This window comes from Herbaspirillum sp. FG34, from assembly GCF_057809315.1.
The window spans coordinates 171,305-228,080 of sequence record NZ_JBMDJS010000007.1 but is presented as its reverse complement, the minus strand read 5'-3'; the positions used below and the strand labels follow the sequence as shown (position 1 = coordinate 228,080).

49 protein-coding genes (2 of these 49 cut by a window edge) are annotated in these 56,776 nt (G+C 63.0%); 33 read left to right on the top strand and 16 right to left on the bottom strand.

Annotation, left to right across the window (positions count from 1 at the left end; translation table 11 throughout):
• The 7 genes from ACODSZ_RS11600 to glpK form a co-directional block, all read left to right on the top strand.
• Positions 1 to 255, top strand: partial view of an ABC transporter ATP-binding protein gene (locus tag ACODSZ_RS11600; RefSeq protein WP_488927624.1) — the 3' end only. 846 nt of this gene lie to the left of the window's left edge; the window shows 255 of its 1,101 coding nt (coding positions 847-1,101); its start codon lies beyond the left edge, outside the window; the stop codon is at positions 253 to 255.
• Between the two features lies 1 nt (position 256).
• The gene (locus ACODSZ_RS11595) at positions 257 to 1,345 is read left to right on the top strand and encodes an ABC transporter ATP-binding protein (protein WP_175342724.1); all 1,089 of its coding nucleotides are present in this window, start codon (positions 257 to 259) and stop codon (positions 1,343 to 1,345) included.
• A 3-nt stretch (positions 1,346 to 1,348) separates the two neighbouring features.
• Positions 1,349 to 2,239 (top strand): carbohydrate ABC transporter permease, encoded by an 891-nt coding sequence (locus ACODSZ_RS11590; protein WP_008325921.1) that lies wholly within the window; start codon positions 1,349 to 1,351, stop codon positions 2,237 to 2,239.
• Entirely contained in the window at positions 2,232 to 3,050 is an 819-nt protein-coding gene (locus ACODSZ_RS11585) for a carbohydrate ABC transporter permease (protein ID WP_085943551.1), read from the top strand. The genes ACODSZ_RS11590 and ACODSZ_RS11585 overlap by 8 nt, the downstream gene beginning before the upstream one ends.
• 2 nt (positions 3,051 to 3,052) lie before the next feature.
• Entirely contained in the window at positions 3,053 to 3,337 is a 285-nt protein-coding gene (locus ACODSZ_RS11580) for a DUF2160 domain-containing protein (protein ID WP_008325923.1), read from the top strand.
• A 119-nt stretch (positions 3,338 to 3,456) separates the two neighbouring features.
• Positions 3,457 to 5,205, top strand: a complete 1,749-nt coding sequence (locus tag ACODSZ_RS11575; RefSeq protein ID WP_034349793.1) for an ABC transporter substrate-binding protein — start codon at positions 3,457 to 3,459, stop codon at positions 5,203 to 5,205.
• A 213-nt stretch (positions 5,206 to 5,418) separates the two neighbouring features.
• Positions 5,419 to 6,900 (top strand): glycerol kinase GlpK, encoded by a 1,482-nt coding sequence (glpK, locus tag ACODSZ_RS11570; protein WP_008325925.1) that lies wholly within the window; start codon positions 5,419 to 5,421, stop codon positions 6,898 to 6,900.
• A gap of 37 nt (positions 6,901 to 6,937) precedes the next feature.
• Here glpK and ACODSZ_RS11565 read toward each other — a convergent pair whose 3' ends face one another.
• Positions 6,938 to 8,164, bottom strand: a complete 1,227-nt coding sequence (locus tag ACODSZ_RS11565) for a cyclic di-GMP phosphodiesterase (protein WP_175342725.1) — start codon at positions 8,162 to 8,164, stop codon at positions 6,938 to 6,940.
• Positions 8,165 to 8,872: 708 nt separating this feature from the next.
• Between ACODSZ_RS11565 and ACODSZ_RS11560 the strand changes: the two genes are divergently transcribed.
• A complete protein-coding gene (locus ACODSZ_RS11560; RefSeq protein ID WP_175342726.1) occupies positions 8,873 to 10,693 on the top strand; it encodes a methyl-accepting chemotaxis protein in 1,821 nt (606 codons plus the stop codon).
• 124 nt (positions 10,694 to 10,817) lie between these two features.
• Entirely contained in the window at positions 10,818 to 11,477 is a 660-nt protein-coding gene (locus ACODSZ_RS11555; protein ID WP_488927623.1) for a PEP-CTERM sorting domain-containing protein, read from the top strand.
• A 104-nt stretch (positions 11,478 to 11,581) separates the two neighbouring features.
• Here the strand turns inward: ACODSZ_RS11555 and ACODSZ_RS11550 are convergent, their stop codons facing one another.
• Entirely contained in the window at positions 11,582 to 12,823 is a 1,242-nt protein-coding gene (locus tag ACODSZ_RS11550) for an MFS transporter (protein ID WP_175342728.1), read from the bottom strand.
• An 88-nt stretch (positions 12,824 to 12,911) separates the two neighbouring features.
• Here ACODSZ_RS11550 and ACODSZ_RS11545 point away from each other — a divergent pair, with 88 nt between their 5' ends.
• The gene (locus tag ACODSZ_RS11545) at positions 12,912 to 13,742 is read left to right on the top strand and encodes an AraC family transcriptional regulator (RefSeq protein ID WP_175342729.1); all 831 of its coding nucleotides are present in this window, start codon (positions 12,912 to 12,914) and stop codon (positions 13,740 to 13,742) included.
• On the opposite strand, the gene ACODSZ_RS11540 is transcribed toward ACODSZ_RS11545, so the two are convergent.
• Complete coding sequence (locus ACODSZ_RS11540) at positions 13,736 to 14,107, bottom strand: hypothetical protein (RefSeq protein WP_488927622.1); 372 nt, start codon at positions 14,105 to 14,107, stop codon at positions 13,736 to 13,738. The two genes, ACODSZ_RS11545 and ACODSZ_RS11540, sit on opposite strands and share 7 nt — an antisense overlap.
• 203 nt (positions 14,108 to 14,310) lie before the next feature.
• Here ACODSZ_RS11540 and ACODSZ_RS11535 point away from each other — a divergent pair, with 203 nt between their 5' ends.
• Entirely contained in the window at positions 14,311 to 16,155 is a 1,845-nt protein-coding gene (locus ACODSZ_RS11535; protein WP_175342731.1) for a hypothetical protein, read from the top strand.
• Positions 16,156 to 16,165: 10 nt separating this feature from the next.
• On the opposite strand, the gene ACODSZ_RS11530 is transcribed toward ACODSZ_RS11535, so the two are convergent.
• On the bottom strand, positions 16,166 to 17,818 hold the full coding sequence (locus tag ACODSZ_RS11530) for an isovaleryl-CoA dehydrogenase (RefSeq protein ID WP_488927621.1): 1,653 nt from the start codon (positions 17,816 to 17,818) through the stop codon (positions 16,166 to 16,168).
• A gap of 105 nt (positions 17,819 to 17,923) precedes the next feature.
• On the opposite strand from ACODSZ_RS11530, the gene ACODSZ_RS11525 reads away from it, so the two are divergent.
• Both ACODSZ_RS11525 and cysM read left to right on the top strand, forming a co-directional pair.
• On the top strand, positions 17,924 to 19,894 hold the full coding sequence (locus tag ACODSZ_RS11525) for an acyltransferase family protein (protein WP_488927620.1): 1,971 nt from the start codon (positions 17,924 to 17,926) through the stop codon (positions 19,892 to 19,894).
• A gap of 185 nt (positions 19,895 to 20,079) precedes the next feature.
• Positions 20,080 to 20,982 (top strand): cysteine synthase CysM, encoded by a 903-nt coding sequence (cysM, locus tag ACODSZ_RS11520; RefSeq protein ID WP_008325937.1) that lies wholly within the window; start codon positions 20,080 to 20,082, stop codon positions 20,980 to 20,982.
• 88 nt (positions 20,983 to 21,070) lie between these two features.
• On the opposite strand, the gene ACODSZ_RS11515 is transcribed toward cysM, so the two are convergent.
• Both ACODSZ_RS11515 and ACODSZ_RS11510 read right to left on the bottom strand, forming a co-directional pair.
• Positions 21,071 to 21,424, bottom strand: a complete 354-nt coding sequence (locus tag ACODSZ_RS11515) for a hypothetical protein (RefSeq protein WP_008325939.1) — start codon at positions 21,422 to 21,424, stop codon at positions 21,071 to 21,073.
• 335 nt (positions 21,425 to 21,759) lie between these two features.
• Positions 21,760 to 22,359 carry a DUF1415 domain-containing protein gene (locus ACODSZ_RS11510; RefSeq protein ID WP_488927619.1) on the bottom strand — a complete coding sequence of 200 codons (600 nt, stop codon included), beginning with the start codon at positions 22,357 to 22,359 and terminating at the stop codon, positions 21,760 to 21,762.
• A 132-nt stretch (positions 22,360 to 22,491) separates the two neighbouring features.
• Here ACODSZ_RS11510 and ACODSZ_RS11505 point away from each other — a divergent pair, with 132 nt between their 5' ends.
• A complete protein-coding gene (locus tag ACODSZ_RS11505) occupies positions 22,492 to 23,034 on the top strand; it encodes a YaeQ family protein (protein ID WP_008325943.1) in 543 nt (180 codons plus the stop codon).
• An 82-nt stretch (positions 23,035 to 23,116) separates the two neighbouring features.
• Here ACODSZ_RS11505 and ACODSZ_RS11500 read toward each other — a convergent pair whose 3' ends face one another.
• The 3 genes from ACODSZ_RS11500 to mltB form a co-directional block, all read right to left on the bottom strand.
• Positions 23,117 to 24,289, bottom strand: a complete 1,173-nt coding sequence (locus tag ACODSZ_RS11500; protein WP_488927618.1) for a phosphotransferase enzyme family protein — start codon at positions 24,287 to 24,289, stop codon at positions 23,117 to 23,119.
• 22 nt (positions 24,290 to 24,311) lie between these two features.
• The gene (locus tag ACODSZ_RS11495) at positions 24,312 to 26,483 is read right to left on the bottom strand and encodes a TonB-dependent siderophore receptor (protein WP_488927617.1); all 2,172 of its coding nucleotides are present in this window, start codon (positions 26,481 to 26,483) and stop codon (positions 24,312 to 24,314) included.
• Positions 26,484 to 26,585: 102 nt separating this feature from the next.
• The gene (mltB, locus tag ACODSZ_RS11490; protein WP_175342823.1) at positions 26,586 to 27,749 is read right to left on the bottom strand and encodes a lytic murein transglycosylase B; all 1,164 of its coding nucleotides are present in this window, start codon (positions 27,747 to 27,749) and stop codon (positions 26,586 to 26,588) included.
• A gap of 205 nt (positions 27,750 to 27,954) precedes the next feature.
• Between mltB and ACODSZ_RS11485 the strand changes: the two genes are divergently transcribed.
• On the top strand, positions 27,955 to 28,896 hold the full coding sequence (locus tag ACODSZ_RS11485) for a histone deacetylase family protein (RefSeq protein ID WP_488927616.1): 942 nt from the start codon (positions 27,955 to 27,957) through the stop codon (positions 28,894 to 28,896).
• Between the two features lie 100 nt (positions 28,897 to 28,996).
• On the opposite strand, the gene ACODSZ_RS11480 is transcribed toward ACODSZ_RS11485, so the two are convergent.
• Entirely contained in the window at positions 28,997 to 29,896 is a 900-nt protein-coding gene (locus tag ACODSZ_RS11480) for a LysR family transcriptional regulator (RefSeq protein WP_488927615.1), read from the bottom strand.
• A gap of 191 nt (positions 29,897 to 30,087) precedes the next feature.
• Here ACODSZ_RS11480 and ACODSZ_RS11475 point away from each other — a divergent pair, with 191 nt between their 5' ends.
• Both ACODSZ_RS11475 and ylqF read left to right on the top strand, forming a co-directional pair.
• On the top strand, positions 30,088 to 31,518 hold the full coding sequence (locus ACODSZ_RS11475; RefSeq protein WP_488927614.1) for an MFS transporter: 1,431 nt from the start codon (positions 30,088 to 30,090) through the stop codon (positions 31,516 to 31,518).
• Between the two features lie 139 nt (positions 31,519 to 31,657).
• Complete coding sequence (ylqF, locus tag ACODSZ_RS11470) at positions 31,658 to 32,614, top strand: ribosome biogenesis GTPase YlqF (protein ID WP_488927613.1); 957 nt, start codon at positions 31,658 to 31,660, stop codon at positions 32,612 to 32,614.
• A 152-nt stretch (positions 32,615 to 32,766) separates the two neighbouring features.
• Here ylqF and ACODSZ_RS11465 read toward each other — a convergent pair whose 3' ends face one another.
• The 3 genes from ACODSZ_RS11465 to ACODSZ_RS11455 all read right to left on the bottom strand — a co-directional run bounded on the left by ACODSZ_RS11465 (position 32,767) and on the right by ACODSZ_RS11455 (position 35,309).
• On the bottom strand, positions 32,767 to 33,564 hold the full coding sequence (locus ACODSZ_RS11465) for a MetQ/NlpA family ABC transporter substrate-binding protein (RefSeq protein WP_008325958.1): 798 nt from the start codon (positions 33,562 to 33,564) through the stop codon (positions 32,767 to 32,769).
• Positions 33,565 to 33,628: 64 nt separating this feature from the next.
• On the bottom strand, positions 33,629 to 34,282 hold the full coding sequence (locus tag ACODSZ_RS11460; protein ID WP_008325959.1) for a methionine ABC transporter permease: 654 nt from the start codon (positions 34,280 to 34,282) through the stop codon (positions 33,629 to 33,631).
• Positions 34,272 to 35,309, bottom strand: a complete 1,038-nt coding sequence (locus tag ACODSZ_RS11455; protein ID WP_175342737.1) for a methionine ABC transporter ATP-binding protein — start codon at positions 35,307 to 35,309, stop codon at positions 34,272 to 34,274. The genes ACODSZ_RS11460 and ACODSZ_RS11455 overlap by 11 nt, the downstream gene beginning before the upstream one ends.
• Positions 35,310 to 35,728: 419 nt before the next feature.
• Between ACODSZ_RS11455 and ACODSZ_RS11450 the strand changes: the two genes are divergently transcribed.
• From ACODSZ_RS11450 to ACODSZ_RS11440, 3 genes are all read left to right on the top strand, one after another.
• A complete protein-coding gene (locus ACODSZ_RS11450; protein ID WP_008325962.1) occupies positions 35,729 to 35,971 on the top strand; it encodes a hypothetical protein in 243 nt (80 codons plus the stop codon).
• Positions 35,968 to 36,225, top strand: coding sequence for a type II toxin-antitoxin system YoeB family toxin (locus ACODSZ_RS11445; protein WP_175342738.1), 258 nt, complete (start codon positions 35,968 to 35,970; stop codon positions 36,223 to 36,225). Before ACODSZ_RS11450 ends, ACODSZ_RS11445 begins: the two co-directional genes overlap by 4 nt.
• A 226-nt stretch (positions 36,226 to 36,451) precedes the next feature.
• Complete coding sequence (locus tag ACODSZ_RS11440; RefSeq protein WP_175342739.1) at positions 36,452 to 37,690, top strand: porin; 1,239 nt, start codon at positions 36,452 to 36,454, stop codon at positions 37,688 to 37,690.
• Between the two features lie 287 nt (positions 37,691 to 37,977).
• Here the strand turns inward: ACODSZ_RS11440 and groL are convergent, their stop codons facing one another.
• Complete coding sequence (groL, locus tag ACODSZ_RS11435; RefSeq protein WP_008325965.1) at positions 37,978 to 39,627, bottom strand: chaperonin GroEL; 1,650 nt, start codon at positions 39,625 to 39,627, stop codon at positions 37,978 to 37,980.
• A gap of 142 nt (positions 39,628 to 39,769) precedes the next feature.
• Positions 39,770 to 40,060, bottom strand: coding sequence for a co-chaperone GroES (gene groES, locus ACODSZ_RS11430; RefSeq protein ID WP_008325967.1), 291 nt, complete (start codon positions 40,058 to 40,060; stop codon positions 39,770 to 39,772).
• A gap of 405 nt (positions 40,061 to 40,465) precedes the next feature.
• Here groES and ACODSZ_RS11425 point away from each other — a divergent pair, with 405 nt between their 5' ends.
• From ACODSZ_RS11425 to ACODSZ_RS11405, 5 genes are all read left to right on the top strand, one after another.
• Positions 40,466 to 42,577 carry a TonB-dependent receptor family protein gene (locus tag ACODSZ_RS11425; RefSeq protein WP_488927612.1) on the top strand — a complete coding sequence of 704 codons (2,112 nt, stop codon included), beginning with the start codon at positions 40,466 to 40,468 and terminating at the stop codon, positions 42,575 to 42,577.
• Between the two features lie 646 nt (positions 42,578 to 43,223).
• Positions 43,224 to 44,369 carry a branched-chain amino acid ABC transporter substrate-binding protein gene (locus ACODSZ_RS11420; RefSeq protein WP_008325990.1) on the top strand — a complete coding sequence of 382 codons (1,146 nt, stop codon included), beginning with the start codon at positions 43,224 to 43,226 and terminating at the stop codon, positions 44,367 to 44,369.
• Positions 44,370 to 44,537: 168 nt separating this feature from the next.
• On the top strand, positions 44,538 to 45,050 hold the full coding sequence (locus tag ACODSZ_RS11415) for a sigma-70 family RNA polymerase sigma factor (RefSeq protein WP_488927611.1): 513 nt from the start codon (positions 44,538 to 44,540) through the stop codon (positions 45,048 to 45,050).
• Entirely contained in the window at positions 45,040 to 46,023 is a 984-nt protein-coding gene (locus ACODSZ_RS11410) for a FecR domain-containing protein (protein ID WP_488927610.1), read from the top strand. The genes ACODSZ_RS11415 and ACODSZ_RS11410 overlap by 11 nt, the downstream gene beginning before the upstream one ends.
• 105 nt (positions 46,024 to 46,128) lie before the next feature.
• Positions 46,129 to 48,513, top strand: coding sequence for a TonB-dependent receptor (locus ACODSZ_RS11405; RefSeq protein WP_175342758.1), 2,385 nt, complete (start codon positions 46,129 to 46,131; stop codon positions 48,511 to 48,513).
• Between the two features lie 148 nt (positions 48,514 to 48,661).
• On the opposite strand, the gene ACODSZ_RS11400 is transcribed toward ACODSZ_RS11405, so the two are convergent.
• Positions 48,662 to 49,582, bottom strand: a complete 921-nt coding sequence (locus tag ACODSZ_RS11400; RefSeq protein WP_488927609.1) for a LysR family transcriptional regulator — start codon at positions 49,580 to 49,582, stop codon at positions 48,662 to 48,664.
• Positions 49,583 to 49,950: 368 nt separating this feature from the next.
• Between ACODSZ_RS11400 and ACODSZ_RS11395 the strand changes: the two genes are divergently transcribed.
• From ACODSZ_RS11395 to ACODSZ_RS11360, 8 genes are all read left to right on the top strand, one after another.
• Positions 49,951 to 50,805 (top strand): SphA family protein, encoded by an 855-nt coding sequence (locus ACODSZ_RS11395; protein ID WP_050978060.1) that lies wholly within the window; start codon positions 49,951 to 49,953, stop codon positions 50,803 to 50,805.
• Positions 50,806 to 50,854: 49 nt separating this feature from the next.
• Positions 50,855 to 52,015: an alpha/beta hydrolase family protein gene (locus ACODSZ_RS11390; protein WP_008326001.1), complete on the top strand. Its 1,161-nt coding sequence runs from the start codon at positions 50,855 to 50,857 to the stop codon at positions 52,013 to 52,015.
• A 49-nt stretch (positions 52,016 to 52,064) separates the two neighbouring features.
• Complete coding sequence (locus ACODSZ_RS11385) at positions 52,065 to 52,988, top strand: VOC family protein (RefSeq protein WP_175342759.1); 924 nt, start codon at positions 52,065 to 52,067, stop codon at positions 52,986 to 52,988.
• A gap of 19 nt (positions 52,989 to 53,007) precedes the next feature.
• Complete coding sequence (locus tag ACODSZ_RS11380; protein ID WP_008326003.1) at positions 53,008 to 53,346, top strand: Rieske (2Fe-2S) protein; 339 nt, start codon at positions 53,008 to 53,010, stop codon at positions 53,344 to 53,346.
• Positions 53,347 to 53,376: 30 nt separating this feature from the next.
• Positions 53,377 to 54,507 (top strand): FAD-dependent oxidoreductase, encoded by a 1,131-nt coding sequence (locus ACODSZ_RS11375; protein ID WP_175342760.1) that lies wholly within the window; start codon positions 53,377 to 53,379, stop codon positions 54,505 to 54,507.
• Between the two features lie 71 nt (positions 54,508 to 54,578).
• Positions 54,579 to 55,733 carry an MFS transporter gene (locus ACODSZ_RS11370; protein ID WP_488927608.1) on the top strand — a complete coding sequence of 385 codons (1,155 nt, stop codon included), beginning with the start codon at positions 54,579 to 54,581 and terminating at the stop codon, positions 55,731 to 55,733.
• Positions 55,730 to 56,545 carry a cyclase family protein gene (locus ACODSZ_RS11365; RefSeq protein WP_175342762.1) on the top strand — a complete coding sequence of 272 codons (816 nt, stop codon included), beginning with the start codon at positions 55,730 to 55,732 and terminating at the stop codon, positions 56,543 to 56,545. The genes ACODSZ_RS11370 and ACODSZ_RS11365 overlap by 4 nt, the downstream gene beginning before the upstream one ends.
• A gap of 66 nt (positions 56,546 to 56,611) precedes the next feature.
• A protein-coding gene (locus tag ACODSZ_RS11360; RefSeq protein ID WP_488927646.1) for a cupin domain-containing protein crosses the window boundary here: on the top strand, positions 56,612 to 56,776 show its 5' portion. The gene runs 417 nt beyond the window's last position; the window shows 165 of its 582 coding nt (coding positions 1-165); its start codon is at positions 56,612 to 56,614; the stop codon falls past the right edge of the window.

Here is a 56,776-nt window from a genome sequence, read left to right as displayed (position 1 = left end):
CGTTGCAATGACGTGCGCCTGGAGGCGCTCAACGCACCGGGCGTGAGTCTGGGGTGCCGCGTCACCCTGGCCGAACTCTCCGGTTCCGAAACTTACCTGCACCTGCGCCATGGTGATGTCCCGCTGGTGGCGCAGCTGTCGGGCGTGCATGAAGTGGCCATCGGCAGCACGGTGCAAGTGAGCATCGCCGCGACCAAGGCCTTCCTGTTCGATACACAGGGTCGCCTGCTGAGCGCCCCGCTGGAGACTCGCTGATATGGCCCGCATCGAATTCAAGAACCTGGGTCACGCCTACAGTGGCAACCCGGCCAGCCTCAAGGACTACGCGCTGCAACCCATGAACATGGTGTGGGAGGACGGCGGCGCCTATGCACTGCTGGGCCCCTCGGGCTGCGGCAAGTCCACGCTGCTCAATATCATTTCCGGTCTGCTGCAACCGTCGGAAGGGCAGGTGCTCTTCGATGGTCGCGACATGACTCGCATGGCCACCCGTGATCGCAACATCGCGCAGGTGTTCCAGTTCCCGGTGCTCTACGACACCATGAGCGTGTTCGACAACCTGGCCTTCCCGCTGCGCAACCGCAAGGTCGCCGAGCGCGAGGTGCAGGCGCGCGTGCACGAGATCGCCGAGATGCTCGACCTCACCCGTGACCTCAAGCAGCGCGCTGCGGGCCTGTCGGCTGATGCCAAGCAAAAGATCTCGCTGGGCCGTGGCCTGGTGCGCAAGGATGTGGCGGCGATCCTGTTCGATGAACCCCTGACGGTGATCGATCCGCACATGAAGTGGGAGCTGCGCCAGAAGTTGAAGGAAATCCACCATCAGTTGAAGCTCACCCTGATCTACGTCACCCACGACCAGGTCGAGGCGCTGACCTTCGCCGATGAAGTGGTGGTGATGACCGAGGGCAAGGTGGTGCAGCAGGGCAAGCCAGAGGCACTGTTCCTGCGTCCCGATCACACCTTCGTCGGTTACTTCATCGGTAGCCCCGGCATGAACTTCTGCCCGGTGCACGTGCAAGGTGATGCGCTCCTGCTGGGCCAGCAGCGCGTGCAGGTCGAGGCCGCGCAATTGCAGGCGCTCAAGAACAGCAGCGGCGAGCTGAAGCTGGGCATCCGTCCGGAATTTGTCGAGCTGGCCGCACCTGGTACGGCCGGTGCAGTCAGTGCCGAGATCACCCAGGTGCAACACCTCGGCACCAGCCAGCTGGTGACGGCGCAGGTCGAGGGCATGAGCGTGAAGGCGCGCGTGGCGCCGGAGATGAAGATCGCCACCGGCGCGCATTGGCTGCGACTGGCCAAGCCCGAGACGATCTACTTCAGCAACGACGAGAGAATAGGACGCTAAGCCATGAACAAGCCCTACAACAACAAGGCCTGGTTCTTCATCCTTCCGGTCTTCCTGACGGTGGCCTTCTCGGCCATCATCCCGCTCATGACGGTGGTCAATTATTCGGTGCAGGACATCATCAGCCCCGAGCAGAAGGTCTTCGTGGGCCTGGACTGGTTCCGCGACGTCATGCGCGACAGCGAGCTGCACGCGGCGTTGCTGCGCCAGCTGATCTTTTCCTTCTGCGTGCTGCTGGTGCAGATTCCGCTGGGCATCGGCCTGGCGCTGGCCATGCCCCACAAAGGCTGGAAATCCTCGGCCACGCTGGTGATCCTGGCCATGCCGCTGCTGATTCCATGGAACGTGGTCGGTACCATCTGGCAGATCTTCGGCCGCGCCGACATCGGCCTGGGCGGCTACGTGCTCGATCTGCTGGGCTTCGACTACAACTACGCGTCCAATCCAAGCGATGCCTGGCTGACCGTGCTGGTGATGGACGTCTGGCACTGGACCCCGCTGGTGGCACTGCTGGCCTTCGCCGGCTTGCGTTCGATTCCCGATGCCTATTACCAGGCCGCACAGATCGATGGCGCCAGCCGTTGGGCAGTGTTCCGCTACATCCAGCTGCCCAAGATGCGCGGCGTGCTGGTCATCGCGGTGCTGCTGCGTTTCATGGACAGCTTCATGATCTATACCGAACCCTTCGTGCTCACCGGTGGCGGTCCCGGCAACTCGACCACCTTCCTGAGTCAGTACCTCACGCAGAAAGCCGTGGGCCAGTTCGATCTCGGTCCGGCCGCCGCCTTCTCGCTGATCTACTTCCTCATCATCCTGCTGTTGTCCTTCGTGCTCTACAACTGGATGCAGAGCGCCGGCAACAACGCCAATGCTTCGGGTGGCCAACATGACTAAGACTCAGGACAAGACCTTTACCCGCATGCTGGTGATGCTGCTCTACATCGCCTTCACCCTGGTGCCGCTGTACTGGCTGCTGAACACATCATTGAAAACCAATGAGGAAACCCTGTCGGTCTTCACGCTCTGGCCCAATGCGCCCACGCTGAACAACTACAAGACCATCTTCACCGATCCCTCGTGGTATTCGGGCTATATCAACTCCATCATCTACGTGGCCATGAATACGGTCATGTCGTTGCTGGTGGCCTTGCCGGCGGCGTATGGCTTCTCGCGCTATCGCTTCCTGGGCGACAAGCACATGTTCTTCTGGCTGCTGACCAATCGCATGACACCGCCGGCGGTGTTCCTGCTGCCGTTCTTCCAGCTCTATTCCACCATCGGCCTGTCGGACACGTACATCGCGGTGGCGCTGGCGCACATGCTCTTCAACGTGCCGCTGGCGGTATGGATTCTGGAAGGCTTCATGTCGGGCGTGCCGCGCGAGATCGATGAGACGGCCTATATCGACGGCTTCTCCTTCCCGCGTTTCTTCCTGCGCATCTTCCTGCCGCTGATCAAGTCGGGCGTGGGCGTGACGGCCTTCTTCTGCTTCATGTTCAGCTGGGTGGAACTGCTGCTGGCCCGCACCCTGACCTCGGTCAACGCCAAGCCCATCAGCGCCATCATGACCCGTACCGCGTCTGCGGCCGGGATGGACTGGGGCATCCTGGCGGCTGCCGGCGTGTTGACGATTGTTCCGGGAGCCCTGGTGATCTGGTTCGTGCGCAACCACATCGCCAAGGGCTTCGCAATGGGGAGAGTGTGATCATGGGAAATGCTTTTTCGTGGATGTCGTGGACGCTGCCGGTGGCGATCTTTTTCGTGTGCGTGGCATTGATGCTGGTGGGCATGACGGTGTGGGAGCTGCGCTCTCCGACCATCGAGCGCAAGGGCTTCCTGCCCATGCGTACCACGCGCGGTGACCGGCTGTTCATCGGATTGCTGACGGCGGCCTACATCAACCTGGCCTGGGTCGGACTGACCGACCTGGACCAGTGGTATGCGGTAGCGCTGGGGTTCGTGGCGCTGGCGCTGATCATGCGCAAGGGGTAGCGGCCTGTCCCGAGGTGATACGCAACATCTGACAGGCAACGGATCTGTACTAGAACGGACGTCCGGGGATTCTCCTTCCCTACCCGGCACGCCAATTCAGGGGAAGGTGACGAGGAGACATGATGCAGAACATGCGGAAAATCAAACTGACCGTGCTGGTCGCCGCCATGGCGATGGCCGGTATCGCGGGCAATGCCTGGGCCGACATCAAGGCCGCCGAGAAATGGGTGGACACCGAATTCCAGCCCAGCACCCTGTCGCGCAAGCAGCAGGTCAGCGAGATGCAATGGTTCATCGACGCGGCCGCCAAGCTCAAGGCCAAGGGTGTCAAGGAGATCCACGTGGTCTCCGAAACCCTGGATACCCACGCCTACGAATCCAAGACCCTGGCCAAGGCCTTCGAGGACATTACCGGGATCAAGGTCATTCACGACGTGATCCAGGAAGGCGACGTGGTCGAGAAGATGCAGACCTCGCTGCAATCGGGCAAGTCCATCTATGACGGCTGGGTCAACGACTCCGACCTGATCGGCACCCACTACCGCAACGGTCAGACCGTGGTGCTGAGCGACTACATGGCCGGCCCCGGCAAGGAATACACCAACCCCGGTCTGGACCTGAAGGACTTCATCGGCACCAGCTTCACCACCGCACCGGATGGCAAGCTCTACCAGCTGCCCGACCAGCAGTTCGCCAATCTCTACTGGTTCCGTGCCGACTGGTTCGCCCGCAAGGATCTGCAGGACAAGTTCAAGGCCAAGTACGGCTATGAACTGGGCGTGCCGCAGAACTGGTCAGCCTATGAAGATATCGCCGACTTCTTCACCAACGATGTCAAGGAACTCGATGGCAAGAAGGTCTTCGGTCACATGGACTACGGCAAGAAGGATCCCTCGCTGGGCTGGCGTTTCACCGATGCCTGGCTGTCCATGGCCGGTGCTGCCGACAAGGGCCTGCCCAACGGCTTGCCGGTCGATGAATGGGGTATCCGCGTGGCCGATGACAAGTGCACCCCGGTGGGCGCATCGGTCTCGCGCGGCGGTGCCACCAACTCGCCGGCGGCAGTCTACGCCCTGACCAAGTACCTGGACTGGATGAAGAAGTACGCACCGCCCGAAGCGCTGGGCATGACCTTCTCCGAAGCCGGCCCGGTGCCTGCCCAGGGACACATCGCGCAGCAGATCTTCTGGTACAGCGCCTTCACCGCCAGCATGACCAAGCAGGGCCTGCCGGTGGTCAACGCCGACGGTTCGCCCAAGTGGCGCATGGCGCCCGGCCCGCACGGTCCGTACTGGAAGGATGGCATGCAGAACGGCTATCAGGACGTCGGTTCCTGGACCTTCCTCAAGAGCACCCCGCCGGACCAGATGGCCGCCGCCTGGCTGTACGCGCAGTTCACGACCTCCAAGACCGTCTCGCTGAAGAAGTCCATCGTCGGCGTGACCTTCATCCGTGACTCCGACATCCGTTCCGACTACTTCACCAAGAACGCCGCCAAGTACGGTGGCCTCATCGAGTTCTACCGCAGCCCGGCACGGGTGGCGTGGACCCCGACCGGGACCAACGTGCCTGACTATCCGAAGATGGCGCAGCTGTGGTGGAAGAACATCTCCTCGGCCATCTCCGGCGAGAAGACACCGCAAGGGGCGATGGACAACCTGGCCGATGAAATGGACGGTATCATGGCCCGCCTGCAGCGCGCCGGCATGAAGCATTGCGCGCCCAAGCTCAATCCGAAGAAGGATCCGGCCACCTGGCTGTCCGACAAGGGCGCACCGTGGGCCAAGCTGGCCAACGAAAAGCCGAAGGGTGAGACCATCCCTTACGACAAGCTGCTGCAAGCCTGGAAGGATGGCCGCGTACGCTGATGCAGCCTGATCGCCATCACGCGTGAGATGACGCCATCCCGGCCGATGTCGGGATGGCGTCTTCGCGTTTGCGCAGGACCGGTTTGCTTAGTTCTATTTTGATACTTTATTGGTATCTTCCTGACGCCGCACAGCTATTGATTGCTGGCGCAATGCGCAGGGTGTTTTTCCATTTTTGAACCCAAGAGGTTCAGTCGTCTGCAAGGAATCATCATGGCCTATCTGCTCGCCCTCGACCAGGGTACCTCCAGCTCGCGCAGCATCATCTTTGACCAGAGTGGCGCCATCGTCGCCACGGCCCAGCAGGAATTCCCGCAGATCTTCCCGCAGCCGGGCTGGGTCGAGCACGACCCCATGGACCTGTGGCAGAGCCAGTTGCAGACGGCGCAGAAGGTGCTGGCGCAAAGCGGCATCAAGGCCGAAGAACTGACGGCCCTGGGCATCACCAACCAGCGCGAGACCACCGTGGTGTGGGAGCGCGCTACCGGCAAGCCGGTCTACAACGCCGTGGTCTGGCAGGACCGTCGCGCCGAAGTGGTGTGCGCGGCGCTGCGCGAACGAGGACTCGGCGAGGCCATCCAGAAGAAGACCGGGCTGGTGCTCGATCCTTATTTTTCCGGGACCAAGCTGCGCTGGATCCTCGACAACGTCGACGGCCTGCGTGCGCGCGCCGAACGGGGCGAACTGCTGTTTGGCACCGTCGATTCCTGGCTGGTCTGGAACCTCACCGGTGGCCGCCTGCACGTGAGCGATGTCTCCAATGCCTCGCGCACCATGCTGTGGAATATCCACACCGGTGCCTGGGATGAGGAATTGCTGCAATGGCTGGACATCCCTGCGGCCATGCTGCCGCAGGTGCATGCCTCGGCGCACATCTATGGCGAAGTCGATGCCCGGCACCTGGGCGCGGCGGTCAGAATCGGCGGCATCGCCGGCGACCAGCAGTCGGCCCTGTTCGGCCAGGCTTGCGTGCGTCCCGGCATGGCCAAGAATACCTACGGTACCGGCTGCTTCATGCTGCTGCATACGGGTGACCAGTGCGCCACCTCCCACAACGGTCTCATCAGTACCGCTGCCTGCCAGGTCGATGAACGCAAACAATATGCGCTCGAAGGCAGTGTCTTCATCGGCGGCGCCGTGGTGCAGTGGCTGCGCGATGGCTTGAAGGCCATCAAGACTTCCACCGACGTCGAGGCACTGGCCTGCACGGTGGAAGATTCGGGTGGGGTGGTGTTCGTGCCGTCCTTCACGGGGCTGGGTGCGCCATACTGGAATCCCGGTGCCAAGGGCGCCATCGTCGGTTTGAGCCGGGGCAGCACGGTGGCCCACATCGCCCGCGCGGCGCTGGAATCGATTGCCTTCCAGAGCACGGCCTTGCTCAATGCGATGGTCAAGGATGCGGTCTCGCCGATTACCGAATTGCGGGTCGATGGCGGTGCGGCCGCCAACAACCTGCTGCTGCAATTCCAGGCCGACCTGCTGGGCATCCCGGTGATCCGTCCGCAGGTGACCGAGACCACCGCGCTGGGTGCGGCCTATCTGGCCGGCGTGGCTACCGGTGTCTATCGTGATCTGTCCGAGTTGTCTGCGCAGTGGCGCATGGAGCGTACGTTCGAACCGCGTTTCACGCGCGAACAGGCACAGGAGCGCATCCACGCCTGGGAAGCGGCAATCCGCCAGGTCAGCGCAGCTTGAGAGCGGCACGGCCGGGGCGACCCGGCGTCATGGCGCCTCAGTCCGGTGTGCCGGTACTGAGCAGCTGCATGGTGTCCAGGTGGCTCAGGCGCGCCCACTCTTCGCCGCCACGGGCGACGATGGTGTCGGCGTCGGGCGTGGCCATCAGGTCGAGGATCTCGGTGTCGCTCATTTCCATGTCGTCGTTGTAGCGGAACACCTTCAACACCGGTCGCGTGAGGTCCTGGGCGTTCTGCCGGATCACGAACCCGGAACGGCCCGATTCCAGCTTGACGATGGAGCCGACCGGATAGATGCCCAGCGTCTTGACGAAGGCCAGGAACATGGCGCGGTCGAAGTGACCGGTCCAGGAAGCCATGCTCGAAATGGCTTCGGCCGGGTCCCAGGCGCGTTTGTAGGGGCGGTCCGAGGTGAGCGCATCGTAGACGTCGCAGATGGCGGCCATGCGCGCATACAGGCTGATCTGACCACTGCGCAGTGACTCCGGATAGCCTTGACCATCCATCTTTTCGTGATGGTGCAGGCAGACATCGCGCGCATAGTCGGGCACGTTGGGGTCCTGGCTCAGGTATTTGTAGCCCAGTTCGGGATGCTTCTTGATCTGGGTGAATTCTTCCTCGGTCAGCCTGCCGGGCTTGTTGAGCAGTTCATGCGGCAGGAAGGCCTTGCCCACGTCGTGCAGGAAGCCGCCCAGGCCGGCTTCGCGGCAGGCCTTCTCGTCCAGGCCCAGGGTGCGCCCCAGGGCCACCATCAGGGCGCATACCGCTACCGAGTGCAGGTAGGTATATTCATCGGCCAGTTTCAGGCGCAGCACGCTGAGCGTACCGTTGGGGCTTTGCAGGACGGCGCCGGTAATTTCTTCCACCACCGAGACGCAGCGCTCCATGTCCAGCGCCTTGCCCAGCCGTGCTTCGCTGAACATGGCCTTGGTCGCCTTCTTGGCGTTCTCGCGCAGGGCCATGGCGTCCAGCAGGGTGGTGTCGATGTCGGGACCCGGGGGCAGTTCCGCCAGGGGCTCGACCTGCTCCGGGGCTTGCCCTGCATCATCGGTCTGGTCCGCCTGGGCGGCCGGCTCGGTGACATCCAGGCCGCGCTCGGGATCGATCCAGCAATGGGCGATGCCGCTGGCATGGGCCTGCTTGAGGTCGGCCTCATTCTTGAGCAGGAATTTGTTCTTCCAGAACGGATGATCCAGCCAGGCTGCTTCAAAGCCGCAGAAATACATTCCGAGGACCAGATCCTCCGTTTTAATTTTTTTCAACATTTCTCGTACATCTTTCCGGCTGACCGGGGAACGGGTTGGCTTGGCATCCCTGACCACGGGCGGTGGAGCGCCGAGGGCGTCGCGGACAGGATTGCCGGTAGTTAATCATCTCATATGCCTGAGCATATGTGAAAGATTCTGCTCGTTGCCATGCCATTGACGGGCCCGGTCTCCTGGCCGCCGGTGCCGGCCCGGACGAAAAAAAGCCCGTCCGGGGAAGGACGGGCTGAAAGATCCGCTGGATGTCGTCGCAGCGGACAAGGGGAAAGAGGAGGTCTCGATGTGGCTACTCTAGGCCCCGAAAATTAAGCCAGACTTAAAACCGGAGAAAACTTTGCAGCGGCCCTGAAGTGGTCTGCTGACGAGGCTTCCCGGCGGGCAACGTGGCATGCGCGCATCACTTCATATGGCTTTGCCAAGAACTGCATGAATTTGTGAAATTCCCGGTGCGCCCGCTGTTACGCTTGCAAGCAATCGGATCGCAGGACTACAACGGGGGAACGATCCGGACATGGCGTCCAGTCGCATCAGAATGGGGCGAGTCACGGCAGGGGCCGGGCTCGTGAGGTGGACGGGGCCATTCCCTGCACTCCGGTCAGACCGGGGTCATAACGACATTCCATCCTGCCTTCAGGTCCGGCTGCCGCTTTGCCGCAGCCGGCGCGGGCGTTTGCACGATCATCCACAGTTTTTCCAGATCCTCACATCATGACTTCTTCCTCGCTGCGTACCCGACTCATCGCCCTTTGTGCTGGCATTGTCGTGCTGGCCATGCTGGCCATCGTCCTGACCAACTTCCTCACGGCACGCTCGCGCACCATGGTCGCGCTGGACGGCCAGATGTCCCAGCTGGCGCAGAGCCAGGCATCGGCCATCGCCGAGTGGGCCGATGCCAGGAAGCTGGTGGTGTCCTCCATCAAGCAATCCGCCGACGCCGCCGAGCCGCTGCCCTTCGTGAAGGCGGCCGAGACCGCCGGCGGCTTCGATCTGGCCTATCTGGGCTATGCCGACAAGCGCACGGTGTTCTCGCAGCAGCGCAGCCGCGCGCCGGACTACGATCCGACCAAGCGGCCCTGGTACCAGCTGGCGGCCTCCAGCAAGGGGCCGGTGCTGACGGCCCCCTACACCAGCGCCAGTACCGGCAAGCTGCTGGTGACCTTCGCCGAAGCCGTCAGCAAGGACGGTCAGGTCAGCGCCGTGGCCGCCGCCGACGTGCTGCTCGACAGTGTCGTGGCCGACGTGGTGGCCATCAAGCCCACGCCCAACAGCTATGCCTTCCTGGTCGATCTGGGCGGCAAGATCATCGCCCACCCGAATGACAAGCTGCGTCTGAAACCCTTGTCGGACCTGGATGCTGCCATCACCCCGCAATCGCTGACCGCGGCCATGGCCGCCAACAGCCATCTGGACCTGAGCCTGGATGGCCGCCGCCAGATGCTCTATGCCGCCCGTGTGGCCGGGACCGACTGGTTGCTGGTGGTGGCCGTGGACCGCGCCGATGCGCTGGCCTCGCTCTCGGCCATGCTGGCCAGTTCCGGCGTCATGGCCGTGCTGGTGACCATCCTGGCCGCCCTGGTGCTGGGTGCGCTGGTTTCGCGCATGTTGCGGCGGCTGTCGGTGGTGCAGCGCGCACTGGAAGAAATCGCCGACGGCGATGGCGACCTGACCCGTCGTCTCGACACCCACGGCAGCGCCGACGAACTGGGCCGCATCAGCGCGGCCTTCAATCGCTTCGTCGACAAGGTGGAGCATGTCATGCTCGACATCCGCCAAGCCAGCCATACCATCCATGCCGCCACGCGCGATATCGCCAGCGGCAACATGGACCTGTCGCAGCGCACCGAGTCCCAGGCCAGTTCCCTGGAACAGACCGCGGCTGCCATGGAGCAGCTGACCTCCAGCGTGCGCCACAACGCCGACAACGCCCAGCAGGCCAACCAGCTGTCGCAGTCGGCCTCCGAGATCGCCGGACGCGGAGGTGCCATGGTGGAGCAGGTGGTGCAGACCATGAATGCCATCAATGCGTCCTCGCAGAAGATCGTGGACATCATCAGCGTGATCGACGGCATCGCCTTCCAGACCAATATCCTGGCCTTGAATGCTGCCGTGGAAGCGGCGCGCGCCGGCGAACAGGGGCGCGGGTTTGCGGTGGTGGCCTCGGAAGTGCGTTCGCTGGCCCAGCGCTCGGCCACCGCTGCCAAGGAGATCAAGGTCCTCATCGGCGATTCGGTGGAACAGGTGCGTGCCGGTGAGCAGACCGTCAGTGATGCCGGCAGCACCATCCGCAGCGTGGTCGAGAGCGTGCGCAAGGTCAGCGACGTAGTCGCCGAGATCAGTTCGGCCAGCCGCGAGCAGAGCCAGGGTATCCAGCAGACCAATGACGCCGTGGCCCATATGGACCAGGCCACCCAGCAGAATGCCGCGCTGGTGGAAGAGGCCGCCGCCGGAGCCCAGCAGTTGCAGGAGCAGGCGGCGCGGCTGGCGGAAATCGTGGCCTTGTTCCGCTTGCGCGATACTGTGCGGCAATGAATTTCACAACAGCAAGAATTTGTGATCTAAATAACAACAAGTTGTAAAATTTGCTCAACTTTTTGTTGTCGTTTGATTAAAATCAGATCCAAAGAGATATCAATTCGACAACAAAGAGGAACCCATGAAAACCCTGATTGCAGCCATCCTTCTGGTAGCCAGTTCAATCGCGGTCGCTGCTCCCGGTGGTGCTGGCGCAGGCAGTGCCGGCATCAATGACGTGACCCTGGACGGACAGAAGGCCAACAATTTCGTCTGGGCGAGCGGCAATGCGCAGGCCGGCCCCAACGGTGACAGCTCCCTGTTCAGCAGCTCCTTCGGCGGCGGTAGCTGGAACCTGCTGGGCAAGATCGATTCCACCGGCGCACTCTCGGGCTCCACCAATTCAGTGCTGGGTTCCAACCTGACGCTCAGTTTCAGTCTGGCCAACGGCAGCAAGTCCGGCACCTGGAGCATTACCTCCAGCAACAGCCTGCAGATGGATCTGGTGCTGGGCATTCACGCCGGCAATGCCACGGGCTCCTTCCTTTTCGACAATCTGGTGCTGACGGCCGGGCAGACCCAGAGTGGCACCTTTGCCATCAACTGGAACAACAACGGCGGCCAGGTGCCGGCGTTCTCCAACGTCACCCTGTTCACTTCCAACGCCTCGCTGCGCAGCGTCGCGCCGGTCCCGGAACCATCGACCTACGCCATGTTGCTGGCCGGTCTGGGCATGGTGGGCTGGATGGCCTGGCGCCGTCGCAGCAAGCTGGCTGCAGCCGCGCCGCTGGTAACGGCCTGAGCCGAAGCCGGGCTGCGCCGCCAGGTGCGCTATATGAAGAAAAACGCGCTGGCTCGCAGGCCAGCGCGTTTTTTTATTCTTGTGTATCAGGTGATAAGTGAAGCTCAGCGCTCACGCACATCCGGCAGGAATACCGTCAGCACGCCCGCCAGCGGCAGGAAGGCACACAGGCCGTAAACCCAGGCGATACCGTACAGATCGGCCAGGTGGCCCAGCAGGGCGGCGCCGATACCGCCGAAGCCGAACATGAGGCCGAAGAATACGCCGGCGATCATGCCCACTTTGCCCGGTACCAGCTCCTGGGCATAGACCACGATGGCGGCAAAGGCCGAGGAGATGACCAGGCCGATCACCACCGACAGCACGGCTGTCCAGAACAGGTTGGCATGCGGCAGCATCAGAGCGAAGGGGGCGGCGCCCAGGATCGAGATCCAGATCACCAGCTTGCGGCCGATGCGGTCGCCAATCGGGCCACCAACGAAGGTGCCCACCGCCACCGCCCCCAGGAACAGGAACAAGTACAACTGGGAAGAGGCCACCGACATGTGGAAGCGTTCGATCAGATAGAAGGTGAAGTAACTGGTAAAGCTGGCCATGTAGAAGTATTTGGAGAACACCAGCAGCGCCAGCACCACCAGCGCCCGGCGCACGGTAGCGGCCGGCAGCGTCTGCGCCACGCGCGCCCTGGCCTTGCCCTTGTTGGCCGCGAGATGGCCGCGATACCAGCGCGATACCCGCGACAGCACCACGATGGCCAGCACCGACAGCAAGACGAACCAGGCCACATTGCCCTGGCCATACGGCACCACGATGGCTGCGGCCAGCAGCGGACCGAAGGCCGAGCCGGCGTTGCCACCGACCTGGAAGGTCGATTGCGCCAGACCGAAGCGACCGCCCGAGGCCATGCGGGCGATGCGCGATGCTTCCGGATGGAAGGTGGAAGAGCCGATGCCGATCAGCGCTGCGGCCAGCAGGAAGGCGCCGAAGCTGCCCGCCAGCGCCAGCAGCACGATGCCGCTCAGGGTCGCCACGGCGCCGCTGGGCAGCAGCCAGGGCTGCGGATGGCGGTCGGTATACATGCCGATCCAGGGTTGCAGCAGAGAGGCCGTGACCTGGAAGGTCAGCGTGATCAGCCCGACCTGAGTGAAGCTGAGGCCGTAGCCGGTCTTGAGCATGGGATAGATCGAGGGCAGCAGCGCCTGGATCATGTCATTGATCAGGTGCGCGCCGCCGCAGGCCAGGATGATGCTCATCACCAGCGGCTGGGCGGCAATGGCCGCAGGAGAATTGGCGGAGGCCGTCGCGCTGGCGGGCGCGGTGGCGTTGGAGTCGGTGGCACTGGTCATGGTGTCGGGAATGGCATGCAGGAAGAAGACTCGAAGCGTATCATTGGCATCTATTGATGATGATGACACTTGTTGTCGATTAAATGCCATGCGTGCCCACCTGACCTCCGTGTGTCCCAGTGCCGAAGTGGATGCGTTCCAGCACCTGCCCAGCAGCGTCGTGGCGTTTGCCCGCGAACTGTCGGCGCGGGATCTGTTGACGGCGCATTCGCACCGGCGCGGCCAGTTGCTCTATGCGGTGGAGGGGGTGATGCAGGTGCGTACCCCGCAAGGCGTGTGGCTGGTGCCACCGCAACGGGCGCTGTGGGTACCGCCGCAGGTGGAGCACGAGATCCTGATGCTCACCCGGGTCAGCATGCGCACGCTCTACATCGACCAGGCCCAGGGGCGCGCGCTGGGCGGGCAATGTCGCCTGCTGGAAGTGTCGGTCCTGCTGCGCGAGTTGATCCTGGCGCTGCTGGCCGAACCGCGCGAGTATGCGCCCCACAGTCGCGCCGGCCATGTGGCTGAACTGATCCTGTCGGAACTGGCGCGCGCGCCCGCCATTCCGGTGGCCATCCCGTGGCCGCGCGACCGCCGCCTGCAGGCCATCTGCGAAGCCATCCTGGCCGATCCGGGGCGGCAGTTCTCCCTGGCGGACTGGGCAGGGATGGGGGGCGCCAGCGTGCGCACCGTGATCCGGCTCTTCCCTAAGGAAACGGGTTTGCAGTTCCGCCACTGGGTACAACAAGTGCATCTGAGTCAGGCCCTGGTGCGCCTGGCACGCGGCGATGCCGTGGGGGTGGTGGCACAGGCGCTGGGGTATCGCAGCCAGAGCGCATTTTCCAACATGTTCCGCAAGGCATTGCACAGCACGCCCACGCATTTCCAGCCACGCCAGGACAAGCGTCGCATCACGCTGGCAGCGCGATCTCAGTAAGGGATGACGACTACCTTGGGACCACGCCGCCCGGCCGCGTCGGCGGCGGACGGGTCATCGCCGACGCGGGCGACCTGTCCGGGACGCTCGGGGTCTCGCTCCAGGAAGTAGGGATCATCCTGCGGCGACAGGGCGGTGTTGGCGCCCATGACCTGCTGGGTGCGCTCAGTGGTGCTGCTCTGACCAATGGAACAAACCTGGAAGAAGTCGGCGCTGCCTTCGGAAAAATCGATCCGGCATTTCTCGGCGACCACGACCGAGATGTCCAGTGCACCGGCATTGGCGGCCACGGCACGTTCACTGCGCGCAGCTTGCCAGGTCAGCATCAGCGCCAGCAGTGCGATGAGGGCATGGGTCTTGTTCATGGGATTCTCCTCGATGCAGACCACTGTAGCGTTTGTACGCGGCCACGCGCATCGGAGAAATCCTGAGCCGCCGGTCTCATCGCGACGGGCCGTCATCGCCCGAGACGTCGCGTCCCGCCTGGATGATGCCGGTTTGCAAGTGTAAAGATTGACGATCTTTTACCGTAACCAAGTCATGAGAACTCCGAACCAGGAGAGTGAACATGGCAATGGAAACCGATCTGGTCATCATGGCGCGTGAAGCGCTTGCGCAACTGAACCAGCAGAACCAGCCACGCAATGACACGGCCTTGGCGCCTGCGCCCACGCCTGCTGCGGCGGCGACCGTCTTGCCGGAAGAAGGCGTAACGCTCTCGCTGTCGGCCCAGGGCAAGCTCATGGCCGCCCTGGCCACGGCGGTCGAGAGCGTGACCACGGCGGCGGTGGATTCCACCGAAGCGGTCCAGGACAGTTCGTTGCAGACTGTTACCAAGTCCGTCATCGACGCGGCGCGCCCCATCACACGCGACACGCTCTTTGCCATTGAAGCGCGCCTGGTGGCGGCACGCCGTGGCGCCGAGGCGATTGCCGCAGCCGATGCCGAGCTGCCGCGCTCGGACGATCCGCAACGTCTGCGCCAGGCGCAGCAGGCCACCGAGTCCTTGTATGGACGCGCCGACAATCCGTTTGCAGACAAGTCGCGCGCTGAACTCTCGGCCATCGTCTATGACGACAGCGGGGCCTACACCATCAATGAACGTTACGCGGCCGCCAACCAGCGCACTGTCCTGGACCAGAAGTTCTGGGCACCGGTATTCCAGCGGGCGCTGGAGAGTGGTGACTGGAAGCCGGTCATCACGGCGGCGCTGGTGTTCCATGCGAGCTTGTCTGCATTGGAGCAGACTGCCTATCCGGACAACTACGCGCAACTGCTGCAGCAATATCTCGATCTCTACCAGTTGGCGTCACCGTCTGCGCCGGCCGCACTGCCGCCGCAGCAACAGGCCGAACTGGCACGCATGCTGGAAACTCTGGTGCTGCCGCTGGGGCCGCTGGCGCTGGCCGGTGGTGTGATCCGGGGCCTGTTGCTGCCGCGCCTGGGACCGTCGCTGGCCGAACTGATCGCTGCGGCTCCGCGCCTGGCCGATCTGCTGCAGGTCAGCAACAGTGCCCACGCTGCACAGGACAGCGCTTATCTGATGCTGTTGCAACGCGTCTTCGGCATTGCGCGCCGGGAGGATGAACCGGCTCCGGTACGCCGTGCCGCAACGGGGACCAGTGCGCGCGACTTCCTTGCCTATGGAGATCGACGCCTGTTGGCCGAGGCCTACGCCTATGCGCAGACGCACGCGATGGCACTGGAAGAGATTGACGCGCTGGCACACGACCTGGCGGCCTATCGCCGCTGGCGTGCCGATGCCGGCCTTTCTGCCACCGGCCAGGGGAGTGCCACGAGCGAGGTCGGCAGCATGGACGCCGTCGCCGAGCTCGCTTCTCATGCCGCTCGCATGAGCAGCGAAGAGGCCGTGATCGCACGGCGCCTGCTGGCCAGCCGTGCGGCCCGGATGACGCAGCTTGATCATGGTTTCCTGGCCTGGCTGGTGGATCCCGCCGGGGGCGGCTGGCGCGATGGTGGGCGGAGCGGTCATGCCGTCAGTTTGAGCGCACTGGAAAAACTGCTGGCCGGTCTGGCCGGTGTCGCCATCGGTGAGAGCGCCGGCGAGGTGGAGGCTTCCTACCGCATGGTGCTCGAGCGCATCGCCCTACAGGATCCCCTGGCATCGCGTCAACCCGCGCAAGCCGCCGCCGAGGGCGCTCGCACCCTGGCCGTGGCGGCGCAGATGGCTGCGCTGGCGCGCAGCGATGCTGCCGATACCGCCTTCATGAACAATGCCCTGATGCTGCTGCGCATGTATCGCATGTCGCTGACCATGAGTCCGGCCGAACAGCGCACCCTGGCCGAGCTGGTTTATTCGGCCATGAAGAAGCGTCGCCCGCGCGCGCGTCGGGGCAAGCTCTTCGTGGCCTGGGCCGAACGCAGTCCGCTGATGCCGTCACTGCCGGGCTGATACCGCGCCCTCATGCTTCGGGCCAGGCGCGCTGCAGGATGGCCTGCTGCGCGGCTGCGCTGGTGCCATTGAGGGTGCCGTAGACCCGTCCGCCATCGCTGTCGGCACGGCTGGCGAGGAAGGCCTCGGCCGATCCCGCCGGCGCGTGACGCAGCATCAGCATGCCCTGCAAGGCCAGTACCAGTTGCTGTACCAGGCGCCTGGCACCGGCTTGCTGTTCTTCTTCGCCTGCCGCCAGCATCTGCTTGAGCGCATGCACCCGCAGCGCCAGGGCGGGATGGGCCATGGCCGCATCGTCCAGTTCCATGAGCAACCGTGCCAGGCCTTCGGTCTCGCGACTCATGGCCCGCAGCACATCCAGGCACATCACGTTGCCCGAACCTTCCCAGATCGAATTGACGGGGGCTTCACGATAGAGCCGGGCCATCGGTCCGGTTTCCACGTAGCCGTTGCCGCCCCAGACTTCCATACATTCGCCGGTGAATTCCAGCGCGCGCTTGCAGATCCAGAACTTGGCGGCGGGCGTGATGATGCGCTTCCATGCGCGCTGCAGCGGGTCATCCGGTGCATCGAAGGCATGTGCCACGCGCAGCATCAGCAGGGTGGCGGCCTCGCTCTCCAGGGCCAGGTCGGCCAGCACGGTGCGCATGAGGGATTGCTCGGCCAATCGACGGCCGAAGGCGTTGCGGTGGCGTGCATGGTGCAGCGCCTGTACCAGCGCCTGGCGCATCAGCGCGGCACTGCCGATGATGCAGTCCAGGCGCGTGTGGTTGGCCATCTCGAGGATGGTCGCAATGCCGCGCCCGTCCTCGCCGACCATGATGCCCATGGCGTCTTCGAATTCGACTTCGCTGCTGCTGTTGGAGCGGTTGCCGAGCTTGTCCTTGAGACGCTGGATGAGTATCGGATTGCGGCTGCCCTCGGGCAGCCAGCGCGGGACGAAGAAGCAGGAGAGGCCATTCTCGGTACGGGCCAGCATCAGGTGCGCATCGCACATCGGTGCCGAGAAAAACCACTTGTGACCGCACAGCAGGTAGGCCTTGCCGCGTCCGCCATCCAGCGGATCGGCCGCGGTGGCGATGGAGGTATTGCTGCGTACGTCGGAGCCGCCCTGTTTCTCGGTCATGCCCATGCCGATGAGGATGGAGCGCTTCTGCGTCATGGGCAGGTCGCGGCCGTCGTGCTCGCGCGAGAAGAGCCGGCTGCGCAATTGCGCGAACAGGGCGGGCTCCTGCTGCAACACCGGGATGGCGGCAAAGGTCATGGTGGTCGGGCACAGTGAGCCGGCCTCGACCTGCGCATGCAGGAAGTATCCCGCTGCGCGTGCCACGTGGGCGCCGTCTCCGGGCTGCACCCAGGGCAGCGCATGCAGTCCGGCGCGACGCAGTTGGTCCAGCAGCGTGTGCCAGGCCGGGTGGAAATCCACCACGTCGATACGATGGCCGGTGCGGTCATGGGTGCGCAGCACCGGGCCGTGGCGATTGGCCAGGTCGGCCAGCTCGCTCATCTCGGCCGTGCCCAGCGCCTCGCCCTGGCTGGCCAGGGTGCAGTCGTGCCAGTGTGCGCCTTCGCGCTGCACGGCTTCGACCAGGGCAGCATCGCTGCGGTAGAGGTTGTAGTCGCACAGGTCCGGGACCTGGTTGGTGATGTCGTGGGTGTGCATGTTGTCTCCATGAACAGCGCAAGCCTTGTTGTCTGGCCAGACCGCCCGCGTGTTCTGCGCGCGGTGCAATGCCCATATAATACGCAGCTTTGCCCCGAAGCATTCATGCTTGCCAGCCATCACCAGACACCTGCGGGTGTCCGTCCTCATCCCTCCAGTCATGGTGCCTACCGTCGCGACATTGACGGCCTGCGGGCCATCGCCGTGCTCTGCGTGGTGGTGTTTCACGCCTTCCCTGAGTGTCTGCCGGGGGGATTCGTCGGGGTGGACATCTTCTTCGTCATTTCCGGTTTTCTGATCAGCGGCATCCTGTTCGAGGCACTGCAGCGTGGTCACTTCAGCATCATCGACTTCTACATCCGGCGCATCAGACGCATCTTCCCGGCGCTGCTGCTGGTGATGCTGGCCTCTCTGCTGGCGGGGTGGTTCATCCTGCTGCCACAAGAGTATCGACAACTGGGCAAGCATGTCCTGGGCGGCGCCGGCTTCGTCTCCAACATCGTGCTGTGGAGCGAGGCCGGTTACTTCGATACCTCAGCCGAGACCAAGCCCCTGCTGCACCTGTGGTCGCTCGGGGTGGAAGAGCAGTTCTACCTGTTCTGGCCTCTGCTGCTGTGGGCCGCCTGGAAACGTCGGCGCGCCATGCTGGCGATCCTGCTGACGGTCATGGCGCTGTCCTTCGTGTGGAACCTCGTCTCGGTTCATCAGGATGCGGTCGCCGCTTTCTACCTGCCCATGTCGCGTTTCTGGGAACTGGGCGCAGGTGCCTTGCTGGCCTACTGGCGCAGCAGGAGTGCAGCGCTCGGGGAATCCCTGGCCAACCGGCTCGCGGCCATCGGCTTGTTGCTCATCGTCGTGGCCCTTGTCGTCATCACCAAGCAGGACCGCTTCCCGGGCTGGTGGGCCGTGCTGCCGGTGGCAGGCGCCTTCCTGTTGCTGGCCGCCGGACCTGGGGCCGGCGTCAACCGTCGCTTGCTGTCGCAGCGGACCATGGTGTGGCTGGGCTTGATCAGTTACCCGCTCTATCTGTGGCACTGGCCACTGCTGGCCTTCGCACGTCTGCTGATGGGGCAGACGCCTTCGGTGCAGGTGCGTCTGGGCGCGCTCTTGCTGGCACTGGTGCTGGCCTGGCTCACCTATCGACTGGTGGAAATCCCGGTGCGCCTGCGTGCATCCGGTCGCAAGACGGTGGTGATGCTGTTGCTGTTGATGCTGCTCATGGCGGCTCTGGGCGGGCTTGTCGTCAAGCGCGACGGCATGTCGTTCCGCAAGTTGGGCGGTCTGGCGATGCTGTTCAACGATGAGGTCAGGCAGACGGCCTCGCTGAACCAATTTGAATTGCCGCATCCTTCTTGCGCCTCCCTGATGGGGCAAGCGCATTCCCGCGACTGGTGCGCCGAGCCGGTCAGTGCCGAGCCACCGCAACTGCTGCTCATCGGAGATAGTTACTCCGGGGCCTATGCGCCCATGCTGGCACGGCTGTATGAAACCAATCCCCAGCCGCAATGGGCCTTCCGCCAGTTTGCCCGTGGCGGCTGTCCATCCCTGATCGATTACACCAGCGGCTATTGCCTGGACATTGCCCAACGCGTGGCGCAGTATGCACGCGAGACGCCGTCCATCCACACCGTGGTCCTGGCGCTGAACTGGCCGGGGCACTTCGCCTCCGATCAGAGCGGTTTTCCGGTCGCCCTGGAACGTACCATCCTGTACTACCGCCAGTTGGGCAAGCGGGTGGTGGTACTGCTGTCTCCACCCAATGGCGCCAATCCCAAATCCTGTGTGCTGCGTGGCATTCACCTCTCCGAGGCCGATTTCTGCAACCTGCCGCTGGCCAGGGCCGAGCAGATGGACGAACATTATCGCGATCGCCTTCTGCCGCTGCTGCAACGGCTCCAGGTCCCCGTCTTCGATCCTTTCCCCACGCTGTGTGATCAGCATGGTTGCAAGGTCATCGATGGGCCGCGCATCCTTTATTTCGATGCCGGTCATCTGAGCCAATACGGCGCCCGGTACCTGGCCGATCATGCCGCTGAGGCACTGCGGCAACTGCTGCTGGCGACGCCGGCAAGCTGAAACAGCTGCTCTGGAGGGCGGCATCGCCCTCCGTCACAAGCCATGCTTTAAATGATTTGGCTATATCCTTATAAGGATCTTGTTAGGTCGCGCCGCCAACACATGCGCAGCAGTCATATTAGAATGGCCGTTTCGACCAAAGAACTCCCCGTGCCCGCGCACGGCTGCGCAAGGAAGCCAAGCAGATGTCCTATCCGACCATCGAATCCACCATCGGCAATACCCCGCTGATCCAGCTGCCACGCATCGGCGGCGAAGAAGCCAGGCGCCGCAACAACCTCATCCTCGGCAAGCTCGAGGGCAACAATCCGGCCGGCTCGGTCAAGGATCGTGCCGCCTATTCGATGATCACCCGCGCCGAAGCGCGCGGCCAGATCAAGCCGGGCGATACCCTCATCGAAGCCACCAGCGGCAATACCGGCATCGCCCTGGCGATGGTGGCGGCCATGCGCGGCTACAAGATGGTGTTGCTGATGCCGGAGAACCTGTCCGAAGAACGGCGCCAGAGCATGGCCGCCTACGGTGCCAGGATCGTGCTGACCCCCAAGAGCGGCGGCATGGAATACGCCCGCGACCTGGCCGAGCAGATGCAGAAGAATGGCGAGGGCCTCATCCTCGACCAGTTCGCCAACCCCGACAATCCGCTGGCGCACTACGAGACCACCGGTCCCGAAATCTGGCGCGATACCAAGGGCAGCATTACCCACTTCGTCAGTGCCATGGGCACCACCGGCACCATCATGGGCGTGTCGCAGTATCTGAAGGAGCAGAATGCACAAGTGCAGATCGTGGGGGCGCAGCCGGAAGAGGGCTCATCCATCCCCGGTATCCGCAAATGGCCGGAAGCCTATCTGCCCAAGATCTTCGACCGGTCGCGCGTGGACCAGGTGGAGTCGGTCAGCCAGGCCGATGCCGAGAACATGGCGCGCAAGCTGGCCGTGACCGAAGGGCTGTTCTGCGGCATTTCGGCTGCGGGCGCCTGCGAAGTGGCCGTGCGCCTGTCGCATCAGCTGGAGAATGCGACCATCGTCTTCATCGTCTGCGATCGCGGTGATCGCTATCTCTCTACCGGCGTATTCCCGGCCTGAGCGAGGCAGTGAGATGCAATGAAAAACGGAGCCGATGGCTCCGTTTTTCATATCGTCCGGCGTGGCGATGTCGCCCAGCCGGGCCGTGTCATTCCGGCATGCCGCTGCCGCTCGGTGCCGGTGCGCCCGGCGCTGCGCCTGGCTTCGGCTTGAACTGCTTGTCGCTGATGCGGAATTTCTCGCGACGGTCGCCCATCAGTTCGCGCAGTTCACGAATCGACAGTTCGCTCACCTCGTGCATGCGAATGAGCAGCGATGCGCCCACCGGCAAGCGACGGTGACGGATCTTGCTGATCACCGGCGGCGCCACTTCCAGCGCGCGGGACAGGGCCGCATCGTTCTTCAGATGCAGCTTTTCGATCAGCGCATCGAGCAGGTGGTTGGGATCGTAGTTGACTTGATCGGAGATCGAGTTGGATTCAGCAGTATCGTGGGTAGTCATGATCGGGACGTTCCATTATGCAGATGTTTGTGGAAGGCTGTGCGCCTATGCATTAATTGTTTGTAAAACTGCAAAACGCGACTGACGTTATCCGAGAAGGCGTTGCCTTTTTCTGCAAGATATCGAAAGCCCTATCAAAGAACGGCTTCAAAACAACACTTATCTAATTCTCTGTTCTCTGACCCAGTGCGCTTGGAGCAGCACAACAATAATTCTATGTCTATATAGAAATAATTGCACATTTTTCATGCAGTCAGAAAATTCTAGTCCACAATAGTTGCAGAAACTCATTTTCGAATTTGTAACAGATATTAACAGGATTTTTTGCCCATTTGCTAGCGTTGTTCTTTTGATACGACAAATGGCAGCATATTCCAGCCACTTAGGCCCAGATTGCGCAAGGTAGCCATGTTTTTCTCAAAGATCGCTGCCGCATCGGGGTAGGCGGCGACCGCCCGGTCGATGCTGCTTTCTCGCAACAGATGGAGGATGGGAAAAGGCGAGCGATTGCTGTAGTTCTCGATATCGTCGGCCTCGGCATCGGCAAACTGGTAGTCCGGATGGAAGCTGGCAATCTGCAGCTCGCCCTCCAGCCCCAGCCTTTCCAGCAGGCGATCGGCCCAGTCCAGGAAATCGTTGTACTCGACAAAATCGGCTAATGCGAGCGGCATGATGAAGAGGGTCGTGTCGACCTGTTCCGGGTCGGCCTTTGCCAGAAAACTCAGTTCTTGTTCCAGATCAACTGAAAGTTCATTCCAATCCTGGTGCCGGCTGACGCGGTAGCGGACCTGATTCTTCACATGGACCGACTTGGCAAAAGGACACAGGTTCAAGCCGATCACGGCCTGTTCCAGCCAGGCGCGCGTGAGCGCGACGACCTCTGCGTCAGCGGGAGAGGACGGAAGGGAAGCGGGAGAAGGTGAAGAAGTGCTCATAGCGGCATTGTCGCACGCACTACCAGGAGCTCACCACAATCGCCCACAGCCGCGCCAGATCGGCTATGCTTGCCAACCTTTGACGGCGGCCCGCCACGCGCGCTTGCCTTTCCTTTGCACGAACAGATTCCCATGGCGCTCAAATCCACCATCTTCAAGGCCGACCTGCAGATCTCCGACATGGATCGGCACTATTACCAGCAGCACGCACTGACCATCGCCCGCCATCCCTCCGAGACCGATGAGCGCATGATGATCCGCGTGCTGGCCTTCGCTCTGCATGCCAGCGAGGCGCTGGCCTTCGGCAAGGGCCTGTCCGATACCGACGAGCCGGACCTCTGGCAGAAGGACCTGACCGGTGCCATCGAGCTGTGGATCGAGGTCGGGCAACCGGACGACCGCGCCATCCTCAAGGCCTGTGGCCGCGCGCAACAGGTCCTGGTGTACAGCTACAGCAGCACCTCCCACATCTGGTGGAACCAGACCGGCAGCCGCGTCGACCGCGCCAGGAATCTCAAGGTCGTCAACATCCCCGCCGAGGCCAGCCAGGCGCTGGCCGCACTGGCCCAGCGCACCATGCAGCTGCAATGCACGATTCAGGATGGACAGATCTGGCTGGGCGCCAATGAAAACATGGTGCTGATCGAACCGCAGACGATCAAGGACTTTTCCTGATCCTCTGCTTCGTCTGGCATCCGGCGCGACCAAAAAACTAAGTTTTGCGGTCGCGTTTTCTTAATGTGCAGCCAGAAAAAACTTAGGTCTTTGCCAGCCCCTGTGCCCGCTGTTCCAGATGCGACAGCAAGCGCTGTCCCTCGTCAGAGTGGAACCAGTCGGCATGGCCGAGGAAGTAGGTGTCATAGGCCAGCGAGGCATTTTGGGGCGACTGCGTGACGCCATGGAAATAATCCAGCTCGGCCAGCGCGAACTCCGCATGGACCAGCGGCAGCAGTGCCGCCAGCGCGCGTACCTGGCGCGCGCTCAGGGGCAGCGTGGCGGCATAGCCGTCGAGCATCGCATCGAGCAGATCCAGATGCACCAGCTGCACGGCGCGCTGCGGGATGGCCAGCCATTCGACGATGTTGCGCTCGATGGCCGTGGCCAGGTCGTGCAGCGCACAGGTACGGTCACACAAACCGAAGTCGAGCACGGTTTGTACCCTGGCCTGATCGGTGGCATCGGTCCACAGCAGGTTGGAGGCGTGCCAGTCGTTGTGCGTCCACAGCGGGACGAATTCATCCAGATAGGGTTTGAGTGCGGCATGCCAGGGCAGCAGGTGCTGCGCCACTTCGCCACGCCACGGGCGGTTTTCCAGATATTCCGCAATGGCCGGGCGCTGCTCGATGTAGTGCTGCAGCGGACGCACCGGATCTTCCTGCGAGAAGATCGTGAAGCTCGACACCAGCGGCCGCGCCGGTCTTGCCGGGGCATCGTAACCGGCAGAGGCCTGGTGCAGACGGGCCAGCATCTGACCCGCCGAATGCGCATGGGTGCAGCTGGTGAAAGGCGTCCATGACATCGCCTCGCGATACAGATCCACTCCCGGCGCCAGCGGAAAGACTTCATAGGTCCAGTAATCGTCGGCCAGCGCAGTGGCGCCGTCGGTGGTGGTCAGTGCGCTGCTGACCGGCAGGCCGCGCGCCTTCAGGTGCGCCACGAAGCGATGTTCTTCGGCCAGCGCCGTTACATCGCGTACGCGCGCGTGATGGCGTTTGACGATGATGGGGCCGCTCTCGGTCTGCATCACGCAGGCTGCCGAGAACGGGCGCGGGCTGTGCCATTCCAGTCGCAGCGGCTGACCCACGCCGGGATAGTGGCGCAGCACGCGCGCTACCTCGGCCGAGGTCAGCGCGGGCCAGTCGGAGATGACAGGCTCCACGCCCATGCCGTGGCTGATGACGCGGGTGAGGTGATGGGAAGCGGCGTCCATGGGCTTTCAGCAGAACAGCAAATCAGAAATCATATTGCAAGGACAGGCGCGCCGTGCGCGGTGCGCCCAGGTGGACGTAGCCGTCGCCCAGGTACTGGCCGGCATCTTTCCAGTAACGCTTGTCGAAGACGTTGTCCACATTGGCGCGCAGGGTGGCCGTGTGGCCGCCAATGCGCAGCCGGTAGCGCAGGCCGGCATTGAAGACGTGCACGGCCGGCAGGTTCACGCTGCCATCGCGGGTGGCGGGCTTGCTGGCGCTGTAGAGCCAGCTGCCCATGAGGTTCACGCCCTCCACCCCCGGCAGGGCATAGTCGGCATAGACGCTGCTGCGCAGGCGCGGCACGTTCACGACCTGCCGGTCGTCATAGGCGGCCGTACCGGTGTCGCTGGCACGGGCACGGGTGGCCGTCACGCTGGCACCCACCGACAGGCGCGCGCTGAGCTTGCCGCTGGCGCCGAGCTCCAGTCCGGTGTTGGTCTGCCGACCTTGCTGGACGTAGGTGAAACCGCTGCTGCTGTTGTCCGGTTGCTGATACTCATAGGCTTTGCGGATACGGAACAGGGCCGCGGTCAGGGCCAGATCCGGCGAGACATCGTATTTGACGCCGGCTTCCAGCTGACGTGCCACCGACGGCGGCAGCGTGGTCGGGAAGTTGCTGACCCAGAACGGCGCCGAGGTCCCCAGCGTGAGCGTCTCGGCATAGCTGCCGTAGAGCGAGAGCTTGTGCATGGGCTTGAAGATCAAGGCCAGTTGCGGCAGGAACAGATTGCGCGAGGTGGTGCGGGTGACGCTGCCATCGGAGGCGAAGGCCTGTTCGTTGAGCCACACCTGACGGCCTCCGGCAATGGCTTGCCAGTGCTCGGACAAGAGCAGTCGGTCGCTGAAGAAGAGCGCCTTCTGGCGACTGTCCAGATTGCGATATGCCGGGCCGGGGACATCGGTGGCCGGGGCCAGTGCCGGGGTGCCGGAATAGATGTTGCCACTGCCGACCAGTACGCTGATGCCATCCGATTTATCCACCACCCGGCGCGACATGGCCATCCCCATGGTCAGCTCATGCTTGAGCCAGCCGGTGGCGAACTTGCCGGTCATGACGGCCTGCGCCTCGTCATTGCGGCGTTCGTCATCGGGTACGCGATAGTCGTACACGTCGAAATCGCCATTGGCGGCAAAGCTTGAAGAAGCCCCGCCACCGCTGCCATACGGGAAGGCCAGATTATCGTCGATGACTGCCCGGCTGCGCCCGGCCTGCACGTAAGCATGCCAGTCGGCATTGAGATCGGTATCCACCCGCAGGCGGTAGTTCAGCGAGCTGTCACGCACCGGCTGCGCCCACGATTGCGGCGTCAGCATGGTCTGGGGCGAGACGCCCGAGGGCAGCGTGGTGCCGCCCAGCAACTGGTAACCGGCCACCGAATGCTGGGCCTTCTGCTGGTATTCGGCGTCGAACTGCACCAGCGTCTTCGACGACAGCGCCCAGGTCGCCGAGAGCGAAGCGAAGTCGCGCCAGCCATCGCCATTGTTGACGTAGGAGTGGATGTCTTCGTGCGCGGCATTGATGCGCAGGCCGAACTGCTTCTGCGGTCCGAAGAGTGCACCGAGGTCGGTGGCCAGATAGCGCGATCCGTAGGAGTCCGTCCCCAGCGTGATCGAACGCACATCGGCCGGACGCTTGGTGACGTAGTTGACGATGCCGCCCGCGCTGCTCACACCGGCCTGCAGGCCGGCCACACCCTTGAGGAATTCGACGCGCTCCTTGTTCTCCAGTGCGACGGTCTGCTCGCCGGCCACGGTGAGGCCGTCGATGCGATAGGCGCTGGCCGGGTCCAGCGTGATGCCGCGGATGCTGAAGTTCTCGTAGTAACCGACCGGGGCATAGTTCTCGTTGATGGAGGCATCGTTCTTGACCACATCCGAGAGCAGGCGCGATTGCTGGTCCTGCATCTGCGCGGCGGTGACCACGGCCACCGAGGCCGGCGTGTCGATCAGCGGTGCATCGTCGAAACCGGCCACGGCAGCCGAACGTGCCCGGCCGTCGTCTTTGCCGGTGCCGCTGGCGGTGACGTTGACGGTGGGCAGGGAGTCGCCCTTGTCGTCGCCGACATCGGCTGCGCGGACGGTGGCCGAGAGGCTCAGCGAGGTGCCGGCCAGCGTCAGCATCAGCGTGGAGGCCAGGGGTGCAATGCGTTTCATCGTGGTTCTATCGTGGAAGGGAAGCAGCAGGAGCACGCCGTGCGCGCTCCCTCATCAACAGGGTAGTCAGGGCAATCAGGGCAATCAGGGCAGGACGGAAGGTCAGCGGTTGCGTGCCGTGGCAACGGCACGACCGAGGTCGGCCACCGACATCGCATAGAAGTAGCTGCGATTGTACTGCGTGATGGCATAGAAGTTGTTGGTGGCGATCCAGTACTCGGTGGGACCGGTGCCGTTCTGCAGGTCCACCAGGCCAAAGCGCATGCCCGCCGGCAGGGGCGGCGTGGAGATGCCGGCGGCATGCAGCTCGTCGGCGGTGTACTTGGCTTCCAGGCCCTGGTTGAGCATGGCTTCCCACTGGCGGTTGTCGCTGGAGACCTGCACCGGGAAGGCCACCGGCTCACCGCGCTGCCAGCCATGGACGGCCAGATAGTGCGCCACGCTGCCGATGGCGTCCACCGGAGAATTGCGCAGATCGATCTTGCCGTCGCCATCGAAGTCCACCGCATATTCGCGGATGCTGCCCGGCATGAACTGCGGCCAGCCGATGGCGCCGGCATAGGAGCCGCGCAAGGACATCGGATCGATGCCGGCCTCGCGGGCCAGCAGCAGGGTGTTTTCCAGTTCGCCCCGGAAGAAGGCCATGCGGGCATCGCGGTTGGCCGTGTTGGGATAATCGAAGGCCAGCGTGGTCAGCGCATCCATGACGCGGAAGTTGCCGGTGTTGCGGCCATAGACCGTTTCCACGCCGATGATGCCGACGATGATTTCCATCGGCACGCCATACTGCGCCTCGGCGCGCGCCAGGGCCACGCCATAGGTGTTCCAGAAATCGACCCCGGCATTGATGCGCACCGGTTCCACGAAGCGGGCGCGGTAGGCCGTCCAGTTCTTGGGCTTGGTCACGGGGGCCGGCTTGATGAGCTGGATGGCGCTGTCCACGTAGCGGGTCTGCGCGAAGAGCGCATTGAGATCGCTGCGCTGGAAATGGTTGCGGTCCACCATTTCATCCATGAAGCGGGCCACGTCCTTCCATTCATTGAAGTTGACGAACTCGCCCTGTTCATCGGTGGCGATTTTCTTCCTGGCTTGCGGCTTGTTTTTTTTCTCTGCCGGTTTCTTGTGTGTTTTATCCACAGCCTTTTTCTGGTTTTTCTTTTCCACAGACTTGCCGTCCTGCGCCTGCGCGGTCATCGGCAGGGCACACAATGTGGCAATGAGCAGGGAGGAAACGAGGGCGGTCAGGCGAGGCAGGGAGATGGGCATGAGCGGGATGAGCAGCAGGGGGAGGCCAGACAAGCGGCCAAGTATACCGCATCGGCCACCCCGCCCCATGCCGGTGCATGCGCGTGAGCAGGCTTTGACCACGATCAGCGACAGCCAATGTACACTAGCCCAAGGAGACAACCCGGCTGGCAGGATGTTTGCCGGGTGGCAATATCATCGCAACAAGATCGCAACAAGAGCAAGAATGACCACCGCCATCTATACGCACGCCGATTGCCAGCGCCATGAAATGGGGGACTGGCACCCCGAGACCCCCGCTCGTCTGGAGGCCATCGAGGACCAGCTGATCCTGAGCCGCATCGATCAGTTCCTCGACCGCCGCGAAGCCCCGCTGGCCGATCCGGCCGAACTGGAACGCGTGCATACGGCCGCGGCCGTCGACTACGTGCGCGAGCACAGCCATGCCTTGAGCCTGTCGGGCCAGTCCTATCATTCGGTTGATGGCGACACCCTGCTCAACCAGCACAGCTGGAAAGCCGCTCTGCGCGCAGCTGGTGCGGCAGTGGCCGCCACCGATGCGGTGCTGGCCGGGGAGCTGGACAATGCCTTTTGCGCGGTGCGTCCGCCCGGCCACCATGCCACCCACGACAAGGCCATGGGCTTCTGCCTGTTCAACAACGTGGCCCTGGCCGCGCGCCATGCCCTGGAGGTGCATGGACTGGAACGGGTGGCGGTGATCGATTTCGACGTGCATCACGGCAATGGCACCGAGGATATCTTTGCCCATGATCCCCGGGTGCTCATGGTGAGCTTCTTCCAGCATCCCTTCTATCCCTTCTCGGGCGACGGGCCGACCGAGTCGCACATCGTCAACGTGCCGGTGCCGGCCTATTCCGATGGCAATACGGTGCGCCAGCTGGTGAACGAGAAATGGCTGCCGGCGCTGCATGCGCACCAGCCGCAGATGATCTTCATCTCGGCCGGCTTCGATGCCCACCGCGAGGATGACATGGGCCAGATGGGCCTGGTGGAAGCGGACTACGCCTGGATGACGCGGCAGATCATGAAGATCGCCGACCAGTATGCCAAGGGCCGTATCGTCAGTTGCCTGGAAGGTGGCTACAACCTCTCGGCGCTGGGGCGCAGCGTGGTGGCGCACCTGAAGGTCTTGGCCGACCTGGAATGAACGTTGGATTTTCCACAGGCGGTTTCAAGAAATGGCGCGATAAAAACCAAGGTTTTTTTCGCGCCTTGTTTTATGCACAGGCCGCATGCCGGATTCTTCATCAAACCTCGGCAGGCTCATACGCCTCATACGCCTCATACGCCTCATACGCCGCAATGATCGCATCGGCCACCGCCCGCACCCGCGCCGTGCGGTTCAGGTCGCTGTGCAGCACCAGCCACATGTCGTAAGGCACGGCGCGCTGCGGCCAGATGCGCACCAGGCCGCTGGCCTTGTCGCCCACGTGGGTGGGTAGTTCGCCAATGCCGAAACCCGCTTGCAGACTGTCATACATGACCAGGCCGGTGCTCACTTCCATGGCCACGCTGGCGTGGGCGATGGATTCGCCGCAGATCTGCTCGGACTTGCTGGGCGAGACGCTGCGCGGATAGATCACTACGTCATGTCCCTTGAGGCCCGTACCGGGATCGGGCAGTCCGCGCTTTTTCACATAGGCTTTCGAGGCATACATGCCGGTATGCAGCCGCTTGAGATGGCGCGCGATCAGGTCTGGCGCATCCGGCCGCAGGGTGCGCACGGCAATGTCGGCTTCGCGTTTGGTGAGGTTGGTGATCTGGGTGGAAGTCGAGAGCACCACGCGGATTTTCGGATGCTCCTGGCGCAGCCGGTGCAAGGCCGGTAACAGGAAATGGCGCGCCGTAATGTCGGTGGCCGCCAGCCGCACCACGCCGCACAGGCGTTCGTCCATGCCCTGCATCTGCCGTTGCAGTTGTTCCGCACCTTGCTCCATCTGGTTGGCCGCCGCAGCGGCCAGCTCGCCCGCCGGGGTCGGTACGTAGCCGCTGGGCGTGCGCAGGAACAGGCGCGCTCCCAGCGAGCTTTCCAGGGCGGCCAGGCGGCGGCCCACAGTGGCCTGGTCGATCTCCAGCTGTTCGGCGGCCCCGCGCAAGGTGCCCACGCGATAGATGGCCAGGAAGATGCGGGCGTTGTCCCAATCCATGATGTGCCTTTGCTGCAAGAGGGGAGGTAAGTGATGGCCTGATGCAAATTTGCATCAGCGTGCTGATCTTATACCTCTTTATTGCATCACTGTCCAAGCCTAGAATCTGCCCCATTGAACCCCGCCCCGGCGTTTCCGGTCGCGGGTTTGCGGTTCTCCCTCGCACCGTGCGTGCAGAAAGTTCTGTTGCCATGTCTTCCACACAATGCCCTCGTGCGCCAGCCTCGGTGCTGGTACCTCCCATTGCCCGTGCCACCCCGCATGCCGGCATGCTGCCGCTGGTGGCGCTGGCCATCGGTTTCGTCATGGCCATGCTGGACGTGACGGTGGTCAACGTCGGGCTGTCCAATATCTCCACCAGTCTGGATGCGCCATTGTCGATGCTGGTGTGGATCGTCGACGGCTACACGCTGACCTTCGCTGCCATGCTGCTGGTGGGGGGTGCTCTGGCTGATCGCTTCGGGGCGCGCCGGTTGTACCTGACCGGCCTGTTCCTGTTCGTGCTGGCCTCGCTGCTGTGCGGGGCCGCGCCCAATGCTCCCTTCCTGATCGCGGCACGTCTGCTGCAGGGCTTGGGCGCGGCCTTCTTCATGCCCAGTTCGCTGAGCCTGCTCACGCACGTCTATGAGGATGACCGTGTGCGTGCCCGCATGCTGGGCGTCTGGTCGGCGACTGTCGGCCTGGCTGCTGCTGCCGGGCCGCTGCTGGGCGGTGTGCTGATCCACTGGCTGGGCTGGCGCAGCGTGTTCCTCATCAACGTGCCGGTGGGCCTCTTGGGTTTGCTGATGGCGCGCAGGTTCATTCCGCAGGTGGTCGGCCATGCCCGCGCACTGCACCTCTACAGCCATCTGGCGGGCGTGATCATGCTGGCCGGGCTGTCCTTCGTCCTGATCCAGGGACCGGTGTATGGCTGGACCTCGCCGCGCATCCTGGCTGCGCTGGCGGTGGCGGTGCTGGCTGCGGTGGCGCTGGTGCGGCATGAACTGCGCGGCATTGCGCCGCTGTTGCCCAAGGCGCTGTTTGCCACGCCGCAGTTTGCGGCGGCCAATGGTATCGGGTTCCTGATCAACTTCGGGGTCTATGGCAACCTCTTCTATCTCGCGCTGTTCCTGCAGCAGGGCAGGGGCGCGGATGCGCTGCAGACCGGCTTGCAGCTGGTGCCGATGATGGCGGTGATCTTCTTCGGCAATCTGATGTCGGGCCGCATGGCCGCCCACTGGGGGCCGCGTGTACCGCTGCTGCTGGGGCTGTCGGTGGGCACGGTCTTTACCGCCGTGGCGATGGTTTTCCGTCCCGAGACGCCTTACTGGCTGCTGGCCCTGGTGTGCGCGGCGGCCAACCTGGGTATCAGTACGGCCATTCCCGCCATGACCACGGTGGTCATGCAGGTGGCCGGCAAGGCCCATGCCAACAGCGCGGCGGCGGCACTCAATGCCAATCGCCAGATCGGTGCGCTGGTCGGCGTGGCCTTGATGGGCGCGATCCTGCACAGCGTTCAGGGCTGGAGTCTGCGCAATCCGCTGGCCTTCGGCGTGATGGCGCTGGCCTACGGCGTCGCCTTGTGGCTGGTGTGGCGCTTTGTGGGCGTTGTCAAGGAGCAATGGGTGACCCGGCGCGCGTGAGTGCGGGTGTTGTTCCCTGTCCAATGGCCTGCCCCGACTTGTGCGCGGCAGGCCGTTTTCTTGGGGATTTGTTAGGGTTTGGCGGGGCAGGGCCGTAAAATAGCGCCTTCACGAAATACGCATCAGAAAGAAGCTCCGCATGTCCATCCAATGGTTCCCCGGTCACATGAACTCCGCCCGCCGCAAGGCCGCGGAGAGCATGGAAAAAGTCGATATGGTCATCGAAGTGGTCGATGCCCGCCTGCCGCAGGCCAGCTGCAATCCCATGATCGAGCAGTTGCGCAATGCGCGCCAGCGTCCCTGCCTGAAGATCTTGAACAAGACCGACATGGCCGACCCGGTGGCTACGCAAGCCTGGATCGACTTCTACAACAGCCAGAAGGGCGTGACTGCCGTGGCGCTGTCCTGCAAGAAGCCCTCGGACGTGGCGCGCGTGCCCAAGCTGGCCATCCAGGTGGCACCGCATCGCGGCACTGCCCTGAAGCCGCTGCGCATGATGATCATGGGCATCCCCAACGTGGGCAAGTCGACCCTGATGAATGCGCTGCTGAAAAAGCGCGTGGCCGCCGTCGGTGATGAACCGGCCGTGACCAAGACGCAGCAGCGGCTCTATCTCGGCAACAACATGGTGCTCACCGATACCCCCGGCATGCTCTGGCCCAAGATCGAGCATCCCAGCGATGGTCTCATGCTGGCGGCCAGCCATGCGGTGGGCAGCAATGCCCTCATCGAAGAGGAAGTGGCGACCTTTCTGGCCGACCTGCTGCTGCAGCGTTATCCGCAACTGCTCAAGGCACGGTATGGCTTCAATACTGACGGCATGGATGGCGTGGCGGTGGTGGAGGGTGTGGCGGCCAAGCGCGGTTTTCGTCTCAAGGGAGGCGACTTCGATTTCGAGAAGGCCGCCCATACCTTCCTGCAGGATTATCGTAGCGGTGCATTGGGTCGCATCTCGCTGGAGACACCGCAGTCGCGTGCCGAGCTGCTGGCGACGTATCGGTCCACCGACAATCCTGAGGCCCTGCAGGCCGAGGATGAAGAGGAAGACGACGAGGACTATGACTGGCGAGACGCTCCGGATCACCGGGGGCGCTGAATCTAAGTTTTGCTCTGCGGAAAACTTAGAAAGCGGATTTCAGAAACTAAGTTTTTGGGGATCACCGGCAAGCCACCAATTCCCGCTCAATGAAAAAGGCCAGCTCGATGAGCTGGCCTTTTCGTTGATGCAGGCAAGTGAGGCGTGGCGGATTACCAGGAGGTGATCACGGAACCCTTGTACTTTTCCAGCACGAACTTCTTCACTTCCGGGCTGTGATAAGCCTTGACCAGCTTGGCGACCCAAGGCTTGTCCTTGTCGGCAGCGCGCACGGCGATCACGTTGACGTAGGGACCGGTGGAGGCTTCCACGGCGATCGAATCCTTGGTCGGGGACAGGCCGGCCGATTCAGCGTAGTTGCCGTTGATGACGGCAGCGTCGAAGTCATCCAGCGAACGCGGCAGTTGCGCAGCATCCAGCTCGACGATCTTGATCTTCTTGGGGTTCTCGACGATATCCAGCGGGGTGGCCTTCAGACCGGCATCGGCTTTGAGCTTGATCACGCCCTTGGCCTGCAACACCAGCAGGGCACGGCCACCGTTGGTAGGATCGTTGGGCACACCCACGCGAGCGCCCGGCTTGAGGTCGTTGAGCGACTTGATCTTCTTGGAGTACACGCCCATCGGGAAGGTGATGGTGCTGCCAACGCTGACGAACTTGTAGCCACGGTCCTTGATCTGCGCATCCAGGTAGGGCTGGTGCTGGTAGGAGTTGGCGTCCAGGTCACCGGCGGCCAGGGCGGCGTTGGGCTGGATGTAGTCGGTGAATTCGATGACCTTCATCTTCACGCCGTCTTTTTCGAGCAGCTTCTTGACCTGTTCCATGATCTCGGCGTGGGGACCGGCGGTCACACCCATCTTGATCTGGTCTTCGGCCATGGCCGGGGCCGAGATCAGGCCGGCGGCCAGACCCAGACCGGCGATGAATTGAATCAACTGACGACGCTTCATGACTTTCCTTTCGAGCTTTGAGGTGGGCAGCAGATAGCTGCCGTTTTTGTAGAGATTGCAGTGCTCAGCGGTGGCTGAGCTTGCGGACCAGCAGGTCTCCCAGGGATTGCACCACCTGGACGAACACGATCAGGATCAGCACCACGGCCAGCATGACTTCCGGCAGGAAGCGCTGGTAGCCATAGCGGATGCCCAGGTCGCCCAGGCCGCCGCCGCCGATGGCGCCGGCCATGGCCGAATAGCCGACCAGGCTGACGAAGGTGATCGTGAGACCGGCGACGATACCAGCAAATGCCTCGGGCACCAATACCTTGTAAATGATTTGCCAGGTGGTGGCACCCATGGCCTGGGCCGCTTCCACCAGGCCGTGATCGACTTCGCGCAATGCGGTCTCGACCAGGCGCGCGATGAAGGGCGCGGCGGCGATGGTCAGCGGCACGATGGCCGCGGCGGTGCCGATGGAGGTACCCACGAAGAAGCGCGTCATCGGAATCACCGCCACCAGCAGGATGATGAAGGGCGTGGAACGCACTGCATTGACCAGCAGGCCGGCCACGCGATTGAACGCCACATTGGGCAGCACGCCCTTGGATTCGGTGATGTGCAGGGCGATGCCCAGCGGGATGCCCAGCAGCGAACCGACCACGCCGGAGATGGCCACCATCATCAGCGTCTCGCCGAAGGCGCTGATGAACAGATCGATCAGTTCAGATGACATGGTTGAGCTCCTCGACGACCACGCCCTGTTCGCGCAGGTACTGCATGGCCTGGTTGATGTTGTCCTGGGTGCCGTTGGCGAGAATCGCCAGCGAACCGAAAGCCTGTCCCTGGATCTCGTCGATCTGGCCGTGCAGGATGTTGAAGTTCAGGTTGAAGCGGCGCACCGCTTCCGACAGGTGCGGCTGGTCCACATCACTGCCGGTGAAGGCGAAGCGGAACAGGTGGTCGGTCCCCTGTCCGGCATCGGCACGCGCCAGGCGTTCGCGCAGACGCGCCAGCACCCCCTTGGGCAGTTCGTGGGCGATGACGTCGCCGATCAGGGCACGGGTGACTTCGTGGCGCGGCTGGCGGAACACCTCCAGCACTTCACCCTGTTCGATCACCTGGCCGGCTTCCATGACGGCCACGCGATCGCAGATGTCCTTGATGACTTCCATCTGGTGCGTGATCAGCACGATGGTCAGGCCCAGTTCGCGGTTGATCTTGCGCAGCAGGTCGAGGATGGAGCGGGTGGTTTCGGGGTCCAGCGCCGAGGTGGCTTCGTCCGACAGCAAGACCTTGGGATCGTTGGCCAGGGCGCGGGCGATGCCTACGCGCTGCTTCTGGCCGCCGGAAATCTGCGCCGGATAGCGGTCGCGCAGGGCGGTCAGTCCGACCAGTTCCAGCAGGGGCTCGACCTTGGCGGCGATGTCGGCTTTGCTCTTGCCGGCCAGTTCCAGCGGCAGGGCGATGTTGTCGTAGACGCTGCGCGAAGAGAGCAGGTTGAAATGCTGGAAGATCATGCCGATGCCACGGCGAGCCTCGCGCAGTTGCGAGGCCGACAGCGAGGTCAGGTCCTGGCCGTCGAGCAGGATGCGGCCGGCAGTGGGGCGGTTGAGCAGGTTCAGGGTGCGCACCAGCGTACTCTTGCCGGCGCCGCTTCTGCCGATGATGCCGAAGATCTCGCCCTTGCGGATCGACAAATCGACATGGCGCACCGCGTCGACATTGCCGAAGCGCTGGGTGACAGCTTGTATTTCGATCATGATGAAAAAGAAGAAATGGCAGCGGGCCCCGGGCACCTGCGCCAGCGCGGCATCATGGGACGCTGCGGGCGGGTCAGGACCTCAGGTCTCCACTGCCATCAATATTTTTATAAGAAGCCGTTATTTTAAGGCTGCAAGGTTATATAGGGAAAATAAATTTTCGCCTATGTATATAACCGGCGCGTCTTAGCACGGGGCGGGAAGTGCTTTGTGGACTGGATTTTCTGACCGGATCGCGGTTCGCGGAGAGGGCAGGACAATAGCTTGTCTCGTTGTTGAACGAGAAAGTATTCGAATAAATTTTGTCGTTCAGTCCATTTTTCGCTGGAATGCCTTGGATGACGCAGCGGGCGCTTATCTTCCTGAATTTTTGCCCGGCGTGCTGCAGCGCGCCGGGCAAAGACGCCGGAATCCCTCCCATGTACGCCTTTCCTGTCACGGACCTCGCCCTGCGCCTCGATGCGCTGCTGGAGCTGGCCGATATCGATGAAGTCATTCTCACCCGCGAAGGTGCCGACAACCTGGTGCTGGTGCGCGAACCTGTCTGGCGCGGGGTGCAGGAAGCCCTGCACCTGCTGGGCAACGATCTGAACGCCGAGCGTCTGCTGTGCAGCCTGCTGCAACTGCGCGCCGAGCTGCTGCCGCTGAACAATCCGACATGACCCCGCTCTGCATGACCCCGCTGGCCCGGGAAGACCTGGCCTGGTGGCGCCGTCACGACCGTCGGGTTGCGCGTCAGTTGCTTCATTTGATGCGTCGGCTACGTGACGACTCCTGCATTCCACCGGCTCGACAGGTTGCCTTGCCCCTGCGTCTGCCCGGTCTGTTCGCCCTGCGCCTGCATGGCGAACATCGTCTGGTCATCGAGCGCGTGGCGGGCAGGGTGGTGATCCATCAATGCCGCTTCCATTTCTGATGGCCTCCCAAGTTTGACTCCCACTATACGCGACAGGTGTGGCGATAAAACATCGGAATAGTCTCATAAATGAATGAAATTCAAGGAATGATGCTTTTGAAGAAATAAAGACGGTTTAGATTTGCCGTGACTTCTTGATTTACTTTGGGAAGCCTGGGTGGTGCCTTCGCCATGCTGCGACGCCCGCCCGCCAATCAACAGCAATCAAACCACTACGGAGTACTCTATGAAAAAGTCCATCCTGGCCCTGGCCGTGCTGGGTGCCTTCGCCGGCGCGGCGCACGCGCAAAGCGGCAGCGTGACCATCTACGGTGCGGTCGATGCCAGCCTGTCCTATACCAACAAGATCGCCACCAAGGACGGCAAGGAGACGGGCGGCCAGATGGCGCTCGATTCCGGTCTGCTCAAGGGTTCGCGCCTGGGCATCAAGGGTATCGAAGACCTGGGCGGCGGCCTCAAGGCCGTCTTCACGATCGAGAACGGATTCAATGTCGATACCGGCGAGGCAGGTCAGGGCGGCGTGCTGTGGGGCCGTCAGGCGACCATCGGCCTGTCCGGCAACTTCGGTACCATCCTGGCCGGCCGCCAGAAGGACGTCCTGGACGATGTGGGCAGCATCAGCTCGGCGGGCGACTTCGGCGGCGTGGTCAGCCGGGTCCACTCGCTGAACCTGGATCGCACCAACGGCGAGCGCGTCAACAACTCCATCCGCTACAACACCCCGAACTTCAACGGTTTCACCGGTAGCGTCATCTACGGCTTCGGCGAGACAGCCGGCAGCACCGGCGCCGGCCAGTCCTTCGGCCTGGGTGGTACCTACGCCAATGGTCCGCTGAACATCGGTCTGGGTTATTTCCAGAGCAAGTTGGGCGCAAGCTCCAGTGATGTCAACGGTCCTGCGGCTTGCAAGGGCGAGGTGGTTGGCAAGGACCGTGCCGGTGATACCTGCCTGAAGACCTGGACGCTGGCTGCGGCCTACGACTTCGGTGCGGCCAGGGTCTACGGTTCCTATTCGCACGTGGCGCTGCCGCTGGGGAAGGTACCGTCGGAGATCGCCAACAATCCGAAGCATGACTACAGCTTCGCCTCGCTGGCACATCCCAAGGGCCGTAATCCCCAGCCGAAGTACACGATGGACAGCACCGGTCACTACGTCATCGGCGGTGCCAACAACCGTTCCAGCAGTACGCTGGATATCGGTGTGAACTACCGCGTCGCGCCGTCTCTGTCGCTGATCAGCAGCCTGCAGTACACCCGCGCCAGGTTCATCGGCAGCGCCGATGGCCGCCTGCTGCAGGTCAACCTGGGCGCCAAGTATGACCTGTCCAAGCGCACCAGCACCTATGCCGTCGTACGCAACCTGCGTTCGTCCGACATGTACAGCGTCGGCCTGGGCAAGGAACGCGTCCCTGGTCTGGACCGCAGCCAGACCGGCATCAACGCCGGCCTGATCCACAGCTTCTAAGATCTGGCACTGCATCCGGGCTCGTGGGAGCCCGATGTTTGGCCCGCATCCGCAAGGATGCGGGTTTTTTTTATACCTCGTTGCGGCACGACACATGGTGCCGGCGCAGTGTGCGCTGAGCGGCTTTCCTGACAGCGCGGGTACGCAAGGGCCCTGGCATCGTTTTGGTGATGGCGCAAGGGAGCCGGTCCGAGCGCAGGGCAAGAAAAAACCCGCATCATTGCTGATGCGGGTTTTTCACTTGCAGCACAGGCCATGCAGCGCATGGCCCGCAGCCGGAAGGCCAATTACATCATGCCGTCCATGCCGCCCATGCCGCCCATACCACCCATGCCGCCAGGCATGCCGGCCGGCTTGTCTTCTGCCACTTCGGCCACCAGGGCGTCGGTGGTCAGGATCAGGCTGGCCACGGAGGCAGCGTTCTGCAGGGCCGAACGGGTCACCTTGGCCGGATCCAGCACGCCCAGTTCCACCAGGTCACCGTAGGTGCCGTTGGAAGCGTTGTAGCCGAAGTTGCCCGAACCTTCCAGCACCTTGTTCACCACCACCGACGGCTCGTCGCCGGCGTTGAAGACGATCTGGCGCAGCGGTTCTTCGATGGCGCGCAGCACGATCTTGATACCGGCTTCCTGGTCAGGATTGTCGCCCTTCAGATCCTTGACGTTGGCGCGAGCGCGCAGCAGGGCCACGCCACCGCCAGGCACGACGCCTTCTTCAACAGCAGCGCGGGTAGCGTGCAGGGCGTCTTCGACGCGGGCCTTCTTTTCCTTCATTTCGACTTCGGTGGCAGCGCCAACCTTGATCAGTGCAACACCGCCAGCCAGCTTGGCCACGCGCTCTTGCAGCTTTTCACGGTCGTAGTCGGAGGTGGCTTCGCCGATCTGGGTGCGGATCATTGCCACGCGTGCTTCGATGCCAGCGGCTTCGCCGTTGCCGTCGATGATGGTGGTGTTTTCCTTGCCGATTTCAACGCGCTTGGCTTGGCCCAGTTCAGCCAGGGTAGCCTTTTCCAGGGTCAGGCCGACTTCTTCGGCGATCACTTGGCCGCCGGTCAGGATGGCGATGTCTTCCAGCATGGCCTTGCGGCGGTCGCCGAAGCCAGGAGCCTTGACGGCAGCAGTCTTCAGGATGCCACGGATGTTGTTGACCACCAGGGTAGCCAGGGCTTCGCCTTCGACGTCTTCAGCCACGATCAGCAGCGGACGGCCAGCCTTGGCGACTTGTTCCAGCACCGGCAGCAGGTCACGGATGTTGGAGATCTTCTTGTCGAACAGCAGGATGAAGGGATTGTCCAGGGCGACGATCTGCTTCTCTTGGTTGTTGATGAAGTACGGCGACAGGTAGCCGCGGTCGAACTGCATACCTTCGACGATGTCCAGTTCGTTTTCCAGCGACTTGCCGTCTTCGACGGTGATGACGCCTTCCTTGCCGACCTTTTCCATGGCCTTGGCGATGATGTCGCCGATGTCCGCGTCGGAGTTGGCCGAGATCGAGCCGACTTGAGCGATTTCCTTGGAGGTGGTGGTGGGCTTGGCCAGGTTCTTCACTTCGCCGACGATGGCGGTGACAGCCTTGTCGATACCGCGCTTCAGGTCGGTCGGGTTGAAGCCGGCGGCGACGTACTTGAAGCCTTCGCGCACGATGGCTTGCGCCAGCACGGTGGCGGTGGTGGTACCGTCACCGGCGTTGTCGGAGGTCTTGGAAGCGACTTCCTTGACCAGCTGGGCACCCATGTTTTCCAGCTTGTCCTTCAGTTCGATTTCCTTGGCGACGGAAACGCCGTCCTTGGTCACGGTCGGGGCGCCGAAGCTGCGCTCGAGCACGACGTTGCGGCCCTTGGGACCCAGGGTGACCTTGACTGCATTGGCCAGGATGTTGACGCCGTTGACGACCTTGGCGCGTGCTTCATCGCCGAAAATAACTTGCTTTGCTGCCATGTTGGATTCTCCAGAAATTCGGTTCAGTTCATATAGCCTGGCGCGCGACTGAAATTTCAGGGGCGCCGGCTGCTGTCTTGCTGCCGCAGGCCTTCAGATTTTCTCTATCTATATAGAAGGAAAAGGAAGGCCGGATGCCGAATTACTTCTCGACGACGGCGAACAGGTCTTCTTCGCGCATGACCAGCAGTTCCTGGCCATCGACCTTCACGGCCTGGCCGGAGTACTTGCCGAACAGAACGCGGTCGCCGACCTTCACGGCCAGTTGACGGACCTTGCCATCTTCCAGGATCTTGCCGTTGCCGACGGCCAGGACTTCGCCTTGGTCCGGCTTTTCGGTCGCTGCGTCAGGCAGAACGATACCGGAAGCAGTCTTGGTTTCCTGGTCGAGGCGCTTGACGATAACGCGATCGTGCAAAGGGCGAAGATTCATGAGAACTCCTTAATTTTCAATAAGTTAGCATTGATTGCGGCGTAGCCTGCAACGGTTTTCTTCCAAATGCAGCAAACCTCACCGCAAGAAAAAGGGGATTGCGTCCGGCGGTGCTGTTAGCACTCTGCCGTGACGAGTGCTAAGTATAGGGATGGGGCGGGGAATTTTCAAGGCGTCGATGGCCATGCCGGACGTTTTCCGCTGCCGCAGGGCGCTCCGGAGCTCAAAGAAATTCGAGGCTTAATCAGAATAATTATCAAACGCCCCGAAAAATGCGCACGACTTAATACGAATCATTACTATTCCGCCTCCTTTCGGGTGTCTGCCCGAAAGATTCCCTTTTTCAACAAGAAACAAGAAATAAACGGCGGAGGTTCGCCAATATTTTTATTGGACCGAAATGTTATGAAGACTAGTCAGGCCACTTTGCTTTTTGCGCACGATCTACGCATCGCCACCTCAACCCTCGTCTCGCTGGCCATGCTCGGCTGGCCACTGGCAAGCCTGGCACAGCAGCCGGCCGCGGCCCAGGTGCAGTCCGGCCTGGAGCCCATCCAGGTCAGTGGCGACTGGCTCGGCACCGGTCTGGAGAGTAGCGTGAAGACCTATCCGGGGGCGCGCACCGTGGTCAAGAAGCAGGAGATCGACAGCACGGGCGCCATCAGCATCGGCGATGTGATGCGCCGCATCCCCGGCGTGCAGTCCAGCGACAACGCCGGCACGGCAGGCAGCGCCATCGCCCTCAACATTGGCGTGCGGGGACTGACCGGGCGCTTCTCGCCGCGCTCCACCATCCTGCTGGACGGCATTCCGATGGCGGTGGCGCCCTATGGACAGCCGCAACTGTCCTTCGCACCACTGAGTCTGAACAACATCGAATCCATCGACATCGTCCGCGGTGGCGGGGCCGTGCGCTTCGGGCCGCAGAACGTGGGTGGCGTCATCAACTTCAAGACGCGCTCCATCCCGGCAACCACTGGCATCTCCGGCGATGCCTCGGTGCGTTACAACAGTTACGGTCAGGGTGGGGGCAATACGCAGACCACGGCCTTCGCCGGCGGCCAAAACGACAACGGCATCGGCATGGCCTTTCTTTACTCGGGGCAGGATGGCCGCGGATGGCGCGACAAGAGTGACGAGCACCTCAATGATTTTGCGCTGAAGATGCGTTACGCCCTCTCGCCGAGCGCCGAACTCTACGCCAAGCTCAACTACTACGACGTGATGAGTCGCACGCCGGGCGGGCTGACCACGGCGCAGTACGCCGCCGATCCGTTCCAGAACACACGCCCGCGCGACAACTGGAGCGGCACCCGAAAAGGCTTCGACCTGGGTTACCTCAACACGATATCGGACCATCAGGAGTTCGAGATCCGTAGCTATTTCAACCAGGCCACCCGCCAAAGTACCTTGATCAATGCCGCCCGGGTGCAGCTCTCGCATCAACCGCGCAACTACGAAACCCTGGGCATCGAGCCACGCTATACGCATCGCCTTGCCTGGGGCAGCGTCACGCACGATGTCACGGTCGGCTATCGCCATGTCCGCGAGCGTGGCGACGACAACCTCCATAACGAGTCAGTGCGCACCGGCGCACTGAGCGGATTTGCCCAGTTCCGCAACAGTACCGATGCCCACGCCGGCTATATCGACGACAAGATCGCCTTCGGCCAGTGGCGCATCACCCCGGGTCTGCGCTTCGAGCACGTCAGGTCGACCCGAGTTGACGTGAATAAAAAGGCATCCTACGAGACCGGCAGCAACAAGCCGCTGCCCTCCATCAATGTGGCCTACCTGCTGACCGGGCAACTGACCTTGTTCAGCAATTACAACACCTCCTTCGGCGTGGTGCAGAATTCGCAACTCAACACCATGTCCTCGGCCAATCCGCTCTCTCCGGAGCTGGCCAGGACAATGGAAGCGGGCGCGCGCTGGAAGAGTGCGCAGGCGTCTGCCGAAGCGACGCTGTTCCACCTCGATTTTGACAACCAGATCGTGTCCGTCCAGGGAACCAATCCCAGTGTCTTCCGCAACATCGGCAAGACCCGGCATGATGGCATCGAACTGGCAGCGGACTATACCTTTGACCAGCAAGGTCCGTTGCAGGGCTGGTCGGTCTTTGCCAACTACACCTACACCCGGGCCCTGCAGAAGTCGGGCAGCAACCCCGGCAAGGACCTGCCGTTCTATGCCCGTACGACCGATACGCTTGGCGCCCGCTTCAAGTCCGGCCCATGGGGTGTGAGCCTGTCGACGACGCACCAGAGCCGACAGTTCGCCGATGAAGCCAACACCCTGGCCGAAAGCACCGACGGCAGCCTCGGGGAAATCCCGGGTTTCCGCCTCTGGCATGCCCAGGCAAGCTGGAAGGTGCCAGGCAGGAAGGGGCTTGATGTCACCGCCGGCATCAACAACCTGACCGATCACCGCTACTTCACCCGTACCGTGGACGGCAATCCTGGCAAGCTGGTGGGCGCGCCGCGTACCTTGTACGTGCAGGGGCGTTACGCATTCTGATCAGCGCCTGCGAAAGACGCGTCGTGAACGGGCCGCCATGGAAGGTTCCTGATGGCGGCCCCTCACTGACGGGTGCGATCAGCGCATCAAGGCCGGAATTTGCGGCAAATGAATGAAAATTCTCATTTTGCAGGATCATTTGCGCATGGACTGAGGTTTCCGGGGTGGTCTGCCTGAGTTTCAAGTGCAGTTTTCTTCCGGTCGCCCACCCTTATTGGTGCGCTCCTTCGCATTTCGATTCAAAAAAGTGCATAAAACGTGCGATATGAATGAACAACCGCGTTGGCACGGAACTCGCTCTCCCAGCCGCACCATTACGGTGTATTCTGCCCGGCGGGGCGGTGTATCGGAGGAGCTGCCCCGCCTGGCCTGGCGCTTTGGCCGGGCCGCTTGCCTGCTGTGGCTCCGTCCCTTTTTAACCGGGGATGACCATGCGGAAAGCGCCCGAGTCGAGATGCTGCAAGGCATGGCTCGTTTTTTGCAGTAGCAGAGTCCGCAAGCAAGAACCGGTCAGCGACTGGGAGGCGCTGCGGCGCTTTCCGATCATGGCACCGTCCACATGGCGCTCAGGATCGGTCAGTGCACATAACAAATGGCACAACGAACTGCGTTTTCAATCTTTCATTGGAAGTAATAGGAGCAATTCATGCAAAAAATCAAAATGATTCCTGTCGCTACGGCACTGGTGGCAGCGTTCGCATTCGCAGGGGCTGCGCAAGCACAAGAAGTCATCAAGATCGGTCACGTCGCTCCCCTGACCGGTCCCAACGCGCACATCGGCAAGGACAACGAAAACGGCGCCCGCATGGCCGTGGACGAACTCAACGCCAAGGGTTTCATGATCGCCGGCAAGAAGGTCACCTTCCAGCTGGTGGCCCAGGATGACGCTTCCGATCCGAAGCAAGCCACCACCGTGGCTCAGGCCCTGGTCGATGCCAAGGTCAAGGGCGTGGTCGGTCACATGAACTCCGGCACCACCATCCCGGCTTCCAAGATCTACTATGACGCCGGCATCCCGCAGATCTCGCCGTCGGCCACCAACCCCAAGTACACCCAACAGGGCTTCAACACCGCCTTCCGCGTGGTGGCCAACGATGGTCAGCTTGGTGGCGTGCTGGGCCGCTATGCCGTCAATGAGCTCAAGGGCAAGAGCGTGGCCGTCATCGACGACCGCACCGCCTACGGTCAAGGCGTGGCCGAAGAATTCCGCAAGAGCGCAATGGCTGCCGGTGCCACCATCGTGGCAACCCAGTACACCACCGACAAGGCCACCGACTTCAACGCCATCCTGACCTCGGTCAAGTCCAAGAAGCCGGATCTGGTCTTCTTCGGCGGCATGGATGCCGTGGCCGGCCCGATGCTGCGCCAGATGGACCAGCTGGGTATCTCGGCCAAGTTCATGGGCGGTGACGGTATCTGCACCACCGAACTGCCGGCCCTGGCCGGTGCCGGCCTGAAGGACAGCGAAGTGGTCTGCGCCGAAGCCGGTGGCGTGACCGAAGCCGGCAAGAAGCCGCTGGAAGACTTCAAGGCAGCCTACAAGAAGAAGTTCAACCAGGACGTCGTGATCTACGCACCGTACACCTACGATGCGCTGATGACCCTGGCTGATGCCATGCAGCAGGCTGGCTCGTCGGATCCCAAGGTCTACCTGCCGTTCCTGGCCAAGATCCACCACAAGGGTGTGACCGGTGAAATCGCCTTCGACTCCAAGGGCGACATCCTCAACGGCACCCTGACCCTGTACACCTACAAGGGTGGCAAGCGTACCCTGCTGAGCGTGGTGAAGTAAGCAACAAGCTTCACATCCGGTTCCATGACGGAACCGGATGAAGCCGCTGTGACAAGCCCCGGCCCTGGTGCCGGGGCTTTTTGTTTCATATCGACCAAAAACCAGGCCGCCCCGTCAGCGCATTTCAAGATTATAATGAGACACGTTCTCATTCATTTTCTTGCGGTCATGGCCGACCTTGCATCTTCCCGTCATCAAGACATCGCTGGCATCTACACCGGGCATCACCGGTGGCTGCTGGGGTGGCTGCGCCGTCGCACCGACAATGCCGACCTGGCCGCCGACCTGGCCCAGGATACCTTCGTCAAGATGATGGTGGAGCGCCGCGACTTCACCCTCGATGAAGTCCGCGCGCTGCTGGCCACCATCGCCCGCGGCCTGATGATCGACCATTTCCGCCGCTGTGCGCTGGAAGCGGCCTTCCTGGAGATGCTTGCGCAGATGCCGCCCGAGCATCTGCCTTCGCCCGAAGCGCAACTGCTGGTGCTGGAAACCCTCAACGAAGTCGACGCCATGCTGGCCGCGCTCCCCCCCAAGGTGCGCAGTGCCTTCCTGCTGTCCCAGTTAGATGGCCTGGGCTATGCCGAGATCGCGACCCGTCTGCAGGTCTCGCTCAGTTCGGTGCAGCAATACATGAGGCGCGCCTTCACCGCCTGTTACCGCCTGCAGTATGGCCGCTGACATCAGCCCGCCGAGCGAGGACATCGTCATGGCCGCCATCGACTGGATGGTCAGACTGCAATCGGGCAGCGCCACCGACCACGACCAGCAAGCCTGCCGCCGCTGGCGGGCTCAATGCCCGCAGCACGAGCTGGCCTGGCAGCGCCTGCAGTGCCTCAGCGAACGGATCGCCACGCTGCCCGCGACCCTGGCCCACGGCAGCATCGGCGCCAGTCCTGCCCGTACCCGCCACAACCGCCGCTTCGCCCTCAAGACCCTGTGCATGACGATCGGTGCCGGGCTGCTGGCCACCAGCGCTGCGCGCCTGGCGCCATGGCAGGCGTGGATGGCCGGGTACACTACCGGCACCGGTGAACGGCGCCGCGTGGTGCTGGCCGACGGCACCGTGCTGGAACTCAACAGCGCCACCGCCGTGGATGCGGATTACGACCAGCAGCGGCGCCTGCTGCACCTGTATCGCGGCGAAGTGCTCATCAGCACGGGACATGAACGTGATCGCCCCTATCGGCCCTTGCTGGTGCAGACCCGACTGGGCCAGGCGCGCGCGCTGGGCACGCGCTTCCAGTTGCGTGATGCGCAGGAGGGCATGCGCCTGGCTGTTTATGAGGGCGCGGTGGAATTCCGTGCTCATGATGAGCACGCGGCGGTACGCGTGGACGCCGGGCAACAGGGGCTGTTCGATGCGCAAGGACTGGTCGGCGGTCTCGCCCCGGCCAATGAGCAGGCCAGCGCCTGGATCGAAGGCGTCATCATCGCCGATCACATGCCCCTGGGCCAACTCGTGGCCGAGCTGGAGCGCAGCCTGCCTGGCAGGCTGCGCTGCGATCCTGCGGTCGCCAGCCTGCCGATCTCAGGCGTGTTTCCGCTCGACCAGCCCGCCCGCATCCTGGCCGCGATCGCCCGGACCTTGCCGGTGCGGGTCGATTCCTTCACGGACTACTGGATCACCTTGCGACCACGGGATGCCACCTGATGCAGGCATTGGCGTAAATCATTTTCATTTTTTTCTGCAGGTTTTTGGATCTCGTTCGGTTTACCAGAGAGCAAGTCCTCTTCAGCTAATCACCCAACGAGATCCATGACCATCCGAACCTGCTTCCCCTCGCGTCCGACCTTGTCCCGACTGGCGATACTGGCCGCTTTGGCCAGCCCCATGGCGGCTGTTCAGGCGCAAGCCACCGACACCCAACGCCAGAGCTACGACATCCCCGCCGGGCCGTTGGACCCGAGCCTCAACAGTTTCGCCCGCCGTGCCGGCGTGCTGCTGTCCTTCGATCCGGCCCTCACGCGCGAGCGCCAGAGCAAGGGGCTCTCCGGCCGCTATACCGTGGCCGAAGGCTTTGCCGCGCTGCTGGCCGGCACGCCCCTGCAAGCCATCCGCAATGCCGATGGCAGCTACACCGTGATGGCCCCCGCAGGCATCACCGGCAGCAATGCCAATGCCGTCCTGCCCACCGTCACCATCACCGAAAGCGCCGACCCCACCGCGCCCTATGCCGGTGGCCTGGTGGCGCGTGGCGGCAGCCTGGGCGTGCTGGGCACGGCCAGCGTCATGGACACGCCCTTCAGCACCACCAACTACACCTCGCAAGGTATCGAGGATGTGCAGGCGCGCGCCATCGGTGACGTCATCACCAACGATGCCTCGGTGCGCAACACCAATGGCAATGGCGGTTTCGGCGACAGCTACCAGATTCGCGGTTTCACCATGTCGGCCAATGACGTGGCCTTCAACGGACTCTACGGCATGGTGCCGCTTACACGCATGCCCATTTCCATGGTCGAGCGCATCGAAGTACTCAAAGGGCCGGGAACGCTGATGTATGGCATGGGGCCGGCCGGCGGGGTCGGCGGGGCGGTCAACCTGATCCCCAAGCGGGCACATGAAGATCCGGTCTCCAGCGTCACGGCCACCTATCTCTCCAATTCGCAGTTCGGCGTGAAGGCCGACCTCGGACGTCGCTTCGGCGAGCAGCAGGAGTGGGGCATCCGCGTCAATGCCCTCTATGCCGATGGCAATACCGGCCTGTCCGGCAGCAATCAGCAGCAGAGCATGGGCTCGGTCGGGCTCGACTACAACGGTGGCCGTGTGCGCTGGAGCCTGGATGCGTATACCCAGCATGAAGACGCGCGCAACTTCCGCCCGCAATTCAGCGTCAGCAGCCTGGTCATGCCGGAAGCGCCCTCGGGCAAGACCAACCTCTACCCGGGCACCACCCTGCAATCGGACGACAAGGCCGTGACCACGCGCCTGGAATACGACATCAACGACCAGCTCACCGCCTACGGTGCCGTGGGCTATCACGAGGCCAGCTCCTACCAGAGCTTTCCCAGCGCCACCATCCTCAATGCAGCCGGTGATACGGGGACTCTCTCCAATGGCTATTACGACCAGAAGGTGGTCTCCACCTCCGCCGATGTGGGCCTGCGCGCGCGCCTGAACACCGGTGGCATCAAGCACACCGTGATGCTGGGCGCAAACATGCTGGACCAGCAGACCGATTATTTCTACCTCTCCGAAAGCAGCAGCGTCACCTCCAACCTGTATCGCCCGGTGGCGCTGGCCGCCATTACCGGTGCGCGCGGCCAGCCCACGCCGCAAAGCCAGGTACGCCTGACCAGCCTTGCCCTGACCGATACGCTGTCGCTGGCCGATGACCGCCTGCGTTTCATCGTCGGCCTGCGCCGTCAACAGGTCTATTCGCACAGCCTGGTCGATGCCACCCAGACCTCCAACAAGACCGCCATCTCGCCGGTACTGGGTGTGGTCGTCAAGCCGGTGCAGAACGTCTCGCTCTATGCCAACTACACGGCGGCGCTCAGTGCCGGTGGTTTCACTTCGGCCAGCGACGGCAATCCCAACCAGCTCTTCCCGCCCTACAAGTCCAAGCAGGTGGAAACCGGGGCCAAGGTCGACTGGGGCCGCATCACCACCACCGCCGCCGTATTCCAGATCGAGCAGGCCAATTCCAGCACCACGCTGGTCAATGGCGTGAGCACCACCACCCAGGATGGCCGCAACCGCGTGCGCGGACTGGAACTGGCGGCCTATGGTGAAATACGGCGCGGCCTGCGCTTCAATGCCAGCGGCACCTTCTTCGATGCCAAGCAGTACCACACCGACAATGGCACCAATGACGGCAAGGATGTCGGCGCCATCCCCAACAGCAATTTCAATCTCGGCCTGGACTGGGATGCGCCCTGGCTGCAAGGCTTGGCCTTGAATACCCGCGTCACCCGTACCGGCTCGATGTGGTACAGCAACGAGAACAAGCTCAAGGTGCCGGGATGGACCCGCGTCGATATCGGTGCGCGCTACATCACCCGAACGGCAGGTCAGGTCGTGACCTATCGCGCCAACATCGAAAACCTGTTCGACAAGAATTACTGGCTGATGCAGAACGGTTATGTCGGCACGGCATCGGGGCGCACTCTGGTGCTGTCGGCGCAGGTCGATTTCTGATCTGCACGTACTTGGTTCTGATTTGCACGTACTTAGTTGTGAGTTGCATCTAATACCCTGCTGCTGAAAGGCAGCAGGGTATTGTTTTGGAAATCTTGAGTGATATAAATAATTTATACTTATTATCGAAATGGCTCAGGCTGCTTCATCAAGCCATTTCCATGTCCATCTCCCTCGCACTTTCCAGGAACACCTGCCGCAACCACTCGATGCCCGGATCATTGGTGCGATAGCGGTGCCACTGCATCATCTGGTGCATCTCCGCCAGCGGCAGCGGGCTCTCCTTCAACACCACCGGCAGCTGCGCCGCCAGCCTGCGCGCCAGCCGGCCATGCACGGTGGCGATGCGATTGGTCCCTTGCACCAGCGCCACGCAGGAAGCAAAACTGAAGCTGGTCACTTCCACCCGCCGTGCAAAGCCCAGCTTGTTGGCCATCCACGCTTCCACCGACGAGGCATTGGCACCCGGCGGCACCATCACCACATGACCGGCCTCCATGTAGCGCTCCAGCGTCAGCTTGCCCTTGGCCAGCGGACTGTGGCGCCACACCACGCAGACATGACGTTCGCGAAACACTTCCTCCGCAGGATGATCAGGCGTACAGAATTCTTGCGGCAATACCAGCAGATCGACTTCGGCCCGGTCCAGCGAGCGGGTCGGGTCCTGCACCTGCGGCATGAGCGCAAAGCGGATCTGCGGCCCCTCGGCGTGGGCTCGTGCGATCACCCGCGGGATCAGCACGTTCAGGCTGAAGTCCGACACCGAGATGCGGAATTCCCGTTGGGAGTCGGCCGGCACGAAGGCCGGCTTGGCCGCGATCGATCCTTCGATGCGACGCAGCACATCGTTGACCGCGTCGCGCAGCACTTCGGCACGGGGCGTGGCTTCCATGCGGCGGCCGACCTGGATCAGCAACTCGTCATCGAAATACTCGCGCAGGCGCCCCAGTGCATTGCTCATGGCGGACTGGCTCAGGTGGATCTTCTCGGCGGCGCGGCTGATGTTGAGTTCGGTCAGCAAGGCGTCCAGGGCGACCAGCAGATTGAGGTCGAGCTTGTTGAAACGCATGAATAAGTCTCCGTTGTCGGGGGCCGGCCTTTCTTCTGTGCAAGGCTTGCAGGGCGCGGTCATGTATTGATCCCGTCCATATCATGAATCAAAACAATCCATTTGATCAATATCAACCACAACCTTAATCTTCACCCAACCGCTGCACGGCCTCGCAGACAGACACGAGAAAAGGCTGGCACGGCAAGCTGGTGGCGCATTGGTTGCGCCACTGTTGAGCCTGGCCCCGACAAGACGCCGCGACGGCGAACAACAAGCCAGGCAGGGTAGGAGACAAGGAGACAGCAGTGAAGAGAGGAACCGTACCAGCCCGGCGGCTGGGCAATCGTGCCGTCCTGGCCACCCTGGCCGTGATCGGTGCTGCCAGCATGCAGTCCGCGCAAGCCTTCGAAGGGGGTGTTTCGCCATTCCCCACCGGGTCCACCAGTGAATACATTGCCGCCCTGCCGCCCATTGCGGGCCTGTTCGCGGTGCAGCAGTTCAACTACAGCAGTGCCGACGGACTCTACGACAACAACGGCAACAAGCGTCCTATCCCCTTCAAGACGGATGTCTACTCGGCCACCACGCGCCTGCTGGCTTCCTACGGTGTGCAATGGATGGGGGCCAAGGTGTATTCCCAACTGGTGCTGCCGGTGGTCTCGCTGCATACCGAAGTGGCCGGCCATGGCGAAAATCACAGCGGTCTGTCCAACATCACCTTCACGCCCTTGCTGCTGCGCTGGGATGTCGCCGCACATACCAATGTCACCTTCGGCTTCGACTTCGCGCTCAAGACCGGCTCCTATGATGCCAAGCGGACCAGCGTGGCAGTGGGCTACAACTCCTACCAGCCGGTGCTGGCGATTCGCCACAACGATCCGGACGGACTGGACCTGGGCATCTCCAACCGCCTGCTCTTCAATGACAAGAACAGCGATACCAACTACCGCTCCGGCACGGCCTATGTGGCCGACTTCATCGGCGGCTGGAACTTCGGCAAGTGGAAGGTGGGCGTTACCGGTTCCTACCTGAACCAGTTCACCGATGATCGCCAGAACGGCGCGGATATCACCGGCAATCGCTCCCGCAGCTTCGCCATGGGCCCCACGGTGGCCTACAACGCCGGTACCTACAGCATCAACATGAACTACCAGCGCGGTCTGTATGCCGCCAATACGACCAAGAGCAATGCCGTCTGGATCAACTTCGCCATGCCGCTGTGGCTGGGCGGCCCGCGCTGAGCCGGCGTCGGCCTCGCCGGGCATCACTCATCATCAAAGGAGTTACACCATGTTCCGTTACTTCCCGACGAACTATGTCTGGAATCTTTCCGTCGACCTCGCCATCGAGATGGGCGCGCGCATCGGTGAAATCGAAGCCATGTGCGCCCCCTTGCAGGAGGCGGCCAAACAGCCTGACGCCGAAGGCACCGCTGCCTTCCGCGCCACCTGGGCGGACATGGCAGAAAAGCTGTGCAGCCTGGCCGCCGAAGACGAAGTACGCGGCCGGCTGCTTTCCGCAGGCGCCAAGTACAAGCGTGCGGCCAGCTACCTGCTGACCTGCGAACGCCTGCAGGCGCATGGCGCGCCGGGTCGGCTGGAACTGTATCGGCGCTTCCTGGAGGTGTTCCAGCGCGGCATCACCCTGGCCGGCGAGAACTGCGAGCGGGTCGAGATTCCCTATCAAGGCAAGGTCATCTCCGGCTTGTATGTACGCGCCAACAAGGTCAAAGGTCCGGCCCCGATTCTGGTGCAGCTCAATGGACTGGATTCGACCAAGGAAATGAAATACCTGGTCGGCCTGCCCGGCTGGCTGGCCGAGCGCGGCGTGTCCTCGCTGGTGATCGACCAGCCCGGCACCGGCGAAGCGCTGCGTCTGCATGGCATGACCGCGCGCTTCGATGCGGAGCACTGGGCAAGTCACGTGGTGGACTGGCTGGAGCAGCGTGATGATGTGGATGCCAGCCGCATCGGCTGTGAAGGCGTCTCCCTGGGCGGCTACTACTGCCCGCGCGTGGTGGCCATGGAGCCGCGCTTTGCCTGTGGCGTGGTGTGGGGAGCCAATCACGACTGGCGCGATGTACAGAAAAAGCGCCTGGAAAAAGAGGGCGATTTCCCCGTGCCGCATTACTGGCAGCACGTCAGCTGGGTATGGGGCGCCAAGGATATCGACGACTTCATGCGCATCGCCGAAGACGTGCATCTGGATGGCGTGGTCGAGAAGATCCGCGTGCCTTTCCTGGTCACCCACGGCGAGAAGGACACCCAGATTCCCCTGAAGTGGGCGCACCGCACCTACGAACAACTGGTCAACAGCCCCAAGCGCGAATTGAAGGTCTTCACCGATCGCGAAGGCGGCGCGCAGCACGCCAGTTTCGACAACTCCATCAACGCCGGCCACGTCATCGCCGACTGGGTGGCCGAGACCCTGGGCGGGCGCACCAAGGCCTGATGCGCACGACGCTACGACACAACACCGAGTCAATCACAAGGAAATCCGCATGAACATCATTGGACCCGATGCCCTGGTCTTTGGCGTGGACGATTTGCCCGCCTGCCGCCAATACCTGATCGACTATGGCTTGAAGGATGTCGGTCATGACCGTTACGAAGCCCTCGATGGTACCGCCATCGTGCTGCGCGCCAAGGACGATGGCACCCTGCCGCCGCCCATGGCGACCGCCAGCCTGCTGCGCGAGACCGTCTATGGCGTGGCCGATAACGCCACGCTGGATGCCATCGAAACCGAACTGCGCCGCGACCGCGAGGTCAGCCGCCGCGATGGCGTGGTGCGCAGCGTCGACGACATGGGTTTCGCGCTGGCCTTCCAGGTCACCGTACGCCGCCCGCTTGCCATCCCGTCCGAACGCGTCAATGGTCCTGGCGATGCCCAGCGCGCACCGAACCAGCTGGGCCTGCCCGCCGATGTGCAGGCCCTGCCGCGTACGCTGTCGCATGTGGTGTATTTCGTTCCTGACGCCGCCAAGGCCGAGGCTTTCTATCAGCGCCTGGGCTTTGTCTGTACCGACCGCTTCACCGGCGTGGGTCCCTTCCTGCGTCCCGCGGGTACGCAGGACCACCATACCCTGTTCATGATCCAGACCCCGCCCTTCATGAAAGGCTGCGAACACTTCACCTTCCACATGGGCGGTCCGACCGAAGTGCTGCTGGCCGGCACCCGTTTCGTCGAGAAGGGTTACCAGAGCTTCTGGGGGCCGGGGCGTCATCGCTTTGGCAGCAACTGGTTCTGGTACTTCAATTCGCCGCTGGGCTGCCACGTCGAATACGATGCCGACATGGACCTGCACGATGAACAGTGGGCCGCGCGCGAAGCGCCGATGGGCGCGGATGCCTCGCAACTGTTCCTGTTCCAGTACCGCGAAAAGTGGGCGCCGAGTGGTCCGCCGCCGGGCGCCGCACGCTGACCCGCGCGGGGAGACGGCCATGTACCTGTGCCATGTCACGCAATTGCCCGAAGACGGTGCACGCGGTTTCGATACCGACGGGGCCGGGCAGGCCACCATCTTCCTGTTGCGGCGGGGCGACCAGATCCGCGCCTGGCGTGACAGCTGCCCGCACCACGGCACCCCGTTACCGTGGCGGCGCGATGCCTATCTCGACGCCAGCGGCCAGCACGTGGTCTGTGCCGCACATGGTGCGCTGTTCGATCCGCTCACTGGCGTCTGCACCCTCGGCCCCTGCCTGGGCGATACGCTCACGCCGGTGGCGCTGCGCCTCGACGACGACGGCGGCCTGCACCTGGCCACCGGCGCCGATGCTTAACCCTTTCAAGAACAAGATTCAGGAGACACCATGACACTCGCAGCCCAACGCATCCTCATCATCGGCGGCGGTTTTTCCGGCATGTCCGCCGCCATCGATCTGCGCCGCCGTGGCGCGCAGGTCGACCTGGTGGAACTGGATGCCCAGTGGCGCAACTATGGCGCCGGCATCAGCCTGGGCCCGGCCACGCTGCGTGCCCTCAAACAACTGGGCGTACTCGATGTCTTCCTGCGCGAAGGTGCGGCCGGTGACGGCGTGCGCCTGTGCCTGCCGCACGGACCGCAGATCGCCGAACTGCCCACGCCGCGCCTGGCCTCGCCCGATGTCCCTGGCGGCGGCGCCATTCTGCGTCCGGTGCTGGCGCGCATCCTGGCCGATGCCACCCGCGCAGCCGGTACCGATGTGCGCCTGGGCTGCACCTTCACTGCCGTGCGCGAGATCGATGACGAGGTCGAGGTAGACTTTACCGACGGCCAGACCCGTCGCTACGATCTGGTGATCGGTGCCGACGGCCTGTATTCCAAGCTGCGCGCCCAGCTCTTCCCCGACGCACCCAAACCGCGCTACAGCGGCCAGGCGGTATGGCGCGCCATCCTGCCACGTCCGGCAGAGATCACCACCTGCACCATGTGGATGGGGCCGCGCATCAAGCCCGGCGTCAATCCGGTTTCCAAGGACGAGATGTACCTCTTCGTGACCGAGCCGCGCCCGGTCAACGAGCACCTCGATCCGGCCAGCTTCGTGGCGCGTCTGCGCGGCCTGCTGGAAGATTTCAGTGCACCGGTCCTGAAGACCATCCGTGACCAGCTCGATGACAACGCCCGCATCATCTTCCGTCCGCTGGAAGGTCTGCTGCTGCCGCGTCCGTGGTACCAGGGACGTGTCGTGTTGATCGGTGATGCGGTCCATGCCACCACGCCGCACCTGGCTTCGGGAGCCTGTATCGGTATCGAAGACGCCCTGGTGCTGGCCGACGAACTGGCGCGCAACACCAGCGTACCACTGGCCCTGTCAGCCTTCGAGGAACGCCGCTGGGAACGTTGCCGCATGGTGGTGGAGAACTCGGCGCGGCTGGGCGAGATCGAGGTCGAAGGCGGCGACAAGGAAGAGCATTCCCGCATCATGCGCGAGTCGCATGCGGCACTGGTCCAGCCCATCTGACGTCCATAAAGCATATAAAAAATATAAACGATTAACGGTTCTGCAATCCGCGTACGACGCGAGGAGACAAGATGATCACGACCTATTCCAAGCGCGCCCTGGCTGCGCTGATGCTGGCCCACTGTGCCGGCATGATCGACCTGGTCGCGCTGCCCGTCTGGGTCGGCACGCTGGTGGCGCATTACCACTTCGATGCGCGTCAGGCAGGCTTGCTGGCGTCGCTGTTCCTGGGCGGCGCGGTACTGGCCAGTGCCGTGCTGGCCCCGCGCTTCGATCCGGAAACGGCGCGCTGGAAGGCGGCCATCGGCTTTGGCCTGTCGGCGGTGCTCTTTGCGCTGGCCGCGCAGACCCAACATTACCTGCTGCTGGCCTTGCTGCATGCGGTGTGCGGGCTGACCACCGGTCTTTCCCTGAGCGTCACGCATGGCACCATCGCGCGGGGCAGCAATCCGCATCGCGGTTTTGCACTGGTCGGCATCGCGCTGGGCGTGTTCGCCATCCTGTTCCTGGGCAGTGCACCGCCTGTCATCGCCAGTCTCGGGGGCGCTGCCTTGTTTTACCTGTTTGCGGGCGTGATGGCGGTGGGGGCGCTGGCCTGCGCCTTGGCGTTTCCGCGTGCCGAGACCGATGGCACGGCCCGCGTGGCTGCGCCGCGCCAGCCGGTACCACGCCAGGTCTGGTACGGCATTGCCGGCATTGCCTGCATGGGTCTGGTGCAATCGATGACGTTCAGTTTCCTGGAGCGCGTGGGCAGTGATCGCGGATTCGGACTGCAAGCGGTCACGGGTGTGCTCATCGCGCTGGGCTTCGTCAATCTCCTGCCCGCGCCGCTGGCGGCCCTGCTGGAAAAACGGCTGCCGGCCCGCAGCGTACTCATGGCCGGCCCGCTGGTGCAGGCGCTGCTGGTGGTGGTGATCATGAGTTCGGCACGCTTTGCGCCCTATGCCGCGGCGGCCTCGGTCTTTGCTGCCGTGATGATCTTCACGCACACCTTTGCCTTTGGCCTCATGGCCCGGCTGGACCGCAGCGGTCGCGCCATGGCCGCCACGCCCGCCATGCTCATGACGGGCGCGGCCATCGGCCCCATCCTCGGCGGCACGCTGGTGCAGGGCTGGGGCTATGGCAGCCTGGGACCGGTGGCCCTGGTCCTGGGCGTGAGTGCATCGATCTGTTTCTCGCGACTGCCACGCGCGGTCGCCGTTCAACCCCAGGAGGCCCTGGCATGACCGTATCCCCGCAAGCGCGTCGGCGTCATCGTTTCGTCGACCTGTCCATCTACCTTGAAAACGACGTGCTCTCCGACCCGCCACCCCTGGCACCGAAGATCACTTACCAGAAGCACGCCGATACCCTGCCCGAGTTCATGGCCATGCTGCCCGGTACGCAGCCCGAGGACTATCCCGATGGCGAGGCCGCCGCTGCCGAGTGGGTCACGCTGACCACGCACAATGGCACGCACCTGGATGCACCCTGGCATTTCCACTCCACGCAGGATGCCAAGAACGGGGGCGCACGTCCCTCCATCACCATCGATGAAGTCCCGCTGGAATGGTGCTTTCAGGCCGGCGTGAAACTGGACTTCCGTCACTTCCCCGATGGCTATGTGGCCACCGCCGCCGATGTGGACGCTGAACTCAAGCGCATCGGCCACGTGCTGCAGCCACTCGATATCGTCGTGGTCAATACCCGCGCCGGATCGCGCTACGGTCATCGCGACTATCTCGGTGCCGGTTGCGGCATGGGCTACGAAGCCACCATGTACCTGCTCGAACGCGGTGTGCGCCTGACCGGTACCGATGCCTGGAGCTGGGACGCACCCTTCTCCTATACCGCACAGCGCGTGGCCGAGACCGGCAACAAGGCGCTGATCTGGGAGGGCCACAAGGCCGGTCGCGATATCGGTTACTGCCACCTGGAGAAGCTGCACAACCTCGAAGCCTTGCCTGCGCACGGCTTCACCATCAGCTGCTTTCCCCACAAGATTCGTGGCGCCAGCGCCGGGTGGACCCGCGCGGTAGCGATCTTCGACGAAGGCTGAACCCGGCTGTCACCCTGGCAGCCATCAGCAGATTCACGCACGACCAGCATTTCCATGGAGCTCATGATGTCCTTCCCCCCGATACACCGCGTCGTCACCGGCCACGATGCACAAGGCCGATCCATCGTCAGCAGCGACGGCCCGCTGCCCACCGTCGTGGAGGTGGCCGCCATTCCCGGCACGCTCTTCCATGAAGTCTGGAGTACCGGCGCCACGCCTGCACGTGTGGAC

Bases quoted from the DNA above. Each gene is read 5' to 3' on its own strand.
- ACODSZ_RS11595 (WP_175342724.1), top strand. From the start codon at position 257: ATGGCCCGCATCGAATTCAAGAACCTGGGTCACGCCTACAGTGGCAAC.
- ACODSZ_RS11590 (WP_008325921.1), top strand. From the start codon at position 1,349: ATGAACAAGCCCTACAACAACAAGGCCTGGTTCTTCATCCTTCCGGTC.
- ACODSZ_RS11585 (WP_085943551.1), top strand. From the start codon at position 2,232: ATGACTAAGACTCAGGACAAGACCTTTACCCGCATGCTGGTGATGCTG.
- ACODSZ_RS11580 (WP_008325923.1), top strand. From the start codon at position 3,053: ATGGGAAATGCTTTTTCGTGGATGTCGTGGACGCTGCCGGTGGCGATC.
- ACODSZ_RS11575 (WP_034349793.1), top strand. From the start codon at position 3,457: ATGATGCAGAACATGCGGAAAATCAAACTGACCGTGCTGGTCGCCGCC.
- glpK (WP_008325925.1), top strand. From the start codon at position 5,419: ATGGCCTATCTGCTCGCCCTCGACCAGGGTACCTCCAGCTCGCGCAGC.
- ACODSZ_RS11565 (WP_175342725.1), bottom strand. From the start codon at position 8,164: ATGTTGAAAAAAATTAAAACGGAGGATCTGGTCCTCGGAATGTATTTC.
- ACODSZ_RS11560 (WP_175342726.1), top strand. From the start codon at position 8,873: ATGACTTCTTCCTCGCTGCGTACCCGACTCATCGCCCTTTGTGCTGGC.
- ACODSZ_RS11555 (WP_488927623.1), top strand. From the start codon at position 10,818: ATGAAAACCCTGATTGCAGCCATCCTTCTGGTAGCCAGTTCAATCGCG.
- ACODSZ_RS11550 (WP_175342728.1), bottom strand. From the start codon at position 12,823: ATGACCAGTGCCACCGACTCCAACGCCACCGCGCCCGCCAGCGCGACG.
- ACODSZ_RS11545 (WP_175342729.1), top strand. From the start codon at position 12,912: ATGCGTGCCCACCTGACCTCCGTGTGTCCCAGTGCCGAAGTGGATGCG.
- ACODSZ_RS11540 (WP_488927622.1), bottom strand. From the start codon at position 14,107: ATGAACAAGACCCATGCCCTCATCGCACTGCTGGCGCTGATGCTGACC.
- ACODSZ_RS11535 (WP_175342731.1), top strand. From the start codon at position 14,311: ATGGCAATGGAAACCGATCTGGTCATCATGGCGCGTGAAGCGCTTGCG.
- ACODSZ_RS11530 (WP_488927621.1), bottom strand. From the start codon at position 17,818: ATGCACACCCACGACATCACCAACCAGGTCCCGGACCTGTGCGACTAC.
- ACODSZ_RS11525 (WP_488927620.1), top strand. From the start codon at position 17,924: ATGCTTGCCAGCCATCACCAGACACCTGCGGGTGTCCGTCCTCATCCC.
- cysM (WP_008325937.1), top strand. From the start codon at position 20,080: ATGTCCTATCCGACCATCGAATCCACCATCGGCAATACCCCGCTGATC.
- ACODSZ_RS11515 (WP_008325939.1), bottom strand. From the start codon at position 21,424: ATGACTACCCACGATACTGCTGAATCCAACTCGATCTCCGATCAAGTC.
- ACODSZ_RS11510 (WP_488927619.1), bottom strand. From the start codon at position 22,359: ATGAGCACTTCTTCACCTTCTCCCGCTTCCCTTCCGTCCTCTCCCGCT.
- ACODSZ_RS11505 (WP_008325943.1), top strand. From the start codon at position 22,492: ATGGCGCTCAAATCCACCATCTTCAAGGCCGACCTGCAGATCTCCGAC.
- ACODSZ_RS11500 (WP_488927618.1), bottom strand. From the start codon at position 24,289: ATGGACGCCGCTTCCCATCACCTCACCCGCGTCATCAGCCACGGCATG.
- ACODSZ_RS11495 (WP_488927617.1), bottom strand. From the start codon at position 26,483: ATGAAACGCATTGCACCCCTGGCCTCCACGCTGATGCTGACGCTGGCC.
- mltB (WP_175342823.1), bottom strand. From the start codon at position 27,749: ATGCCCATCTCCCTGCCTCGCCTGACCGCCCTCGTTTCCTCCCTGCTC.
- ACODSZ_RS11485 (WP_488927616.1), top strand. From the start codon at position 27,955: ATGACCACCGCCATCTATACGCACGCCGATTGCCAGCGCCATGAAATG.
- ACODSZ_RS11480 (WP_488927615.1), bottom strand. From the start codon at position 29,896: ATGGATTGGGACAACGCCCGCATCTTCCTGGCCATCTATCGCGTGGGC.
- ACODSZ_RS11475 (WP_488927614.1), top strand. From the start codon at position 30,088: ATGTCTTCCACACAATGCCCTCGTGCGCCAGCCTCGGTGCTGGTACCT.
- ylqF (WP_488927613.1), top strand. From the start codon at position 31,658: ATGTCCATCCAATGGTTCCCCGGTCACATGAACTCCGCCCGCCGCAAG.
- ACODSZ_RS11465 (WP_008325958.1), bottom strand. From the start codon at position 33,564: ATGAAGCGTCGTCAGTTGATTCAATTCATCGCCGGTCTGGGTCTGGCC.
- ACODSZ_RS11460 (WP_008325959.1), bottom strand. From the start codon at position 34,282: ATGTCATCTGAACTGATCGATCTGTTCATCAGCGCCTTCGGCGAGACG.
- ACODSZ_RS11455 (WP_175342737.1), bottom strand. From the start codon at position 35,309: ATGATCGAAATACAAGCTGTCACCCAGCGCTTCGGCAATGTCGACGCG.
- ACODSZ_RS11450 (WP_008325962.1), top strand. From the start codon at position 35,729: ATGTACGCCTTTCCTGTCACGGACCTCGCCCTGCGCCTCGATGCGCTG.
- ACODSZ_RS11445 (WP_175342738.1), top strand. From the start codon at position 35,968: ATGACCCCGCTCTGCATGACCCCGCTGGCCCGGGAAGACCTGGCCTGG.
- ACODSZ_RS11440 (WP_175342739.1), top strand. From the start codon at position 36,452: ATGAAAAAGTCCATCCTGGCCCTGGCCGTGCTGGGTGCCTTCGCCGGC.
- groL (WP_008325965.1), bottom strand. From the start codon at position 39,627: ATGGCAGCAAAGCAAGTTATTTTCGGCGATGAAGCACGCGCCAAGGTC.
- groES (WP_008325967.1), bottom strand. From the start codon at position 40,060: ATGAATCTTCGCCCTTTGCACGATCGCGTTATCGTCAAGCGCCTCGAC.
- ACODSZ_RS11425 (WP_488927612.1), top strand. From the start codon at position 40,466: ATGAAGACTAGTCAGGCCACTTTGCTTTTTGCGCACGATCTACGCATC.
- ACODSZ_RS11420 (WP_008325990.1), top strand. From the start codon at position 43,224: ATGCAAAAAATCAAAATGATTCCTGTCGCTACGGCACTGGTGGCAGCG.
- ACODSZ_RS11415 (WP_488927611.1), top strand. From the start codon at position 44,538: ATGGCCGACCTTGCATCTTCCCGTCATCAAGACATCGCTGGCATCTAC.
- ACODSZ_RS11410 (WP_488927610.1), top strand. From the start codon at position 45,040: ATGGCCGCTGACATCAGCCCGCCGAGCGAGGACATCGTCATGGCCGCC.
- ACODSZ_RS11405 (WP_175342758.1), top strand. From the start codon at position 46,129: ATGACCATCCGAACCTGCTTCCCCTCGCGTCCGACCTTGTCCCGACTG.
- ACODSZ_RS11400 (WP_488927609.1), bottom strand. From the start codon at position 49,582: ATGCGTTTCAACAAGCTCGACCTCAATCTGCTGGTCGCCCTGGACGCC.
- ACODSZ_RS11395 (WP_050978060.1), top strand. From the start codon at position 49,951: ATGCAGTCCGCGCAAGCCTTCGAAGGGGGTGTTTCGCCATTCCCCACC.
- ACODSZ_RS11390 (WP_008326001.1), top strand. From the start codon at position 50,855: ATGTTCCGTTACTTCCCGACGAACTATGTCTGGAATCTTTCCGTCGAC.
- ACODSZ_RS11385 (WP_175342759.1), top strand. From the start codon at position 52,065: ATGAACATCATTGGACCCGATGCCCTGGTCTTTGGCGTGGACGATTTG.
- ACODSZ_RS11380 (WP_008326003.1), top strand. From the start codon at position 53,008: ATGTACCTGTGCCATGTCACGCAATTGCCCGAAGACGGTGCACGCGGT.
- ACODSZ_RS11375 (WP_175342760.1), top strand. From the start codon at position 53,377: ATGACACTCGCAGCCCAACGCATCCTCATCATCGGCGGCGGTTTTTCC.
- ACODSZ_RS11370 (WP_488927608.1), top strand. From the start codon at position 54,579: ATGATCACGACCTATTCCAAGCGCGCCCTGGCTGCGCTGATGCTGGCC.
- ACODSZ_RS11365 (WP_175342762.1), top strand. From the start codon at position 55,730: ATGACCGTATCCCCGCAAGCGCGTCGGCGTCATCGTTTCGTCGACCTG.